This is a genomic window from Microvirga sp. VF16 (assembly GCF_016864375.1).
Classification (GTDB): Bacteria; Pseudomonadota; Alphaproteobacteria; order Rhizobiales; family Beijerinckiaceae; genus Microvirga.
This window is the reverse complement of sequence record NZ_CP069354.1, coordinates 1412852-1468076: the sequence shown is the minus strand read 5'-3', so window position 1 is coordinate 1468076 and position 55225 is coordinate 1412852. Positions and strand designations below refer to the sequence as shown.

Here is a 55225-nt window from a genome sequence, read left to right as displayed (position 1 = left end):
ACCAGATGCTGAGCCTGGCTGTCGGCGCCAAGACCAAGAAGATGCACCAGGGCCACCATGGGGCGAACCATCCGGTGAAGGACAAGACCACCGGCAAGGTCGAGATCACCTCCATGAACCATGGTTTCGCGGTGGATCCGGAGACCCTGCCGAAGAACGCCGTGGAAACCCACGTCTCCCTGTTCGACGGCTCCAATTGCGGCATCTCGCTCACCGACCGTCCGGCCTTCTCTGTGCAGTACCACCCGGAGGCCTCGCCCGGCCCGCAGGACAGCCATTATCTGTTCGACCGCTTCGTGCAGCTGATGGATCAGAAAAAGGCATAAGCGTAACGATGATGTGAAGGCTGGCGCCGCGACAAACGCATCTGTTGCGCCAGCCTCCCAAATCACGGTAACCGATCATTAACCATAAAAACAAAATGATTCCGGTTATTGCTTTGGGGGTTTTACGATGGATTTCGATGACGATTCCGGCGAGTTCAGCCGACTGCACAACCTGTTCACGTTCCATCTCGGCATCGCCGTCACGCTGTCCTGGCTGACCTCGCTTTACGCGGCCATCTACGCTCCCTGGGTGCGCAACATCCGCCCCCTGATCGACCCGACCAATATCGGCACGGTCGAGAGCACCTGGTCCTATCTCTTCATCTTTCCGGTGGTGCTCACGACGGCCTGGCTGATCTCGATCTTCGGCCAGAACCTCTTCGCCCAGTTCCGCATCTTCAAGAACCAGATCGTCGAGTTCGCCATCGCGGCGGCCGTCGCCTTCGGGATGTTCTACCTGTCCATCGACCGCGCCGTCGCGGCCATGCTCATCGGCATGTAAGGACCGGCAGGAAAGGGAAAGCCCCGCTCGATCTTTCGCCTGCGCTACGCGTTCACTCCCCGATTTGAAGGGAGAGAAACATGGCTCAAGCGAAAGGATATGGCGATCCGCAGGGCTACAACGCGCCGCTCGGCACGGAGACTTACGTCTTCCGCAACAACGGCATCGTCCCGAATTCGCCCCTGCCGCTGATCGTGCGACGCGGGGCGATTTCGCCCTCCGACCACGATCCGGTCAGGACCTTCAAGACGACCTTTGCCAAGAATGGCTGGACGAATGCCTGGCTCAACGGCATCCACGACTATCACCACTACCACTCCAACACTCACGAGGTACTCGGCATCGTCTCGGGTACGGCCCAGGTCCGCTTCGGCGGCGAGGACGGCGATCTCGTGGCCGTGAGTGCCCGCGATGTGGTGATCATTCCCGCCGGCGTCGCCCATGCCTGCATCAACGCAAGCGACGACTTTTCTGTGGTCGGCGCCTATCCGGGTGGCGCCGATTACGACACCATCCGAGACGATCCGGGCACCCTCGCCATATCGCAGCAGCGCATTGCGCAGATTCCCCTGCCAGATTCCGACCCGGTGGACGGCGCCGATGGCCCACTTATGAAGCTCTGGAGCTGAGGGGAGCGGACAGCCTCCTGCCCGGCGCCCCACGGCGGGAGGTTGCTAAATCGCGTGGCTGGCCCCATGACTCGAAGCTCGCTTTCAGCGACATCTTGAACTTCGTGGGGCATTTCTTCCGATGAACTGGCGCGATTACTGGAACCAGGACACGCCGATCTATACGAGCGAGCGGCACAAGCTCCTGCATTATCGCCTGATCGCCAGCGACATCATCGGGCTCATCCCCTCCCCGGAGGCGGTGATGCTCGATTACGGCTGCGGCGAGGCGCTGTTCGCCGACAAGATCGCGGCCAAATGTGGCCGTCTCTATTTGAGCGATGCCGCGCCACTGGTGCGTGAGCGCTTGAACGAACGTTTCAAGGGCAATGAGCGGATCGTTATTCTGTCCACCGACGACGTCACCGACATTGCCGACGCTTCCCTCGATCTCATCGTGGTGAACTCGCTCGTCCAGTATCTCTCCCTTGACGAGTTCCGCGCTCTTCTAAGGCTCATGCACGAGAAGCTGAAAGCCAACGGCAAGCTCGTTTTGGGCGACATCATCCCGCCGGACATCAGCCCGCTCACCGATGCGAAGGCCCTGCTCTCCTTCGCTTGGCAGGGTGGCTTTTTAAGATCAGCCGTCACCGGCCTCGCCCGCACCGCCTTCTCGGAATATCGCAAGATCCGCGAGGAAGTGGGCCTTGCTCAATACAGCGACGAGGAGATTGTCGATCTCCTCAACGATGCCGGTTTCGAGCCCGAGCGCGCCGAGCGGAACCTCGGACACAACCAGGCCCGCATGACCTTCGTGGGACGGCCTGCTCAGGCTCGTGAGATGGAAGACCTCACCGAGCGCTGATCGCTCGCCAGCGACAGGCCGAACACCCCAAGACCCGCAACGGCCAGAGCCGCGCCGACCCATCCGGTTGAGGCAAAGCCGTAGCCTGCCGCAATCGCCAAGCCGCCGAGCCAGGCGCCGAGCGCATTGGCAATGTTGAAGGCCGAATGATTGAGGGCGGCCGCCAGAGTCTGCGCATCGGCAGCAACATCCATCAGACGGGTCTGAAGTGCCGGTCCGATGGCGACGCTGCAGCCGACGAGAAAGACGCAGGCCGAGAGCATGTAAGGGTTCTCGGCCGTGAGCCAGAGCACCGTCATCACCACGGCGCTGCAGGCGAGCACTCCGCCAATGGTCGCCATCAGATTGCGGTCCGCGAACCACGCGCCGACGAGATTGCCGACGATCATGCCTGAGCCGAACAGGGCCATCATGACTGGTACGGCGCTGTCCGGCATTCCGGCGACTTCCGTCGCAGTCGACGCGATGTAGGAGAAAACGGAGAAAAGACCGCCGAAGCCAACCGCGCCGATGCCGAGGGTGAACCAGACCTGCTTGCGCCTGAAGGCGCCCAGTTCCCGCATCGGGCTCGCGCCCTCCTGCACCTTGTCCTTCGGCAGGAAGAGCCAGATCAGCACCACGGTCAGCGCGCCCATGAAGCCGACGGCCCCGAAGGCGAGCCGCCAAGTCAGGATTTGGCCGAACCACGTGGCCACGGGCGTACCCAGTAGGGTGGCGACGGTCAGGCCCATCATGACGCGGGCGACCGCCTGGGTGCGCTTGTTGGGCGGAACCAGGGAGGCCGCCACCAGCGCCGCCACGCCGAAATAGGCGCCGTGCGGCAAACCGGTGAGGAAGCGCAGGAGCACGAAAGATTCGAAGGTCGGCGCAATGGCGCTGACAGCATTGCCGACTGCGAAGACCGCCATCAGGAGCAGGAGGAGCGTCTGGCGCGCGAGCTTGGCCGCGAGGACAGCAATGATCGGAGCACCCACCACGACCCCAAGCGCATAGGCGCTGATCGCATATCCTGCCTCGGGCGTCGTAACGTTGAATTCCTGCGCGACGTTCGGCAGCAGGCCCATGATCGCGAACTCGCCAGTGCCGATGCCGAAGCTGCCGACCGCAAGCGCCAGCTCGATCAGGGCGACGGCGAGGCGGGAATGCGGAACGGCAGGGGCCTTGTCCTGTGCAAGACAGACGTCTTCGGCAATGACCATATCGGACATGGAGCCCCCAAGATTTTCATGCGATGCGGTGATGGATGAAGCGACGGAGTCCGTTAAGCCGCTCCGATGACGATTATATTGCACCGCAAAAAAGATTTGCGGGATGTATCGGAATGCAGGCCAGGGCTGCACTGGAAGACTGGAACGTGGCCGATCCGCCTCAGATCTGCTGATGGCCTATGCAAATGTCCACTTTTTGTGCGCCATGAAGCTCCACAGCATCACAACACCCGTCGTGATGATCTGCGCGGGAAGGTACGGTCCGTCGAGCCAGACCGTGAACGCATGCATGAGGAACCAGGTCACGAGGAAGCCGATGAAGGCCACAAGAGCAAAGCGCCATGTGGCCTCGCGATGGGGCCGATCGCTCTCATAAGTATGCTTGCGGTTGAGCATGTAGGACAGGAGGCCTCCCGCCACATAGCCCGCAAGCGTTGCCGGAACGGGATCGATGTCTGCGCCTTCGACGAGGGCGATGAGGAGCCCGTAATGGGCGACAGCAGCCGCGAGGCCAACTCCGAAGAAGGCGGTGAACTGGCGGGCAAGGCGCTGGAAGGAACGAGACGCGATCACGTCCTCTCGATAGCGGCTTCCCACCCGCCCGTCACCTCATTCCCTGAAGAAGCCCTGCGATCCTGCGAGATATGAAGCGTGGAGCAAATTTGGCCCCTATGGCCCCGACCCGGTTCCTAGCGCCTGGAATGACGATGGCCTGCCCGGCCTCGTAGCCCTCTACGCCGACGCGTGCGACCTCGGCGGAGGACATCACATCCGCCTTGAAAAGTCGCGAATCCTTCAAGCCGGCCGTCTCAGAAAACTCGCTCTCGGTCGGCCCCGGGCAGAGGGCGGTCACGGTCACGCCGTGTGGCTTGGCCTCGTCGTGCAGGGCCTCGGACAGGGACAGGACGAAGGCTTTCGTCGCGTAATAGACTGCCATATAGGGCCCAGCCTGGAAGGCTGCGAGCGAGGCCACATTGAGGATTCCACCCCGCTTCCGCTCGATCATGCCGGGCAGCATCAGGCGGCAGAGCGAGGCAAGCGCCGTGATGTTGAGGTCGATCATGGCGAGTTGCTTCTCGTGCGGAAGAGAGGCGAAATATCCCCGCAGGCCGAACCCGGCATTGTTGACCAGGGTATGGACCGTGATCCCCCGTTCCCGGAGCATTTCATACAGATCCCGAGGCGCTTCCCGATCCTCAAGGTCGATCGCCATGATCTCGACAGGAACGCCTTGAGTCCGGCCGATCTCCGCGCTCAAAGCCTCGAGCCGCTCGTGCCGTCGGGCTGTGAGGACGAGTGGGCAGCCCCGGCTGGCAAAGACGCGGGCCAGTTCCGCGCCGATCCCGCTGGAGGCTCCTGTGATCAATGTCCAGCGCGGCTCTCCGGTCGTGTCCATGTTTTCCCAACCCCATTCATTATTCAGCCCGACGGATCGTACCGCATGGGCATTGCCTGTCTAAATCATGGCTCAGGCCTTTGAATTTGCTCAAGGTCCGTGTAAGAGCCTCTCTCAACCTACAATCCGATCACATCCCGGCTGCGCTTGAAGCGCCGTAGCTTTACGGCCGCGCGGCTGGACACGCCTGGGTGGCCCAATGCCAAAGCGGACAGACATCTCCTCCATTCTCATCGTCGGCGCCGGCCCGATCATCATCGGCCAAGCCTGCGAGTTCGATTATTCGGGCACACAGGCCGTAAAGGCCCTGAAGGAGGAAGGCTACCGCATCGTCCTGGTAAATTCGAACCCCGCGACGATCATGACCGATCCCGATCTCGCGGATGCCACCTATGTCGAGCCGATCACGCCTGAGATCGTCGCCAAGATCATCGAGAAGGAGCGCCCGGACGCCATCCTGCCCACCATGGGCGGCCAGACGGCTCTGAACTGCGCCCTGTCGCTCAAGAAGATGGGCGTGCTGGAGAAGTTCAACGTCGAGATGATCGGCGCGACGGCGGAAGCCATCGACAAGGCCGAGGACCGGCAGCTCTTCCGCGAGGCTATGACCAAGATCGGCCTCGACACGCCGAAATCCCGCCTCGCCAACGCCTCAGCCCTCAAGAAGGGCGACCGGGACGCCTATCTCGCCGAGCTGGCGCGCATGGAAGCCATGGATATGCATCCCGGCGACAAGAAGCGCCACATCGCGGCCTACAAGCTGAAATGGGATGCGGCCGAGAACGACCGCCGCAAGCGCTACCAGGAGCACGCCATGGGCGAGGCTCTGATCGCGCTCTCCGAGGTGGGCTTGCCCGCGATCATCCGCCCCTCCTTCACCATGGGCGGCACCGGTGGCGGCATCGCCTATAACCGCGACGAGTTCCTCGACATCGTGGAGCGGGGCCTCGACGCCTCCCCCACCAACGAGGTGCTGATCGAGGAGAGCGTGCTCGGCTGGAAGGAGTACGAGATGGAAGTCGTCCGCGACAAGGCGGACAACTGCATCATCATCTGCTCCATCGAGAACTTCGACCCGATGGGCGTCCACACCGGCGACTCGATCACCGTGGCGCCTGCCCTGACGCTGACCGACAAGGAATACCAGATCATGCGCGACGCCTCGCTGGCGGTCCTGCGCGAGATCGGCGTCGAGACCGGCGGCTCGAACGTGCAGTTCGCGATCAACCCGGACAACGGGCGCATGATCGTGATCGAGATGAACCCGCGCGTCTCGCGCTCCTCCGCGCTCGCTTCCAAGGCCACGGGCTTCCCCATCGCCAAGGTCGCGGCGAAGCTCGCCGTCGGCTACACCCTGGACGAGATCGCCAACGACATCACCGGCGGCGCGACCCCGGCCTCCTTCGAGCCGACCATCGACTACGTGGTCACCAAGATCCCGCGCTTCGCCTTCGAGAAATTCCCCGGCGCCGAGCCGACGCTGACCACGGCGATGAAATCCGTGGGCGAGGCCATGGCTATCGGCCGCTCCTTCCCGGAATCGCTCCAGAAGGCCCTGCGCTCGCTGGAAACCGGCCTGACCGGCCTCGACGAGATCGAGATCGAGGGCCTCGGCAAGGGCGATGACCGCAACGCCATCAAGGCGGCCATCGGCACGCCGACCCCGGATCGGATCCTCAAGGTCGCGCAGGCCCTTCGCCTCGGCATCAGCCATGACGAGGTCTACGAGAGCTGCAAGATCGACCGCTGGTTCCTGGAGCAGCTCCAGGACATCGTCGACCTGGAAGCCAAGGTGAAGGCCCATAGCCTGCCGACGACGCCAGGCGCCTTCCGCCAGCTCAAGGCCATGGGGTTCTCGGACGCGCGCCTAGCCGTGCTGGCCCATAAGACCGAGGCTGAGGTGCGCGAGGCACGCCGTGCTCTGAACGTGCGTCCCGTCTTCAAGCGCATCGACACCTGTGCGGCGGAGTTCGCCTCCCCGACCGCCTACATGTATTCGACCTATGCCGCGCCCTTCGCCGGCCAGCCCGCGGACGAGGCCACGCCCTCGGATGCCAAGAAGGTCATCATTCTCGGCGGCGGCCCGAACCGGATCGGCCAGGGTATCGAGTTCGATTATTGCTGCTGTCATGCCTGCTTTGCGCTGAAAGATGCGGGCTATGAGACCATCATGATCAACTGCAACCCGGAGACGGTCTCGACCGACTACGACACCTCCGATCGGCTCTATTTCGAGCCGCTGACGCAGGAAGACGTGCTGGAGATCATCGAGACCGAGCGCTCAAAGGGCACGCTCCACGGCGTGATCGTGCAGTTCGGCGGCCAGACCCCGCTGAAGCTCGCCCGCGCGCTGGAAGAAGCGGACGTGCGCATCCTCGGCACCTCGCCGGACGCCATCGACCTCGCCGAGGACCGCGACCGGTTCAAGCGCCTCCTCGACAAATTGCACTTGAAGCAGCCGAAGAACGGCATCGCCTATTCGGTGGAGCAGGCCCGCCTGATCGCCGCCGATCTCGGCCTGCCCTTCGTGGTGCGTCCGTCCTATGTGCTCGGCGGCCGCGCTATGGCGATCATCCGCGACGAGACCCAGTTCGAGGATTACCTGCTCGGTACCCTGCCGAGCTTGATTCCCTCCGACGTCAAGGCGCGCTACCCCAACGACAAGACGGGCCAGATCAACACGGTTCTGGGCAAGAACCCCCTCCTCTTCGACCGCTACCTCTCGGATGCGATCGAGGTGGATGTGGACTGCCTTGCCGACGGCAAGGACGTGTTCATCGCCGGCATCATGGAGCACATTGAGGAAGCGGGCATCCATTCGGGCGATTCCGCCTGCTCGCTGCCGCCGCGCTCCCTCTCGCCGGAGATCATCGCCGAGCTGGAGCGCCAGACGAAGGCCCTGGCCCTGGCGCTCGACGTCGGCGGCCTGATGAACGTGCAATACGCCATCAAGGACGGCACGATCTACGTGCTGGAAGTGAACCCGCGCGCCTCGCGCACGGTCCCCTTCGTGGCCAAGGTCATCGGCGAGCCCATTGCCAAGATCGCGGCCCGAATCATGGCGGGCGAGAGCCTAGCCAAGTTCGGCCTCACCCCGAAGGAATTGCCGCATATCGGCGTCAAGGAAGCGGTCTTCCCCTTCGCCCGTTTCCCGGGCGTGGACGTGCTACTCGGGCCGGAGATGCGCTCGACCGGTGAGGTGATCGGCCTCGACCGCGGCTTCGGCGTGGCCTTTGCCAAGAGCCAGCTCGGCGCCGGCAGCCAGGTTCCCAAGACCGGAACTCTCTTCGTCTCGGTCCGCGACTCGGATAAGGCCCGCATTCTGCCCACCGTCCGGATGCTCGAGGAGATCGGCTTCCGGGTCATGGCGACCGCCGGCACCCAGAAGTTTCTTGAGGAAAACGGCGTCAAGGCGACGCGGATCAACAAGGTGCTGGAAGGCCGCCCCCACGTGGTGGATGCCATCAAGAACGGGGATATCCAGCTCGTCTTCAATACCACCGAAGGGGCTGGCGCCCTCTCGGATTCCCGCTCTTTACGACAAGCTGCCCTCTTGCATAAGATACCTTACTACACCACTCTTGCAGGAGCGATTGCCGCAGCCGAGGGCATCAAGGCATACCTCAGCGGCGATCTCGAAGTCCGGGCGCTTCAGGAATACTTTGCCTGAGGCATCCGGCCTCACATTGGAACTGCGAAGCTTCTGGTAAGTTTTCGTTGATATGCGAGGGCGCTGGAAACAGCGGCCTCGTACCTCTTTTTGGACGAGACAAACGATGGACAAGGTCCCTCTGACGATCAAGGGTTTTGCGGCGCTCGAGGACGAACTCAAGCACCGGCAGCAGGTTGAACGCCCCCGGATCATCCAGGCGATTGCGGAGGCCCGCGCGCTTGGCGACCTGTCGGAAAATGCCGAATACCATGCCGCTAAGGAAGCCCAATCCCTCAACGAGGGCCGGGTGCTCGAGCTCGAAAGCCTGATTTCCCGTGCCGAAGTCATCGATATTGCAAAGCTCTCGGGCGATCGGATCAAGTTCGGCGCCACGGTAAAGCTCGTTGACGAGGACACCGAGGAAGAGAAAACTTATCAGATCGTTGGCGAACCCGAAGCCGACGTGCGCTCGGGCCGTGTCTCGGTCGCCTCCCCCATCGCCCGCGCTCTCATGGGCAAGACCATCGGCGATACGGTGGAGGTCTCGACCCCCGGCGGCGGCAAGTCCTATGAGGTCGTCGGCGTCCGATTCAGCGCCTGATTGATAGAGAGGGCAGGAAAGATGAGCAATCCTATGATGTCCCTCTCCTCCCGGCGTACCATCCTGAAAACTCTCGCCTGTGCCGGCCTTGCCGGCGCAGGCTTTGCCGCGCCTGCTTATGCTCAGGGCTTCCCACCGGCCTTCTCGTCATTTTCGGTGGATGTGAGCGTCCTGAAGGCCAAGGGCCTCGGCCCCTTTGCCGACCTTGTTGGCGCGGCCGCGCTCGACGAACTGCAGCGCTCCTTTGCCGATCGGGTCGATCCGCGTGGCCCCCGTCTGGTCCTGCGCCTGACAAGTGTCTTTCTCACCTCCTCCCCCGACAACAGCAGCGGATACAAAGGCAGGAGCGGTGGCGGCAACAGCGGACACGATGCCGTGGAGGGCGAGGCCCTGGCCGTCGGCCGCAGAGGCGAAGTCCTGGCAAGCCACCCGATGCTCGCCGTGCGTGACGTCAATACGAGCCCCCTGACCCCGAATGAGCAGGGTCGCGCCGTCGTGATCGCACAGCATTACGTGCGCTGGCTGAGGCGGCAGATCTAAAGATCCTCAACTGTCCTTATCGGATCGCGCCGGAGAGACGCGCTCGCGCCTCACGTCACGATATTGTAATTTAATATCTTTGCATTAAGCTTGGCCGGAAAGCGTCCGAGGGCAGCCATGCCGTACAATATCGTCCGTCTGGGTGGAGAGACCCGGATCAATACGTCAACGGAACAACAGCAAAACCAAATGCAATGGGTGAGGCTCCCTGACGGGCGTTTCGTCATGTTCTGGTTCGGCAACGGCACTCAGCAGGGACAGGCGGATTCAAACGGCTATTTCCAACAGATCTTCGACGCCAACGGGCAGAAGATTGGGGCTGAGACCCGCGTCAACGCAACAATCGATGGCGATGTCGAATCGCTTCTGCCGATCAACTTCTTCGATGGGCGGTGGGGCGCCATCTGGGAGTCGACCCCTGAGAATGCCACAGGCTCAGACATCTATTACCGCCCGTTCGCGCCCGACGGTACGCCGGGACAACAGGTTTCTATCAATGAAACCCCCGGCGGCATGAGGGCAGGCTCCACAACATTCCGAAATGTGTTCCTGCGCAACGATATTTCCGTTGTTCTCTGGAGCGGCAGAAGTTCTCAGGAGGGCCAGCAGGACGATGCAGGCGTCTACTTCCGGCTCATGGGCCCGAATGGCGAATTCATCGGTGGAGAGAAGCGCGTCAACGCTGCCGTGGAGGGGCGGAGTGAATCGCTGATCGCAGCCATTGCGCTCAATGATGGCGGCTTCGTCGTTACCTATAAGGCCTTCTTGGGAGGAACCTACCAGCAGGCCTTCTATGCCAATGGCGAAAAGCGCGGCGTGGAGGTGATGCTCAAGTCCGAAAACGTGAACATCGCCCCTTTCACCCGCAACCTGGCCGACGGCAAATGGGCAACGTTCTGGCACGAGGAAAAGGGCGACGAGGACTTCAACTTCTACTACCGGATCTTCAATGCCGATGGCACCTCTGCCGGCGAGACTGCACTTGTGAGCTCATCCACCACGGGCCCTCAGACCCGTCTAGGTTCCGCAGGTACCGACGATGGCGGTGCCATCTTCTTCTGGCAAGGGAATGGGACGCAGGAAGGTCAGGAGGACGATTCCGGCATCTTCTATCAGCGCTTCAATACCAATGGTGTGAAAGTTGGCTCCGAGACGCGGCTGAACACAACCGTAGCAGACGATCAGTCCAACCTCCGCTACTTCCTCAGTTATCAGCTGGACTCGGAAAGCGGGCGATACGCCATCACGCATTACGTCACTGTCTGGACGAACTCACGGGTGGAAGAGGTAGAGGGCGAGGAAGTTTCGGTGCATCTCGGCCATTCCTTGCAGGTGCTTGATGCTTCAGGTCGCAAGATCGGCCCGGAAATGCGGCTGCAGACGGACGAGTTTCCCGCGCTGACCTTCGAGTATTTTCCGACTAGCGGACGCTCCGTTTTCCTCTGGACCGGAAAAAGCACCACCGCCGGGCAGGAGGACAACGGCGACATCTTCATGCAGATGTTCGATAGCGGCGGCAACAGAATGGGCTCTGAGATCCGCGTCAACGCGACAACGGCGGGCGTCCAGAGCGACGCTCTGGTCAGGGTTCTGCCGAACGGCAGCTTCGTGGTGGCCTGGAACGGCCCCGATGGCGACAATACCGACCTCTTCATGCAGGCCTTCGATGCCAACGGCCAACGCATCGGTGGCGAGATCCTGGTCAACACCTCGGTGACGGGTGTCCAGACAGGCACGTTCCTGGATTTCACAACGGACGGCACGCTGATCGTCGGATGGGAAGGGGTCGGCAACCAGCCGGACCAGGAAGATATCGATCCGATCGGAGGGATCTATTTCCAGCGCTTCAAGATCAACGCGGCACCGGAATCGATTTCCGTCAGTGGATCGATCCAGGAGACAGCTGCCGCAGGCTCGGCGGCGGGAACCCTGTCGACGGTCGATGCCGATATCGGAGACCGCCACACCTACGCCCTTATCGATGGCGGGGCCTCCAATGCCCTGTTCGAGATTGCTGGCAGCGCAATCAAGCTCAAGGCCGGCGCGAAGCTCGATTATGAAAAGGCCTCATCCCACAATCTGCGCGTCAAGGTCACGGACGCCTTTGGCGGCAGCCATGTCCAGGACGTCACGGTAAGCGTCGCCAACGTGCGCGAGAAGACGCCCCTGCGAAAGAGCGGCACCTCGGGCAGCGACATCCTGCGTGGTGAGCTCGGTAACGACACGCTATCGGGTGCGGGCGGCAATGACCGGCTGCACGGCGATCTCGGGCGCGACCGGATCTCCACCGGCAGCGGCAAGGATGTGGTGGTCTTCGACCAGCGCCCATCGAGCAGCAACCGCGATACGATCACCGATTTCGACCCTCGCAAAGACGCGCTCTATTTCGACAACGCATTCTTCACCAAGCTCGGGAAGAAGGGCTCGCTCGAGAAACCGACCAAGCTGTCCAAGACCTATCTCGAATTCGGTGCGCCGAACGACGGCAACGATTATCTCGTCTACAACCGGAAGACAGGCGTACTGTCCTACGATGCCGATGGCAACAAGGCAGGAAAGGCCATCGAGATCGCGGTCTTCACCAACAAGGCAAAACTCACGGCCGCCGATTTCTTCGTGATCTGAATGCGCTGCGGGAATCGGGAGCCGACTCTCCTGGCAACGCCGGGCAGGTCAGGCCTTCTCCGGCTCGACTTCCTCGATCGGCACGAGCGGCTCATCCTTGATGAGATCAAGGGTCAGCGCCGTGCGGACGTTGCGCACGTTCGGAAGGCTCGTGAGCTCGGAGACGAGGCTCTGGAAAGAGGCGAGGTTCGGGGCCACGCATTTCATGATGAAGTCAATGTCGCCCGAGAGTGTCCAGCACTCGCGGACCATGGACCAGTCCTTCACCCGCTGCTCGAATTCCTGCAGCTCCTTTTTGCCCTGGATGTCGAGCTGCACCATGGCGAAGCAGACGATCTCGAATCCGAGATTCTTCGGGTCGAGGATGGCGCGGTAGGCCTTGATGATGCCGGCGCTTTCAAGCGCCCGCACCCGGCGCAGGCACGGGGGTGCCGACAGGCCGACGCGACGCGCCAGCTCCACATTGGTGATGCTGCCGTCGGCCTGCAGTTCTTTCAGGATGGCCCAGTCGATGGAATCGAGGCGTCCGCGCACGGTAACTCCGCTTATGCATGATCGGGCAAGAAAAGCCGGCTGGCTGCCCCGACCGTGCTGCATCAGGTCAAAAAATCTCGTCTTGGCTGAGTAGACCGTGTAGAGGGTCTGCACAAGAAGGACAGGCGATTAAGTCGCAACGAACTTCATGAACTCCACAGGCTCGTTGATCGAATGTTGCGCAATGATACCGGCCTTATCACCTGGGTTCTGACCGATGGCAAGGCCGGGGACGAGCTGCAGGCGCTGAGCGTGACCGAGGCTCTCGGCCTCGATCCCGAAATTCGCCGGATCGATCCGAAACCACCCTTCAGCTGGTTCATGCCCTGGGGCGTTATCGATCCGCGCGAGCGCCCCGGCGCCCCCAACAGCCCTATTGCCCCGCCCTTCCCCGATCTGCTCGTGGCCTCGGGTCGCCGCGCCGTGGCCTATCTGCGCTTCATCAAGAAAGCCACCGGCGGGCGCACCTACACGGTCTTCCTCAAGGATCCCCGCACCGGACCGAAGACAGCCGATTTCATCTGGTCGCCGGAATACGATCGCCTGCGAGGCCCGAACGTTCTCAACACCCTCACCCCGCCCCACCGGATCTCGGTCGAGAAGCTCGAAGCGGCCCGCGCCCACCCTGATCCACGCCTTGCCCACCTCCCCCATCCCAGGGTTGCCGTGCTGGCAGGCGGCGACAGCCGACACCACCGGTTCACGGATGAGGACATCGCCCGCTTCATCCGCCACCTGACCGCCTTGGCCGAGATGGGAGCCGGATTGATGATCACGGCTTCGCGCCGCACCCCCCCGGCCCTTCGGGAGGCCCTGATCGGGCTGGCTGCCCGGCATAGTGGCTTCTTCTGGGACGGCACGGGCGAGAACCCCTTCATCGCCCTGCTGGCCCTCGCCGATTTCGTGGTGGCCACGGGGGATTCCTTCAACATGATCGGCGAGGCCGCCGTGACCGGCAGGCCGATCCTGGTGTTCGAGCCCTCGGGCGGACACCCGAAACTGGATGTTTACATGAGCGCCCTTAAGGCCCATGGAATTGTGCATCCATTCGAGGGCCGTCTTGAAGGACTGCCCTATGAACCACTAAATTCAACTCCCAAGGTCGCGGAGGCCATAGCCGAGGGCTTTAGCCGCCACCGCCGCGCTCTCGGCTTGCCGGACATCGCCTTTTCACTGGAGACCCCCTGATGGCCCATTCTCACGCCAAGCTCATCATCATCGGCTCGGGGCCGGCGGGCTATACGGCAGCGATCTACGCGGCGCGCGCCTTGCTCGAACCGGTGATGATCTCCGGTTTCCAACCCGGCGGGCAGCTCATGATCACCACCGATGTGGAGAACTATCCGGGCTTTGCCGACGTGATCCAGGGCCCCTGGCTCATGGAGCAGATGCGCCTGCAGGCCGAGCATGTGGGCACCAAGATGATCTCCGACCACATCGTCAAGGTGGACCTGAAGCAGCGCCCCTTCCGCCTGGAGGGCGATTCCGGAAACACCTATACCTGCGATGCTCTGGTCGTCGCGACCGGCGCCCAGGCCAAGTGGCTGGGCCTGCCTTCGGAGGGCCAGTTCCAGGGCTTCGGCGTCTCGGCCTGCGCGACCTGTGACGGCTTCTTCTACCGCGGCAAGGAGGTCGTGGTGGTGGGCGGCGGCAACACGGCGGTCGAGGAGGCGCTCTACCTCGCCAACCTCGCCTCAAAGGTCACCCTGATCCATCGCCGGGATTCCTTGCGCGCCGAGCGCATTCTCCAGGACCGCCTGTTCAAGCACCCCAAAATCGAGGTGATCTGGAACTCGGCCGTCGAGGAGATCTGTGGCTCAGAGAACCCCTCCTCCGTCACCCATGTGCGGCTCAAGAACCTCGTTTCGGGCCAGAGTTCGGACTTCAAGACCGACGGCGTCTTCATCGCCATCGGCCACAAGCCCGCGACGGAACTCTTCACCGGCCAGCTCGACATGAAGGCCGGCGGCTATCTGCTGATCAAGCCGGGCTCGACCGAAACGAACATCCCAGGGGTGTTCGCGGCCGGCGACGTCACTGACGACATTTATCGTCAGGCCGTCACCTCGGCAGGCATGGGCTGCATGGCCGCTCTCGACGCGGAGCGCTATCTCGCGGCCTTGGAGGCGACGCAGGAAGCTGCCGAATAGAATTTGTTAACAACTGGTTAGCTCTCAGGCCGATTTCCTGTTGCATCAAACCCCCGGCTCATAAGAGATAAGGAAGCCTTGCGTTCTGAGCATGCGAGGCATGAGGGGAATGCCGTGGACTGGGACAAGATCCGGATTTTCTACACCGTCGCCGAAGCGGGCAGCTTCACGCGGGCCGGTGACGATCTGGGCTTGAGCCAATCGGCCGTGAGCCGCCAGATCAGCGCTCTCGAGCGCGAGCTGAAGGCGCCTCTCTTCCATCGCCATGCCCGCGGGCTGATCCTGACTGAACAGGGCGACCTGTTGTTCCGGGCCGCCCGCGACATGCGTATGCGGCTGGAGACCACCAAGGCCCGCCTTGTGGAAACCAGCGAGCGGCCGTCGGGTGAGTTGAAGGTCACGACCACCGTCGGCCTCGGCTCGATCTGGCTGGCCCAGCGCATCGCCGAGTTCCTCGATCTCTATCCCGACGTGCGAGTCGAATTGATCCTCTCCAACGAGGAACTGGATCTCGCCATGCGCGAGGCCGACGTCGCGATCCGTCTGCGCCGTCCGGCCCAGCCGGATCTGATCCAGCGCCGCCTCTTCACGATCCATTTCCACGTCTATGCCTCGGCCGACTACATCAAGCGGTTCGGCGAACCGAAGACCCTGGAAGAACTGGATGAGCACCGCATCGTCTCGTTCGGTGGTGACCAGCCTTCCTATCTAATGGCCGTGCACTGGCTCTCGACGGCCGGACGCGAGGGGCGCGAGCCGCGTCAGTACCATTACGTCGTCAACAACATCACGGCCCTGAAGCTCGCCGTCGAGACCGGGGCCGGCATCGCCGTGCTGCCGGATTATGCAGTGGTGGGCAATCCGGACCTGGTTCAGATCCTGCGCGACGTGGAAATGCCGTCTCTCGACAGCTATCTCGTCTATGCCGAAGAGATGCGATCGGTCGCCCGCGTACAAGCCTTCCGCGACTTCCTGATCTCCAAGGCCCAGCGCTGGACATTCTGAGGGTCCGAATCCGCTCCCAACCTCAATGGGTTAGGAGAATTTGTCTCAGAGATGACAAAAGCCATGCGCTCAGCGCAGCCCTTTTATGAGGCATGCTGCATTGCAAATAAGCGCCATGCGGCCGATATCACCCTTGGCTGATTTAAACGCGGCACCGCTTTCTTCCTCCCGGCGTTGCCGTGTCGGCCGTTCCCTCTGGAAGGTTTTGACTTTTGTCGGACCTCTACTTTAGCCGGGCTTCGAGCCCGGCTTTTTTCTTTTCAGGGGGCTTAGCGCATCGTGCGGACCCAGAGGGCCGCTTCAGCGAAAAGTAGATCCGGTTTTCCGCACCGAACGAACCGATGCTCTAGCGAGGTAGGCCCTGCTCCACCTCTTCCTTGAGCGCACGGCGCAGGACCTTGCCCACATTGGTCTTCGGCAGAGTGTCCCGAAACTCGATCCGGCGCGGCACCTTGTAGCCGGTCATGTTCTCCCGGCAGAACTGGCGCAGTTCGTCGCTGGTCAAAGCCTGGTCTTTCCGGACCACATAGGCCACCACCGTCTCGCCCGAATGCTCATCTGGCAAACCGATGACAGCGACTTCCATCACGCCCGGATGTTTGACGATCACGTCTTCCACTTCGTTCGGGTAGACGTTGAAACCGGAGACGAGGACCATGTCCTTCATCCGGTCCACGATCTTCACCTGCCCATCGGGCAGGATCACCGCCACGTCGCCGGTACGGAACCAGCCATCCGGGGTCATCACCTTGGCGGTCTCGTCAGGCCGCTGCCAGTAGCCGGCCATGACCTGCGGTCCCTTCACACACAATTCTCCCCGCTCGCCGGGCGGAAGGATCGCGCCGTCGCTTGCGCGCACGGACACATCCGTCGATGGCAGCGGATAGCCGATGGTGCCGGTGAATTCCTCGATATCGAGCCGGTTGGCGCAGACCACCGGCGAGGTCTCGGAGAGGCCATAGCCTTCGACGATGGGTTGCCCGGTTACTTCCTTCCATTTCCTCGCGACGACTTCCTGGGTCGCCATGCCGCCGGAGACGGCAAAGACCATCTGCGAGAAATCGACCTTCTCGATGCCGGGCGCATTGGCCAGGGCATTGTAGAGCGTGTTGAGGCCGGACATGAGCGTGAACGGACTCTTCTGCAGCGTCTTGACGAAGCCGGGAATGTCGCGCGGATTGGCGATCAGCAGCTGGCACCCGCCGATCCGCGTCATCAGCATGGCACAGACGGTGAGAGCGAAGATGTGATAGAGCGGCAGGGCCGTGACCATCACGTGATCTTCGCGATCGCCGAAGAACGGCAGCATCCAGGCTTCGCACTGGAGCACGTTGGCGACCACGTTGCGATGGAGCAGAGTTGCGCCCTTGGCGACCCCCGTCGTGCCGCCCGTATACTGGAGGAAGGCGATATCGTCGGGCGAGACAGTCACCGCCTGAGCTTTCCGCTTGGCGCCCTCGGCGATGACAGTCTTGAAGGCGATGGCCTGCGGCAGGCTGAAGGGTTTGACCGCCTTCTTCACGTGGCGCGAGACCAGATTGACGATAGCACCCTTGAGGCCAAGGAGGTCGCCGGGCGTGGCGAGAACCACGCGATCGAGCTTCAGATCCGGCAGCGACTCCTGGACCGTCGCGGCGAAGTTTTCCAGCACGAACAGGAAGCGCGCGCCGGAATCCTTGAGCTGATAGGTCAGCTCCCGCGGGGTGTAGAGCGGATTGACGTTGACGACCGTACCGCCAGCGAGAAGCACCCCGAACAGGATGGGCGGGAAGGCCATCACGTTCGGCAGCATGATGGCCACCCGGTCACCCTTCTTCAGCCCCTGCGCCTGGAGCCAGGAGGCGACCGCATCGGCCTCGCGTCCCAGGGCGCCATAGGTCATCCGCTTGCCGAAACTCTCGACGGCGGCCCGGTTCGAATAGTCCACGACGGCCTTGTGGAAGATGTCGTTCAGCGTGCCGATGCTGGCCTCGTCGATCGTCTTGGGGACCTGCGCGGGATAGGAGCTGAGCCAGGGTCGGGCGGCATAGGGATCCGAAGCGTCTGCCGTGGCAGGCACCGGGGTCGAGGCGGTCATTGTTGTCCTCCGCTTTGCGGCGAGGTTTGCTTCATGGGAGATGGCGTCTCCATCAAGCCTAACTTGGCGCGGAAGAGCCCATTTGTCGATGGAAATAGTTTAGACCTGAACGATCATCTACGGATCGTTCAGGTCTGACGATCGTCAGTGAGCCTTGTGCAGGACCTGCTCCGCCGGCCGGCCACTCAGCTCCGCCATGTGGTCGAACCGGGTTGAGAAGGTCCCGACGCCCGCCGTCGCCGAACGGAGTTCGACGATGAGATCGCCGATCTCCGATTCCGGAATGGTGGCGCTGAGCACCTGCCAGCCAGCCCAGCCGGGCCGCTCGTCATAACCGAGGATCTGCCCCCGCCGTCCGGTGACAAGAGCCGTTGCCTTGGAGAGCGCCTCAGACGGCATCGTGATCTCGACCGACAGAACCGGCTCCAGCAGCACGGGCTTAGCCTTCGGCAGGGCCTCCGCCAGCGCGAGCTTCGCCGCGGCCTGGAAGGCGGCGTCCGAGGAATCCACCGTATGGTAGGATCCGTCGGTGAGCGTCACCGCGAGATCCACGACCGGGAAGCCGAGAGGCCCGCATTTGAGTGCATCCCGGACGCCGGTCTCGACGGAGGGGATATACTGGCGCGGAACCACGCCGCCGGTGATCTGATCCTGGAAGGCGAAGCCCTCCCCGCGCGGCAGCGGCTTGATCTCGATCATCACGTCGCCGAACTGGCCATGGCCGCCGGTCTGCTTGCGGTGCCGTCCGCGGGCCGAGGCCGGGTGTTTGATCGTCTCGCAATAGGCCACCTTGGGCTTTGTCGTCTCGACGCCGACCTGGAAGCGCGAAGCGAGCTTTTCCACGGCCACGCGCAGATGCATCTCGCCCTGCCCATGGAGCCGGATCTCACCCATCTCAGGTCGAGTTTCCACTGCGAGGGACGGGTCCTCCTCGGTGATCTTGGCAAGCGCGCTCGAAAGGCGCACGTCGTCCTTGCGGTCCTTAACCTTGAGAGCCAGCACATAGACCGGCTCCGGCGGCGCCGGCGAAACAATGGCCTCGGGCCTTGCCTTGCCGGATGCGAAGCTGTCGCCCGTGGCGATGCCCTCCAGCCGACCGAAGCCGACCGCATCGCCGGCCACAGCCTCTGTCTTGCGATTCATCGTGCTGCCCACGAGCGTGGCGAGGCTGCCGATCCGCGCCTCGGCCCCACGCGAGCCGACCACCGTATCGCCCTCATGGAAAGCGCCGCGCATGACGCGGGCAACGGAAAGCTTGCCACCCTGGCCCATATGCAGGGTCTTCATGGCCTGGGCGAGAGGCGCGCCCTCTTCGGGAATACCGAGACGCACGCGGGTTTGCGTCAGACCCGGCGCCTCGTGGCGCAGCGCTTTCAGAAGCCGCGTGACACCGTTGCCGCGCTCGGCTGAGCCGATCAGGGCCGGCACCACATGCCGTTCCTTCAACTCCCGCGAAAGATCGTCGAAGATCTGGTCGCGCGGCGGCTCGATCTCGGAGATCAACTCCTCCATGAGCGCATCGTCGTAATCGGCCAGACGCTCGAGCATGGCGAAGCGCGCTTCCTTCTCCCGCGGCAGTTCGCCTTCAGGCAGATCCACGATTTCGCTCGGCGCATGCTCGCGATAGATGAAGGCACGCTCAAGCGCGAGATCGATGAAGCCGATGGCGATGCCGTCCTTCCAGAGCGGGATCTGGCGCAGAAGCAGCGGCGTGCGCGAGGCCTGCTGCAGCAGTGCCAATGTCTCACGTATGCGCTGAGTAGCCGTGTCGATCTTGTTGATGAAGAGGAAGCGCGGAATGTCGGCCTCCTCCAATTCGCGCAGAATGATTTCGAGGGCCGGGATCTTGCGTTCGTCCGCCTCACAGACAACGATCGCCGCATCACAGACCGGCATGACGTTGCGCATCTCGTGCAGGAATTCCGTCGAGCCAGGGCAATCCACGAAGGTGATGCTCTCGCCCAGAAACTCGACCGTCGCCACATTGGGCTCAATGCTCATGGCATGGGCGCGGGCCTCCGCGCTCGCATCGCCGACGCTGTCCCCATTCGCCACGCGACCCGCCCGGGAGACGGCTCCTGTCCGCTCCAGGATTGCCTCAAGCAGGGTGGTCTTGCCGCTCTGGAACGGGCCTACGATCGCGATGCATCGCGGGCCCGCATCTAGTCTGCCGTTGGGTGCCATTGGACGTCATCCTTCCCTGCCCCCATCGTTGGCGCGCTCTTCACGGGCGCGTTATCGCGAATGCTCTGCCTCTGATGAGAAGTTGGCAAGAGATCTTTTGCGGCTGCCGTTGAAGCAAAAACGGCCAAGCTTGTGCTTGACCATTCTCAAAGAAGAAGCTGCCGCGCCTGCTACCGCGCTCGGCGCAATTCGAAATCGGCGACCCCAAGGGCGAAGTTGAAGCCGGTCTGGCCACCGACGGAGAGAGGCTGAAGGGAAATGCTCCGGTTCGAGCCGCCGACCAGGACATTCGCTCCGACGCCGGAACCGACCGTCGCCTCGGCTGTCCCACCGACATAGCTGCCAGCCAGGGCGCCAGGCGCCACGCTGCCTTCCGAGAAAACAACCCATGTCAGGATCCCCCCTCGGGTCGCGCCGATATCGAGCCCGAACCGGCGGATCACGCCCACATAGGGTTCGTTCGGGCCACGCCTCGGGTTGAACGTGCACAATGTCGTCTTCTGCGATGTGACGATGAGACCGATTCCGCCCGATACGCTGCAGGACAGGACTCCGATCCGCCCTCGGTTCTGAGCCTGCGCCTCCGCGGCACCCAACGACGCAAGAAGGGCAAGAGCGGCAACGGGGAGAGCGGCGCGACGCATGGTGATCTCCTAAGCTTATCCAAGCTTAGCGATTAACGGCGCAGGAGCAGTGCCGTTCCATGGTGAGGATATCAATCCTGAATTGGTAAGGCCGAATCCTGATGCTCGCCGCGCCGGACGATGCGCATCGCCGTGATCGTCACGGGGCCGGCGCGCAGCAGGTTCATGGCCGAGACGATCATCTCGGCCAGGCGTTCGGGCGCGATGCTGTCGCCCTCGATATCGAGGAGAAAGTCCTTCGCCTCCACATAGCCGCCATTGGTGAAGTCGACGCGGGCGTCGAATTTTACGCGGTGCGTGGAGGCGGGATTGGCCCTGTAGGGCTCTGCCGCGGGATCCGGATGGAATGTCCGCGGCAGGGTCATCAACGCAAGGACCCGCAGAAGCGCTGGATGCGGTGGCAGGCATCCTCCAGCAACGCGTTCGACGTGGCATAGGAGATGCGGAAATTGGGGCCAAGGCCGAAGGCCGAGCCATGAACCGCAGCGACACCCTCGGCTTCCAGCAGTTCCGCGACGAAGTCCTCATCCGTTTCCAGCACCTTGCCCGATGGCGCGGTCTTGCCGATGGCTTCGGCGCAGGACGGATAGACGTAGAACGCGCCTTCCGGCATCGGGCACTTCAGGTACTTCGTCTGATTGAGCATGGAGACGACGAGATCGCGGCGCTCCTCGAAGGCTCGTCTGAACACCTTCAAGTGATCCTGCGGACCGTCGAGTGCCTCGACCGCAGCCCATTGCGAAATCGCGCTCGTGCCCGAAGTCTGCTGGCCCTGCACGAAGTCCATCGCCTTGATGAGATGCTCGGGCCCGCCCGCATAGCCGATACGCCAGCCGGTCATCGCATAGGCCTTCGACACGCCATTCATGGTGAGCGTGCGCTCGTAAAGGTTCGGCTCAACTTGAGCCGGCGTGACGAACTCGAAATCGCCGTAGGTCAGGTGCTCGTACATGTCGTCGGTGAGCACCCACACGTGCGGATGGCGCATCAGCACGTCGGTGATCGCCTTCATCTCGGCGCGGGAATAGGCCGCGCCCGTCGGGTTCGAGGGCGAGTTGAGGATGATCCACTTCGTCTTCGGCGTGATCGCGCGCTCGAGCGGCTCCGGCTGGAGCTTGAAGTTATGCTCCATGGTGCAATCCACGAAGACGGGCTTGCCGCCGCACAGCGCCACCATCTCAGGATAGGACACCCAGTACGGTGCTGGGACGATCACCTCGTCGCCCGGGTTCAGGGTCGCGAGCAGCGCGTTGTAGATCACGTGCTTGCCGCCGGTGGACACGATGGTCTGCGAGGGCTTGTAGTCGAGGCCGTTCTCGCGCTTGAACTTGCGGGCGATGGCCTCGCGCAGCGGCACGATGCCGGAAACGGGCGTGTACTTCGTCTCGCCGCGGCGGATCGCTGCGATGGCGGCTTCCTTGATATTGTCGGGCGTGTCGAAATCCGGCTCGCCGACGGAAAGGCTGATGACGTCCCGCCCCTGGGCTTTCAGATCCCGCGCTTTCTGCGTGATGACGATGGTTGCAGACGGCTTGATGCGGGAAAGGGCGTCAGACAAAAAGCCCATGGGAATCCTCCGATCGGGGCGTTAAGAAGGGAACCGTGACGGCGGCGGACCCTAATGCGGTCAAGCCGCCCAAGCAAGCAAAACAGCAAGCAGAAATAGCCCTTCCCGAACGGGTTTTTGAGGAGCCGCCTTTTCCGATGACCACATCCGTCACCCGCCGCCTCGCGCTCGGCCTCGTCGCCGGCGCGGCCCTCTTCGCCACCGCAGCCTCCGCCCAGGACTTTCCGAACCGCGTCGTCAAGATGGTGGTGCCCTACCCGGCCGGCGGCCCAACCGACGTGATCGCCCGCATCGTGGCGGAGGAGATGGGCAAGTCTCTCGGCCAGAACGTGCTCGTCGAGAACCTGGCCGGCGCTTCGGGCGCGGTCGGCACCCGCGCGGTCGCCAAGGCCGAGCCCGACGGCTACACCATCGTGTTCGGCAACAACCAGACGCACGGGAACAACATGTTCCTGCTGAAAGAGCCGGGCTACGACGCGGTGAAGGATTTCGCGCCGCTCGCGGGCGCCGGCGCCTTCGAGCACGTCTTCGTGGTCAAGAACGATCTGCCCGCCAAGACCATTCCTGAACTGATCGAACTCGCCAAGAAGGACCCGGGCAAGCTGAATTACGGCTCGACCGGCGTCGGCTCCGGCTCGCATCTGGCGACCGAACTCTTCATGACCCGCACGGGCACCAAGATGACCCACGTGCCCTTCCGGGGCGCCGCTCCCCTGGTAACGGAGCTCATGGCGGGCCGCATCGATGTGTCGAACTCGACCCTGCCGAGTGTGCTCTCCCAGTTCCAGGCCGGCCAGATGCGCGCCATCGGGATTGCCAGCCCGCAGCGCAACCCGCAGGCTCCGGACGTGCCGACCCTGCGCGAGCAGGGCATCACCGATGCGGACGCGGAATCCTGGGCCGCCTTCTTCGCGCCGGTGAATACGCCGAAGCCCGTTCTCGACAAGCTGTCGGGCACGATCATCGCGATCCTCAACAGGCCCGACGTGAAGGAGCGCATCACCAAGCTCGGCTTCACCCTGAACGTGCGCGATCCGGAAGCGTTCAAGCCCTATCTCGCCAAGGAGATCCAGACCTGGGCCGAGATCATCAAGGCGGCCGGCATCAAGGCCGAGTGAGCTTGCTTGGAACCACATCGTCATGGCCGGGCTTGTCCCGGCCATCCACGTCTTTGAACCGCGGCGCCACAAGACGTGGATCCCCGGCACAAGGCCGGGGATGACGCAAGGAGGAGGAGCAAACGCCATGCAATTCCACCAAGGCCGCCTGATCGACCATGTTCACCTGCGCGTCTCCGACCTCGAGGCGAGCCGGCGGTTCTATCGTGCTGTCCTGAAGGCCATCGGGCGCGAATTCACCTCGGAAAGTCCAAAGCATTTTTCCTGCGACGAGTTGTGGGTGGATCAGGCGGATGGGCCGGTCTCGCGGGTTCATCTCGCCTTCCAGGCGCGGGACAGGGAAGCCGTTCACGCTTTCCACGCGGCGGCGCTCGCCAACGGGGGACGCGATAATGGCGGGCCGGGAGAGCGGTCCTATCACCCAGGCTATTATGCCGCCTTTGCTTTCGATCCGGACAGCCACAACATTGAGGCGATCTATCACGGGCCTGCGGATCGCTCTGCAGAATCCGTCATCGTCAGCCCCAAAGCCTAAGCAACCCTGCCACAATCGTTAATAATTAGTTAACACCGATACTTAGCCAAGAAACCGGAAGCGGCACTTTCGGACAGGGCGGGAACTTTCTTGAATCGCACAAGTTTTTCTCCTGTAACCACCCTCCGGTTGCAGGGGTCAAGCCAATGAAAACTTTCCGACCAAGAAACGCTTATCACGTTTCGTCCCGCGTCCATCGTCTCGATCCGCGTCAGGAAAGCCGCTGCTCGCTTGCCCTGGTCATGCTGCTGGGCCTCGCGACGCTCTTCGTCATGACCACGACCCAGACTCTCTCGGCTCACGACACCAAGACTATCCACGTTTATTCGCCGCGATAACGCGTGAGTGAACGGCGGCACGGTTGACCGCCTGTCGCAGAAGTTTAGCTCTCCGGCATCGGAACGACGGAGAGATTCCAAGATGCTGAGCCCCCGACTTGCCCTGGCCTGCGCCCTTGCTCTCGGCGCCATCCCTTCCGCCCTGGCCCAGGACACCCAGCGCTTTCGCACCGACAAGGTCGAGGTGATCGTCGAGACGGTCTCCCGCAATCTCGAAAATCCGTGGGGCCTCGCGTTCCTTCCCAATAATCGCATGTTGGTCACGGAGCGGCCCGGCCGCCTGCGCATCGTCGATGCCAACGGCACTCTCTCGGAACCGCTCCAGGGCATTCCGCGCATTGTGGCCCGCGGCCAGGGCGGCCTTCTCGATGTCGCCGTCGACCCGAATTTCGCTCAGAACCGCCTCGTCTACTTAAGCTATGCCGAGGATCGCGGCGAAGGCCGCGCCGGCACCAGCGTGGCCCGCGGCCGCCTCAATGCGAACGGAACCGCATTGGAAGCTGTGCAGGTCATCTTCCGCCAGGAGCCGACCCATACGGGCAACAACCACTGGGGCTCGCGCCTGGTCTTCGACCGCGGCGGCAATCTCTTCGTGACGCTCGGCGACCGGTTCGACCTGCGCAACCAGGCGCAGAATCCGGCGAACCACATCGGCAAGGTCGTCCATATCAAGCCCGAAGGCGGGGCGGCACCCAACAATCCGTTCCTGAACCGGGAGGATGCCAAGCCCGAGATCTGGTCCATCGGCCATCGCAACCTGCAATCGGCCGCTCTGCATCCGACGACCGGCGAACTCTGGACTGTGGAACACGGCGCCCGCGGCGGCGATGAGGTCAACATTCCGCAGAAGGGCAAGAATTACGGCTGGCCGGTGATTTCCTACGGCGTCGATTATTCCGGTGCGAAGATCGGCGAAGGCACAAGGAAGGAAGGCCTGGAGCAGCCGGTCTATTACTGGGATCCCTCGATCGCGCCTTCCGGAATGGCCTTCTATACCGGCGACAAGTTCCCGGCGTGGCGTGGCAGCATCCTGGTCGGAGCGCTCGCGGGCAAGCTCGTCTCGCGGCTGGAGACCAACGGCAATCGCGTCACCGGCGAGGAACGCATGCTGCAGCAGCTCGGCGAACGCATCCGCGACGTGCGCCAGGGCCCGGACGGCTTCGTCTATCTGCTGACGGATTCCCGCAACGGCCGCATCCTGCGCATGAAGCCCGCGACCTGATCGCGGCTCAACCCCGCGGCCCGAACAGGATGAGCGCCGCGCCTGCCAAGCAGATGCCGGCGCCGGCGATGTCCCACCGGTCGGGCCGCGCCCCTTCCGCGATCCAGAGCCAGAGGATCGAGGCGACGATGTAGACGCCGCCATAGGCCGCATAGGCCCGCCCAGCCGCGTCGGCCGGAACGAGCGTCAGCAGATAGGCGAACAGTGCGAGCGATCCCATGCCGGGCACCAGCCACCACGGTGACTTGCCGAGCCTCAGCCAGGCCCAGAAGGAAAAGCATCCGGCGATCTCGGCAAGCGCCGCGCCTGCATAGACGAGGAACGCCATGGCCTCGGATCAACGCCCCTGGAAGATGAAGGCGGCGCCGGCCGCAATGAGGCCGAAGCCGATCAGGTGGTTCCAGCCCAGCGGCTCCTTCAGGTAGAGCACCGAAAAGATCGCGAAGACCACGAGGGTGATGACCTCCTGCATGGTCTTCAGCTCGGCCGCCGAATAGACCGCCGAGCCGATCCGGTTGGCCGGCACGGCGAACCAGTATTCGATGAAGGCGATGGCCCAGCTGGCGATGACCGCTATCCAGAGGGGGGATGTCTTGAACTTCAGATGCCCGTACCAGGCAAAGGTCATGAAGACGTTCGATGCGATCAGCATCAGGACGGGCGCCGTTTGAGGGTTCATGAGAAGGACCGGAGGGGAGAAAAGAGGAGGTGCGAACCCTGCCCTATTCCTTCAGGCCAAAGTGTCAAGCTGCCTGATGGACGCGATGCCCTAGCAGGAAAAGGAGCATCGGATGGATTCCAAAAGTGCAATTCCACTTTTGGGTCCGATGCTACCGGATGCCGAGGCGCTCCAGCACCTGGGAGCCGCCGGCGATCTGCGGATTGGAAGGGTCGAAACCCTCGCGCCGCTCGCGCTGTGTGACGAGTCCGCGGGCTCTCTCGAAGGCGACGTCCAGGCGACGCTCGCCTCGCAGGGCCTTGTTGAAGAAGGCATCGCCGAAATAGGTCCAGGTCGCACCGTCCCGGCAGCCGAAGGAGGGCTTGTCCGCCGCTGCGGCCGTGATGACGAGGGTCCGGGCATCGGCCAGCTCTCGGGCAAAAACGCCGGAATAACAGGCGGAGACGATCACGACCCGGTGCTGCGCCCGGGTTTGATCAAGCAGCGCCCGCACATCGGATGGGGTCATCAGGCTCGCATTGCGTCCGGCGACGAGACCGATCCCTTCCGGTGCGCCATGAGAGGTGAGGACCAACGCCACGATATCCTCGGCCGGATCGAGGGTCTGGCCCACGGCCCGCGTGGCTGCAACGAGAGTTTGCGCGGTCGCACCGGCGCGCCGCTTGGTATTGAACAGGACGATGGAGCGCCCCTTGGAACCAAACTGCCCCTCGAGGATGCGCGCCGCTCCCTTGGCCTCGCTCTCGAACACGCTCTGCGGACCCCACAGCCCGAAGGACAGGATGTAGACATCGACCTGCCCGGGACGTTGCGGGGCCAGTTTGACAGGCTCGGCCCGGCGAGCTGTCTGCCCGTGAGCCTCATAAGAAGGACCGAGGGCGAGAGAGAGCCCAATCAGGCAAAAAGCGATCAACCGGTGCATGGTATACCCCAACCTCGAGCTACCTTACGCGCAGCGCCCAGCGAAAGCCAAGGAGCCACCAAGGCATCGGACCCAAAAGTGGATTTGCACTTTTGGGATCCATCCGATGCTCATTCTTTGATGAGCGCATCGTTGAGCGCGACCCTCTGGGTCCGCACGATGCGCAGGCTGAACCGAATCCTCTCTTCCGGGTTTCCCTGTCAGGCACGTCACTGGTCATCCCAAGAGGGTATTACATGGATATCGCGCTCGATAAGGTTTGCGAACTCATTCTCCGGGTCAGGGCCATCGACGTGAAGGAAGGCCCCACCGATCCGGCTTCGGGCTCGAACCCTATCGACGACGGCAGCATCGACTCCCTCACCTCCTCGCCGGATGACGCCACCGAGGACGAGCTTCGCGACGTGATCGCGGGCCTCAACGACGACGAGCGCGCCGACCTGATCGCCCTCGTCTATATCGGCCGCGGCGACATGGAGCCCGAGGAATGGGGCGCCGCCGTGCGCCTCGCCCGCGAGCGCGAGGCCTCAAGCTCGCTCTCCACCGCCGACTGGCTCATCGGCATTCCGAACCTGGCCGAGCTGCTGGACGAAGGCCTCAACGCCATGGGCCGTAGTTGCGCCTGAGGCGCTGACAAACCCATCATCCCATCAACAGATTGCCGCCTTCGAGCCGTCGACCGAGGTACTCCGGAACAACGGTTGATGGCTGTCGCCATCACGCAAATGGCATCGACGGCACAGTGACGGCGCCCTATTTGTGACATGGATCAAGCTGATAATTCACCCTACTCCCAAAGGAGGATGTGATGACTCCGCACCTGCCCCCGGAGAGTCCGGACGACGACGTGCAAAGTGAGCTGCTCCAGGCCGTTCACAAAGCCCTGAACGACCTTACACCCATCAACGACCCGGTAGAGGAACAGCCCCTCACCGAGACGCAGCAGGACGTGCAACCATCCGCATCGCCGGATGAAACCGAGGTCGAGATCGACCGCATCGAAGCCTATCTGCGGGGTCCGACGGCGTTCACCGCCTGACCCCAACCTCTTACCTTGTCCCGCCTTCGTCCATGCGGATCGCAACACGGAAGGCCGCCCCCCAATCCTCAGCGAGCAAATTGAGTCCCTGAAGCCGTTTCGGGAAATCCGTTCGCGCGACCGATCCATCGCAAGTGGGGCCTCGGCCCCACTCCTCACTGTTAGAAATTCCTCAAGGCCTTTCAGTCTCACAGCTTGCCGAGCTTGAGGAACTGCGTCTCGCCGGAGGAATCGTCGACGCCGTCGTTGTCGGTCACGATATAGGCGTCGCCCGCGGCATCGATGATGAAGCCCTCGACCTTGTCGAGCACGTAGCCGTTCCCGGACTTCAGATCGGCAAGGAGATCGCGCACCAGCGTCTTCTGCACGAGCGGCAACTCGCCACCGAGCTTGACGGGCTTCATGTCGGCAAGCGAAACGGCATAGAGCTTCTTCAGCTTCGCCTTCTCGGCGATCTGGTTGTCACGCTCGATGATAATGACGCGATCACCCGCCGCCGTGATCTCGGACAGGCCGATCCAGCCAGCATCCGTGCTGTCGAGCGGATAGCGCACGGCGCTCCAGCTCTTGTCCGACGGCTTGTAGGCAAGGAGCTTCACGGCGTTCTTGCCGTCGTCCGCCCATTCGCGCTGGACCGCGAGCCACACGATCTCGTCGGCGCCCGATCCGGTGACGGTCACGCCTTCGAAGCCGTAGTTCTTCGCGCCCTTTTCGAGCTCCGCCGGAACCGAGATCTCCTCCTGGATCGCACCCTTCGCGTCGACCCGGATGAGCAGGTTCTTGACGCCCTTCTCGAGATTGCCCTCGGAGGCGAGCCAGAAGCCGTCAGACGCTGTCGCGATGCCTTCGAGATCGAGCTTCTCCGCCGCCGCGCCGTTGCGGGTCACGAGCGCTTCACCCGTGATCAGTGCCGGCTTCTTCGTCGCGTCAATGGTGAGGATGCGCGGTGCGCCGCCATAGACGCTGTCCGTCACCGCGTAAAGCTTGCCGGTCTGCGCCTTGTCGGCGGCAAGACCGGAAAGCGCACCCCAGCCGATCGGCAGGCCGTTGGTGTTCTTTCCCGAGCGGATCGTCGGATAGGCCGGAGCGGCGCGCTCTGCACGCTGGTAGATCATCACGTGCGGAGCAGCACCGCCATCGCCGTGCAGATCGGTCTCGCTGGTGGCGACGAAGAGATTGCGCGACGGAATGGCAATCAACCCTTCCGGACCGATGCCGGTCGGCAGAACCTGCACGAGTTCAGGCGTCGCACCGGTGTCGCGATAAACGGCGACGACCGAAGCGCGCTCGGAACCGACGAAGATCAGGTTGTCGTTGCCGAACCGGCCCGTCTCGACGCCTTCGATCTCGACGCCCTTCTTGTTGCGCTTGTCGGGATAATGGCCGAGCGACACGATCTCATGCTCCAGGCTCGCGCCGGATTCGTAGGCCACGCTGCCATCCTTGCTGAAGATGGTGAAGCTGCGCGAGCCGCCCTTCCAGTCGCCCTCATTCGCGGTCACGAAGCGATTGGCGTCGATCCAGTGCACCGCATCCGGCTCGCGCACGACCTTCTCCATCGAACCGGTCAGTTCGATCTTGCCGTCCTTCTTGGTGTCGATGTTCTTCAGATCCACGCTGCCTCCGGAAAAATGCGTCTCGACCTTGCCGGTCTTTCCATCGACGATGGCGATGTGGTTGTTCTCCTGCAGGGTCACGACGATCTTGCCGTCCTCGGACACATCCACGTATTCCGGCTCCGGATCCTCACCTGCGACAGCCGCAAGGCCGGTGAGAGCAACAGTCTTGAGAGCCGCGCAATCGAGGCTGCCGCCATTGAGAGAAGCGACCACCAGCGCGCCGGCGGGCATTTGCGGGATCGCACCCTCGTTCACCTCTTCATTGCGCTCGTTCTCGATGGCGACGGCAAGAACGCCCGCATTGGCGGCAACCGAATCGGGCTGGCCCGGCAGAGCGCATTCCGCAGCAACCTTGCGCTCGGCGAGGTTCACGGTGACGAGCTTGCCGCTCGGATTCGTGAAGCTCTCGGATGTGTTGACGGCCACATAGGCCTTCCCGCCCACTACCTTCACCGATGTAGGCTCGCCACCGACGGCAAGCGAGCCGCCGGCCTTGGGATTTGCCGGGTCGGTGATGTCGATGAAGCCGAGCGCCTTGCGCGGGCTGTCGGTATAGATCAGCAGCGTGCCGTCCTCGCTCACCGTGATGATCTCCGCCACCGTGTCGGCCTTCTGGTCCCCGTCCTTCGGCAGGTTCAAGGTGATGGGGAAGCTGGCGATACGGTCGAAATATTCTGCGGCGGAGGCGCTGAGCGCCGTGCCGGAGAGGAGTGCGGCGGCAAGCGAGCCGGCGATAAGGGAGCGATGCATGGGATTCCCCGCAAGACGGTCAAGGTTAGCCGGATCGTCATGCGCCCGTCTCATGACGGGCCGATGACAGATGGCGGGCCGCATCGAGCGGGGCCGTTTTGCACCGAAATTACCGCTCGGGCGTTGTCGAGACCGAAGCCAAAAGATAGCTCTTACCGCTTGAGCCAAACCTCGCACTGAGACGATTTTCGACAGGAGCCTCCATGAGTATCGGCCTGATCGCCTTGCTGGACGATATCGCGAGCCTCGCCAAGGTCGCTGCGGCGTCCCTCGACGATGTGACCGCCCAGGCCGCCAAGGCCGGTGCCAAGGCGGCCGGCGTGGTGATCGACGATGCCGCCGTGACGCCACGCTATGTGACCGGCTTTTCCGCTTCTCGCGAGTTGCCGATCGTCGGCAAGATCGCCTGGGGCTCGCTCAAGAACAAGCTCATCTACCTGCTGCCGGCGGCACTGCTCCTCAGCCTGTTCGCGCCCTGGGCGATCACGCCGCTGCTCATGATCGGCGGCGCCTATCTCTGCTACGAGGGCTCGGAGAAGGTGTTCGAGGCGCTGTTTCCGCATGGCGCCCACGAGCACGAACGGGCGGTCGGCGCAGCGACCCAGACGGCACAGAGCGTCGAGGACGAGAAGGTGAGCGGCGCGATCAAGACCGACTTCATTCTCTCGGCCGAGATCATGGCCATTACCTTGGCCAGCGTGCCGGCCGTATCCACCTGGATGCAGGCCGCCGTGCTGGCCGTCGTCGGCATCGGCATCACCGCTCTGGTCTATGGCGGCGTCGCTCTGATCGTGAAGGCGGACGATGCCGGGGTCGCGCTCGCCCGCAGCGACAGGCCGATGTCGAGCCTGCTGCGGCGCCCGAGCACGAGTGCTCCGCTGCATACGGATCGTCTCCTGGCTCCCGTGACCAGAGTGTTCGGGCGCGGATTGGTGAAGGGCATGCCGGTCCTGCTCAAGCTCCTCGCCATCGTGGGCACGGCCGCGATGATCTGGGTCGGCGGCGGCATCATCATCCACGGGCTCGAAGGCTACGGCTTCGCCGATCTCGGCCACGTCATCCACGATGCCGCCGCAGCGGCGGGTCACGCGGTCCCGAGCCTCGGCGGGGTAGTCGAATGGCTGGTCTCGGCCACCGCCGCCGGACTCTTCGGGCTCCTTCTCGGTGCCCTCCTGATCCCCCTCATCCATTTCGTCGCAGTGCCGCTCGTGAAGGCCTTGCGACGGGGGAAACGCGAGGCGGAGAAGCATACAGTATAACCGTCTGCACTCTTCCATTCCCCGGCTATTCGTACCATATTCGTTCTATGGCCAAATCACCCAAGAAGCCCAAGCTTTCCACCGGGAAGGCGTCCAAACCTGATCTGAAGCCCCTGGCCCCTCATCTGGCAGAACTTCTCAACCCGGCGGTGAACCGGGAACGGGAGGCAGCTGAGGGTTTTGCTGAGCGGGCGCAGGAAACCTTCATCCATGGCGACATCACCGATGTCGACCCGGCGCTCGCCAAGAAGCTTGGCCTGAAAGGTCCCGACGATGGGCCGGACGTGGCCGACGAGCTGGGCGACATGTCCTCCGGCTCCGGCGTCTCGGCCACGGTCGATGCGCTCACCAAGCTTCTGACCGAGGGCGATCCACGCTTCAAGAACGGCGTGCTCTGGGTGCCGCACCGCCCGTCCCGCCCCGAGAAGTCGGAAGGCGGCATTCCGTTCAAGATCAAATCCGAGTTCACGCCCTCGGGCGATCAGCCCACCGCGATCCGCGAATTAGTAGATGGCGTGCGCCGTAGCGAGCGCGATCAGGTGCTGCTCGGCGTCACCGGTTCGGGAAAAACCTTCACCATGGCCAAGGTGATCGAGGAGACGCAGCGCCCTGCCCTCATCCTCGCGCCGAACAAGACGCTGGCCGCGCAGCTCTACGGCGAGTTCAAATCGTTCTTTCCGGACAATGCGGTTGAGTATTTCGTCTCGTACTACGACTACTACCAGCCCGAGGCCTATGTGCCGCGCTCGGACACCTTCATCGAGAAGGAAAGCTCGATCAACGAGCAGATCGACCGCATGCGCCACTCGGCGACGCGTGCGCTGCTCGAACGCGACGATGTGATCATCGTCGCCTCCGTGTCATGCATCTACGGTATCGGCTCGGTCGAGACCTATACGGCCATGACCTTCTCCGTGAAGGTCGGCGAGCGCATCGAGCAGCGCCAACTCATCGCGGATCTCGTGGCTCTGCAATACAAGCGCATCCAGAGCGATTTCGCCCGCGGCACGTTCCGCGTGCGCGGCGACGTGATCGAGCTGTTTCCGGCCCACTTGGAGGATCGTGCCTGGCGCATCGGCCTCTTCGGCGACGAGATCGAATCGATCGTCGAGTTCGATCCGCTCACCGGCAAGAAGACCAACGACCTGCAATTCGTGAAGGTCTATGCGAACTCGCACTACGTGACGCCGCGCCCCACATTGCAGCAGGCCGTGAGGGGCATCCAGGACGAGCTGCAGCACCGCCTGCAGGAACTCGCCCGCATGGGTCGCCTTCTCGAAGCGCAGCGCCTGGAGCAGCGCACGCAGTTCGATCTCGAGATGATCGAGGCGACCGGCGTGTGCAACGGCATCGAGAACTATTCGCGCTATCTCACCGGCCGCAAGCCCGGCGAGCCGCCGCCGACCCTGTTCGAGTACCTGCCCGACAACGCGCTTGTCTTCACCGACGAGAGCCATGTGACCGTGCCGCAGATCGGCGGCATGTATCGCGGCGACTTCCGCCGCAAGGCGACGCTTGCCGAATACGGCTTCCGCCTGCCCTCCTGCCTCGACAACCGTCCCTTACGCTTCGAGGAATGGGACGCCATGCGTCCGCTATCGATCCACGTGTCGGCGACGCCGCAGAAATGGGAGATGGAGCAGACCGGCGGCGTGTTCGTGGAACAGGTCATCCGTCCGACAGGTCTCGTCGATCCCATCGTGGAGATCCGCCCCGCACGGTCACAGGTGGACGATCTCGTGCACGAGGTGAAGGAGCTTGCTGCGAACGGCTACCGCACGCTCGTGACCACGCTCACCAAGCGCATGGCGGAAGACCTGACCGAATACATGCACGAGAACGGCATCCGCGTGCGCTACATGCACTCGGACATCGATACGCTGGAGCGCATCGAGATCATCCGCGACCTGCGTCTCGGCGCCTTCGACGTGCTCATCGGCATCAACCTGCTGCGCGAGGGTCTCGACATTCCCGAATGCGCGCTCGTCGCCATTCTCGATGCGGACAAGGAAGGTTTTCTACGCTCCGAGACCTCGCTGGTGCAGACCATCGGCCGTGCAGCGCGTAACGTCGAAGGCAAGGCGATCCTCTACGCCGATAAGATCACCGGCTCGATGGAACGTGCCATCGCGGAGACCAACCGCCGCCGCGAGAAGCAGCTTGCCTACAACGCCGAGCACGGCATCACGCCGCAATCGGTGAAGAAGAACATCGCCGACATTCTGGAAAGCGTCTACGAGCGCGATCACGTCTCGGTCGATACCGGCCTCGCCGACAGGACCGTCGGCCACAACCTCAAGGCCGTCATCGCCGATATGGAAAAGCGCATGCGCGAAGCGGCCGCGAATCTGGAATTCGAGGAGGCCGCACGCCTGCGCGACGAGCTCAAGCGCCTGCAGGCCACCGAGCTTGCAATCAGCGACGATCCGATGGCGCGGCAGGCCGATGTGGAGCGCGACGCCGGGCGCTATGGCGGCTCGCGCAAATACGGACGCAACGCCAACCTGCCGCCGAAGGGCCTGCCGCCTTCAGGCGACGGCGCAAGCGAAGGCGATAAGGATTCCGCGTCTTACGGCCCGACGGGCAAGGGCCGCTCGGACGAGGGCACGCGCATCCGCAAGCCGGGCCTCGACGAGATGGGACCCGGCACGGACCGCGAGGTCCCGCTGAACTACCGCGAACGCCCGGCCGCACGCTCGACGCAAGGATTCGCCGGGCAGAAGCCAAAGTACAAGGGCCGCAAGGGGCGATAAGCCACTCTCGGCTCCATTGTTGAACAGATGACATGCCCGGCCGCGTGCTGGGCATTTTGTTTGGGCGCCATCTCGGACGGAGCATGAGCGGAAGTCGGGGATCGTGTGCAGGATCTGGCGCTCAAGCCTCGCCACTGTCATTCCGGGGCGAGCGTCAGCGAGAGCCCGGAATCCATATCCGCTGACATTGCGGAAAAGAGGCTTAACGCTACTCACCCTTTCTTGAGACGTCGTGTTTATGGATTCCGGGCTCCGCTGCGCGGCCCCGGAATGACAGTGTTTTACTCGTCTCAATGGATCTCCTTCCCTCGCTTCGCTCGTCGGGGATGACACGTGTTCCTGCCCTTACCGCCAGTTCACCGCGAACGCCTCGATCGGATGCGTGAAACCCTTCACGTTTCGGCTCCCGAGATCCACGAAGGAGAAGCGGGGAGCGACAAGACTGGTGACGATCTCCGACACCACGATGGTGTCGGGCTCGGCGCTCTGGCACAGGCGGGCGGCCATCTGCACGGTCGCACCGAACAGGTCGTTGTGGTCGGCCACCGGTTCGCCGGCATCGAGGCCGATGCGCACACGCAGCTTTTCGCGGCTTGCAAGATTGAAGGCCTCGAAGGCCCGCTGGATCGCGCGGGCGGCATCGACGGCGTCGGTGACATCGTCGAAGGAGGCCATGATGCCGTCGCCGGTATGCTTGACCTCGCGCCCATCCTTGTCGTGCAGGGCGCGGCGGACCATAGCATCGTGCGCGCGCACCATCTCGACAGCGCGCACATCGCCGAGGCGCTCGGTCATGGCGGTGGAATCGACGATATCGGTGAACATGATGGCGCGCAGGGCCGGATCGATCGCTCCTCTGGCGGCCGCCCCTGTCGGAGCGGGATCGGAGATGCGGCCGAGAAAGGCTTCGACGGCGGAGAGATCGACCTCGATCACCTCGCAGGCGATGGCCCCATGGGCCTCGTCGTGCACCCGCATGGCGGTCTCGATGTCGGGCGCGTCGACGAGACAGAACGTCGTTCCCCGGGCCTCGTCGAACCAGTAGGTCAGGAACCGCACCCCGTAGCGTCCCTGCACCTCCAGGTCCTTGCGATGCGCCTCGGCGATATCGGCGGCGGTCAGGCCTCTCAGCTCGTGGCGGTCCAGGAAGATTGGCATCGTGGCCTCCTGCGCCCCCGGCGTAATTTACACGGTTTAGCCGGACGCGGCGATGCTTCTTCCGTGCCCGTGCTTTTTCCCCTCCCCTTGTGGGGAGGGGCTGGGGTGATGCAACCGGGTGAGCGCTGGTCGAACGAGGCGGTTCTCCCTCTCCCGTTTGGGAGAGGGGAAAGCGGAGAGTGGCAGCGCCAATCATTCAACCAATCGGTTGACTATCCAAATCGGCACGTCTATATTCAACCACATGGTTGAATTACAGACATCCCGGCTCGACACCGTCTTTCACGCCCTCGGCGATTCCACCCGGCGGCGGATGCTCCGCGATCTCGCGGAGGGCGAACGCACGGTGAGCCAGCTGGCCGAACCCTTCGCGATCTCGCTCGCGGCCGCCTCGAAGCACATCAAGGTGCTGGAACATGCCGGGCTCCTCCGGCGCGACGTCCGCGGCCGCACCCATGTCTGCCGCCTCGACCCTGGACCGTTGGCTACCGCCCACCAGTGGCTCGGCATCTACGAACGCTTCTGGACCGAGCGTCTGGACGTGCTGGAGCGGCTCCTCCGCGAGGAGGACGCCAAAAAGTCCCCGCCCAAGAAGTCCCCAACCACCAAAGGAGACGACGAATGACCGATCTCGCGACCCGGAATGCCTATGGCGTGCTGACCGATCCTGCCACGCTGACGATCCAGCGCCTTCTGCCCGGCCCCATCGAGCGCATCTGGGCTTATCTCACGGAGAGCGACCTGCGCCGCCAATGGCTCGCGGCGGGCGAGATGGAGCTGAAGCTTGGAGCGCCGGTCGAATTCGTCTGGCGCAACGACGAACTCACCAACCCGCCCGGACAGCGCCCGCCCGGCTTCGGCGAGGAGCATAAGATGGAGTCCCGGATCACCGAGCTCGATCCGCCCCACAAGCTCGCCATCACCTGGGGCTCGACCGGCGGCGTCTCCTTCGAGCTGGAACGGAAGGGCTCCGAAGTGCTGCTCACCCTCATCCACCGCCGCGTGCCCGACCGCTCGATCCTGCTCAATGTCAGCGCTGGCTGGCACGCCCACCTCGACATCCTGGCTGCCCGCGTGGCCGGCGAGGTGCCGGAGCCGTTCTGGGATCACTGGGGTCGGTTGAAGAGCGAGTACGATCAGCGGATTCCGAGCTGACGGTTTTTACGAAAAGGCTCTACCCGGTTCGGCCGGGTAGGGCTCCGACTGACATCGGATACTCACGTGCATGTGGTGTTCACCCCATCGTGTCGCCTCATGAAGGGCACGGTGGATTTTACGCCTTTGCAGCTCGGTCCGGCTACCGATGAGCGATAACCATTCGGACTGTGATGGCGTTCACAGACGCAAGGCGAGCGATGCCGCACCGTACGCCCAGGATTAATCCACAGGCGAAGGCGCGCGATGCCGAACCCTACACTTATGGTCGACCTGCAGCATTGGCTTGCCGACCCAGTCGCCGATGCGTTCCCATTCGAGGCGGTCATTGCCGAATTCCGCCGGGTCGGCAAACACTTCGTCGCTGGCGAGTTACTCACGGCCCTTGCCAAGATACGTGCGGCACTGCCTGAGGGCGCAGACGCGCTGCGCCGCTTCCTGAACACCGCGCTCGATAAGTACGACGGGCGCTTCGACAACCCAAGCTATTTGGCGGTTCACGACCTACCGCTGCCGACTGTGACGGAGCAGGCCTCGCTCGAGTTCGATGCCTCCCATGCCGAGTGGCAGCGTGACCGGCTCATTATGCTGCTGGTCGCCGACCTACTGCGCTTCGAGATCGCGGCCCATGACGGAGCGACCGAGTTGCTTCCGCTCCTGCGCCCAGAGAGACGGATCACAATGAAGCGCTGCATTCTGGGCCTGCGAGCTTTGCGCACGGCGATGATGCGCCTGGGCATCGATGCCACCAGCGAGGCCGATGACCCGATCGAGACAGCACGCGCACTGTGCGCCCGTGTCGAGGCCGAGCAGACCGCAGAGGAGCACCGCATGCTCGCCGTGACGCTTCTGACTGTCTACACGATGCACGACGAGAACCTGTTCGTTCGCGTGCTTCAGTGCTACGAGACGACTTTCTCGCTCATCGCCGTCCAGCTGCGTGCGGCGATCGTGAGGGTCAAGGCAGGCGATGCTGGCGGCACAATGAGCGCGGTGCGCGGGGCCGAGTGGGCGATGCGGGAGGCCTCGCCGCTGTTCTCTCTCGTGGCAACGATGCAGCCGGAGGCCTTCATGACCTTCCGCGAGTACACCGATGGCGCGAGCGCGATCCAGTCACGCAGCTACAAGACCCTTGAGAGTCTGTGCCGGCGGCCCGATCCGGAGCGTTTGGCCGGGCCAGGCTACGACGCCGTGCCCGAGGTGCGCGAGCGTGTGCTCGCTGGCGAGCCGACACTGGAGGAGGCGATCGCTGATGCGTCCCTGTCCTCCGACAAACTCACCGATCTTCTCGAGGCGATGAGCGCGTTCGAGGCCGCAATCATAGAGTGGCGCAAGACGCACCATAATCTTGCGATGCGCATGCTTGGTATGCGGCGTGGTACGGGCTACACGGCCGGCGTGCCATACTTGGCGCAAGGTATGAAGATCCCACTGTTCTCGGCCCCTTCAGAGCAGGAGACTGCATCGGAGGCGCATGATCAGCGGCTCGTCCATCAAGACTCAAAGTAGCAAGCTCCCTGGCCTTTAGGGATGCCTGCTTTGACCATGTTAGAAGCCCTCAGGCTGACGTCACTTTGTGCCGGAGTATCGCGCGGTCTAGGTCAGGTCGACATAGAGGACGCGCTTCGACTTCACCGTTCCCACAGAGTGTCCTTCGCGAAATTCGTGGCGCGCGCCCGCAATCAGGCGCATGATCGACAGCGCCATGCCGCGTGCCTGGAAAAAACGCGAGGAGCTCGCCAAGGCGGATATCGACATCGCCGAGGGCGAGAAGCGCGTGGGCGAGCAGGTTGCCCTGATCGAGCGCCTGGCCAACCATGGGCACGACGTCACAGAGGCCATGAAACTGCTTCAGAACTACGAACGGACCCTGGAGGAGTTTCACAGACACCGGCAGATCATCCTGACCGAGATCGCCCGCCAGGAAGGGCCGGAGCCGCAAAACCCGCTGACTTCATAAAGGGTTCCGGACATGACGCGGGCGATTATTTCGCGCGCAGGGCCTCACTGATCACGCTTGGGGACAGTTCGAGGATCCTCCGGATAGATCGGCTGCTCAAGCAGCTTGCGGGATTCATCTAGCACGCGCTCGGTCTCCTCGATCCGCCGCCGGGTCAGCTTGAGCGCCAGCTGCGTCGAGCGGTGGCGAACATGCGTCCTATGTCGGTCCGACTCCAACTTGCTCATGGGCTGCAGCTTAGACCAGCCCGCCCGGATGGGCATTCAGATAGGTTACGGCCTTGGGGCTCTTTTCTCCGGGCCTGCTTGCTCCTCGTTGACCAGCCCACCGATGAAGCGAACTCATACCCGATATGCTGAGAGTCTGCGGCGCGGTCGGGCGTTGAGTTTCATGTCGGCATTCATGGTTCTGGACATCGTGGTCGTGGCGGCGCTCGCCTCGCCGCTGGGAGGCTGATTGCCTCCGGCGCCAGCCGATGACGCTGCTTATGTCGCTCGCGTTCGCCTTCGCCAGCGCGGTGCCGCTCGCGACCATCATTTTCGAGATGGTGCAAGGCCCTTGAGCTGAGCTCGCCGGCCTTGATGATCATCGGCCTCGTCAAGACCGAGAAACACAGCTTCAGCCGCGCTTGACGTAGCCCGTCGTGACCTCGTCCTTATGAGCCGCGAAGGCTGCCAGGACTTCAGTCTTCTCCTGCTTCGGGATCTTGAAGAAATCCAGGGTCCGTCCGAGCTCCGCGGCAACCGCATCGAATTCCGCAGGCGAGATCCGCAGGTCCCGGTGCGCCTCCTCCAGGCCAAGTGGCGTCGAGCCGGGCTTGGTGGCTGTGAACTCGAAGGGTCCGCCCGAAACTTGGCAGACCCACAGCGTCCGCATGAACTTGAGGCCGGGCAGCCTTTCCAGGTTCTTCGTGTGCCATTCCCGCAGCCGCGGGTTCTTGGACTTCTGGCCGACGACGGGGTTCTTCACGAGGGCGTCGCTGAAGTGATCCACCACCGCCGCAATGGCGAAGACGCCGCCGAGCCGCTCGTAGAGGCTTTTCTCGGGCTTCTTCTCGGGTTCGGTTTGACTGGCTTGGGCATAGGCGCTGTCCGCCCCTGTCAACGCCACTGGTGCGGCGGTCACCGCGATCCCCAAGATTGCGCTTCGTCTTGTTAGGTGTGTCGAAAAAAGCTGTTTCATGTGCCGGCTCCTCGGTCATGGGAACCTCTGACCTGCTGACAGTAGCTGGGACGCCTGAGGCGGCATCCTTATTCCGGCCTGTCGTGGATTTTTCTGATCCTGTCCGGCACACCAGACCTGGTTCGACAACGCCCCTATTCGCGACGGTTTCTGAATACAAAAGGGCGGCCCAAGGCCGCCCTCATTGCCTCACGTCATCAGAATGTTCAGAGCCGTCCCATCAGCAGCAGGATGATGAGGATGAGCAGGATCACGCCCAGAAGGCCGCTCGGGCCGTAGCCCCAGCCGCGGCTATAGGGCCAGGCCGGCACGGCGCCGATGAGCAGCAGGATGATGAGAATGAGCAGGATGGTGCTGAGTGCCATGGAAATACTCCCTTCACAAATGCCGCCGCGAGGCGGCGTTCTGCTAGAGCATCGGGCCCAAAAGTGGAATCCACTTTTGGGATTGATCCGATGCTCAATCTAAATCGACCCATCGTTGGGTGCGGAAAACCGGATCCACTTTTCCGCACGATGTGCCAGGAAAACTTGGCCGTAAGGGAAAAAGTTCCCGGCTCTTTTGCCTGTGGATGAGTGACGAAGGGGTAGGCCCAGTGGCGGAACGATCACCTTGGCTTGACGTTACCTCCTCGGCGATTGGGTGCCGCTGTCAGTGCGACCCCCTGCGGGAGGTCGCTCCCTTCGATGGACCAGGACACCCCAATGCAGAAAAAGAATCCAAACCTTATGCCCCACGACGATCCAGAACCCGTTCCCGGCCTCCACAAATCCTCGTCCCCTGTCCTGAGCCGCTCGGTCCAGGCCCAGATCGGCCAGCGGCTGCGCCAGTTCTATGACGCGCTGGCGCTGGGCGAGCAGCCGGTTCCGGACCGCTTCATCGAGATCATCAATCGGCTCGACGGCGTGAAGGGAGAAAAGCAGCAATCATGAGTATCGATACCGACTTGCGCGACTCCATGCTCAAGGCGACGCCGAACCTGCGCGCCTTCGCCATTTCGCTCACGAACAACGTGGACCGCGCCGACGACCTCGTGCAGGAGACGCTGATGCGGGCGATCGCCAATATCGACCGCTTCCAGCCCGGCACGAACATGCAGGCCTGGCTCTTCACCATCCTGCGCAACCTGTTCCATTCCGAATACCGCAAGCGCCGCCGCGAGGTGGAGGATGCGGACGGCAAATACGCGGCCGCCCTCTCGGTGCAGCCGGACCAGATGCCCCATCTCGATTTCGAGGATCTGCAGCGCGCGCTCGCCCTCCTGCCCCACGACCAGCGCGAGGCGCTGTTGCTGGTGGGCGCCTCGGGCTTCTCCTACGAGCAGGCGGCGGAGATCTGCGGCTGCGCGGTCGGCACCATCAAGAGCCGCGTCAACCGCGCCCGCAACCGGCTGGCCGAGCTGATGCACTTCACCGACATGGAGGAGGATCTCGGCCCGGACCGCGTCACTCTCTCGGTGATGCACGCGGTCGCCTGACGGCAAGCTGCCGTCTCAATCTTAGAAAAAACAATCGGCGCGTCCAGATCGGGTGCGCCGATAATTCCATGCAAGCATCGAATCCATCCCAAAAGTGGGGGCCACTTTTGGGTTCGATGCTCTTAGCGACGCCGGAACTGCTGGTTGCCGCGCTGCGGCGGACGCGGACCGGAAGAGGCACCCGAATCCTTGTGACGGAAGATCAGCCGGCCCTTCTCCAGATCATAGGGCGACATCTCGACGGTCACGCGGTCGCCGGCGAGCGTCTTGATGCGGTTCTTCTTCATCTTGCCGGCCGTGTAAGCGATGACCTCGTGCCCGTTGTCGAGCTGCACGCGGTAGCGCGCGTCCGGCAGAATTTCGGTCACAAGTCCTTCAAAGGTGATCAGTTCTTCCTTTGCCATGCAAAGCCTTCCTCATAACAAAAAAGCCGCCCCTGAACCGGAACGGCCATATGCAAGAGGACGTGCGAGCACGTCCTCCGGCATCAAACCTTACGCGTTCTGCAGGTTCACTGCAGACTGGCGGCCGGTGCGCTGGTCGGTCTGAAGCTCGTAAGAGATCTTCTGGCCTTCGCGCAAGCCGCGCATGCCGGCGCGCTCGAGAGCGGTCGCATGAACGAACACATCCTTGCCGCCGTTGTCGGGCTGGATGAAACCATAGCCCTTGGTTTCATTGTACCACTTCACGGTTCCCTGTTCCATGGGAAATCCTTTTCACTGTCGATTGCACGTGGATGAGGGCCCAAGGGCCAGCCACCCGTTAGTCGATAGATGGTAGAGAGAAGGAACGTGCGCCCGGCAGTGCCAAAGCGGGAAGCCCAGTCGTCCGGCCAAATGTCGATGGACCGTACCTAAGGCACAGATGGGGCAATTACAAGGCAAAGCCCTTTCGGAAAACAACGGGAAATGCGTTGAAAATTCATGGATTTCGGACAGCCCGGATGACCTAAAGGGCCGCCTCCCCGACCGGGGTGAATTGAATTTCGTCACGCCCAGCCTTGACAAGGCCCCGCTCGCCTACGCCCAGGAACACTCGCCCGAGCCTTCACGTTGGTTGCGCGACGCCACTCTCGGGTGGCCCCCAATCCACGACAATGAGGAGCGCTCCCATGGCCAATGAACGCCGCTACGGCAATCAGGATTTCGACTGGCGCGACCGCGAGGACGACGGCTACATCGCCCGCCGCGGCTTCGGCAATCGCAGCGCGGGATACGACCGGAACGCCGGTTACGACCGCGGATACCGCTCGGGCGAGGATGAAGGCTGGCGCCTGGAGCGGGATGTCCGCGAGCGCGATTACGGGGATTCGGCCGGCTACGGCACCGGTGGATCGGCCCTCGACTGGTACGATGTGGTCGGCGACGAGGATGGCTACGAGAGGCCCTTCTTCGGAACCCGGCGCGACCAGGACCGCTACGGCTGGGATCGCTATGGGCGCGACCGCCACGGATCGGACAGCTTCGGCCGCGGCTCGCGCGACTACAACGAGGAGCGCGGCTTCCTCGAGCGGGCCGGCGACGAGGTCCGGTCCTGGTTCGGAGACGAGGACGCGGAACGCCGCCGCGAGCGGGATATGCGTGAAGCCGGCCGGCATCGCGGCCGCGGACCGAAGGGCTATCAGCGCTCCGATGCCCGCATCCTGGAGGACGTGAACGACCGCCTCACGGAAGATCCGCACATCGACGCCTCCGAGATCGAGGTCACGGTGGCGGGCCGCGAGATCACCCTCACCGGCACCGTGAGCAGCCGCTTCGAGAAGCGCCATGCGGAAGACCTCGCCGATTCCGTCTCCGGCGTCACTCATGTGCAGAACAATCTGCGCATTCAGCAACCGGCGGATGCCGGCATTGCCGGCACCATGATGTCCGGTGCAGGCGCGGCGGGCGCTGGCAGTGTCGGCATGCCAGAGACCACCGGCACTGGCACGGTCGCATCGACACGCCGGACCAGGGGGCCCTCGGGCAGCGGGATCTGACTGCCCATACTCGGTTTACCAGGATGCGCTTCTTCCCTTGGGGGCGAGGCGCATCTGTCGTACCAAGGCCTTTGCCTTTCCCTTGACGTAAGCCATCCCCATATGGGGAACGGGAAAGACGAGGACACTCATGGCAGGTATTTCCGTCACGCTCGAAGGCGACAACATCCAGCTGGCATTCCAGAAAGGCGAGCAATCGACCGCCGTGGTCATGGACCCCCATGCCGCCCGTTCTCTGGTACGGGCCGTGAGCCAGCTGCTCACTGCCATCGGCGAGAGCGCCGAGGAAGGTGACGACATGCCGGAGGAAATGGTCGACGTGACCTCCCAGACCATCGATATCGGCATGGACGAGCACGGCATGGCCGTGGTGGCCCTCCAGGCCGGCATGATGCCGCCTTTTCTGCTGCGTCTAAAGGATGATGAAGCCCGTCACATCGCCCAGAGTCTGCTCGAAATCCTCAACAGCCCGCGGGATGTCAGGGTCTCCCACGGTGATCACTGAGTTTAACCAAGCTCTTTCGCCGCAAGCATAAGGGGATTGATCAGAACATCTCCACCTGACAATGTAATAATATAATTGTACCCACCTGACGCCTGAGCGCGTCTATGGGCAGTTAGGACATTGTCATGGCGGATTGGTCATCGGGCTACGTTGTCGACGTCGAGTACACTTACGGCTTCTATCAGGAGCTGACGCCGAGCCTGCTCGGCTTCCTGGCCCTGCTGCAGGGTGTTCAATCGCCCGATCTCGCCTCCCCCTCCCTCACTTATTGCGAACTCGGCTGCGGCCAGGGCTTTTCCACCAATCTGCTCGCCTCCGCCAATCCGCACATCCAGTTTCACGCCACCGACTTCAATCCTGCTCACATCGCCGGTGCTCGGACGCTCTCGCAATCGGCGCGGCTCGGAAACGTTCATTTCTACGACGACAGCTTCGCCGAGTTCCTGACCCGCAATGATCTGCCCGATTTCGACTTCATCACCCTTCACGGGATCTATAGCTGGATCTCGCCCGAGAACCGGCGGACGATTGTCGAGTTCATCCGCAGGAAGCTGAAGCCCGGCGGCATAGCCTACATCTCCTACAATTGCATGCCAGGCTGGGCCTCCACAATGCCGCTCCGGCGCCTCCTCGTGGAACATACGGTTGCCAAAGGCTCACAGCTTTCGCCCCGATCGCGTGCCTCGACCTTCCTGGATTTCGCCGAAACATTCAACAAGCTGGACATGCGCTTCCTGGCCAACAACCCCAAATTGGCGAAGCGACTGGAAAGGCTCAGGAGCCAAAATCCGAACTACATCGTCCACGAATATTTCAACACGGAATCCAATCCGTTCTATTTCATGGACCTCGCCAAGGAGCTCAGTGAAGCAAAACTCACCTGGGTCGGCCCGGCGAACGCGCTTGAGAACCTCGATGAACTTCATCTCACGAAGGAACAGCGCGAGTTTCTCGCTGGCGTTGATAACGTCGCCCTGCGTCAGATGACGCGCGATCACATGGTAGACCAGCAGTTCCGGCGAGACATTTTCATCAAGGGGCCGGTTCGGCTTGCAGCTCATCAAATTCGTGACAAGTGGCTCGACACGCGCTTTGCTCTGTCCGCCACGGGCGCGAAGATCCCTCGCGAGGTGCAAGGCATGCACCATACAGTGAAACTGCAAAGTGCCATCTACGATCCGCTGATCGGCGCACTGGACCAAGGCTCCAAGACTTTGCGCGAGATCGTGAACGAGCCGGCCTTTAGTGGGATCGGCTTCGACCGCGTGGTTCAGGCCATCACCTTCCTGGCGGCTCTGGGCAAATGTCATCCCTGCCTGCCGGATCGAGGTTTTTCAGAAAGGAAACTCCAGACAGACCACTTCAACAGGGCCGTCGCGGCCGAGGCGCGTATCGAGCGCAAATACGGCTATTTCGCCTCGCCGGTCACAGGCGGAGGCATCGCGTCGGACCGCATGGCTCAATTGATATGGCTCGCCCTGTACGAGAAGGAAGCGGACATTGTCCGCTTCGTCGACAAGGCCCTGGCGGAAGCCGGGCAACGCTTGCTCAAGGACGGCAAGCCGTTGAAGGGAGAAGACCATACCCTAGAACTGCAAAAACGCGTCGCCGAATTCGAGCAGGACCTGCTCGGCGTCTGGGCCAATCTCGGCCTTGGAGCACCAGTCGCCGGCAAGGCTGCCGAGCTGAGGCGGATCCGAGCCTGAAACGCCTCATTCCGGCATTAAGCTCGGCCGGCAAGGAACTTCATTACGGCCATTCTGTTGTCGAACGCGGGGCATTCTCGGCCGCGCTTGGACAAGGCCATGGCAGTTCACGATCCAGAGCTCGTTTCCGGTGCCCACCCGGGTGTCCCCGTCATGGACGCGAAGGCGGAACCGACCCTCAAATATCCGGAATCCGAAGCGTTCTATGCCGAGGCGCTCCGGGAGCTGAACCATCTCGGGCTGCCCTTTCTGCTGGCAGGCACCTATGCGCTGTCCGCCTATACGGGCATCACGCGGCCGACCAAGGATCTCGACATCTTCTGCAAGGCCGGTGACTACACCCGGGTCCTGTCGCATTTCAAAAGCATCGGCTACTCCGTCGAGATCGAGGACGATCGCTGGCTCGGCAAGGTTTTCAAGGGCCAGTACTTCTTCGACGTGATCTTCGCCTCATCGAACGGCACCATGCCGATCGGCGACCAATGGTTCGAGCGGGCACGCCAGATCGAGGTCTTCGGCTCTCCCGTGCGCATCGTCGGACCGACCGAGCTCGTCTGGTCGAAATGCTTCATTCAGCTGCGCCATCGTTATGACGGCGCGGACGTGGCACACACGATCCTGAAGGCGCATGACCAAATCGACTGGCATGCGTTGCTGGCCTACATGGAAGTGCACTGGGAGGTGATGCTCATGCACCTGCTCAACTTCCGCTGGATCTATCCGTCCGAGCGCGACAAGATTCCACGCTGGGTGATGGACGAACTTCTCGACAGGCTCTCAAAACAGCTCGATCTTCCGCCGCCGCAGATGAAGGTCTGCCGCGGGCGGATGTTCTCCCGCATCGATTATGAAATCGATGTCAAGCAATGGGGCTTCGCCGATGTCGGCGGCGAAGGTGAATGGCGGAATGAGTGACGAACCACAGCAGCTGATGAAGGTCGCCGCCATGGGTGATCTTCATGTTCGCGAGGACAACTGGGTTTCCTATCGCGATCTGTTCGGAGAAATCTCCAAAGAGGCCGATGTTCTGGTTCTGGCTGGAGATCTGACGGATCTCGGGAGACCCAAGGAAGCCGAACTCCTGGCGCAGGACATCAAATCCTGCCCGATCCCTATTGTCGGTGTTCTCGGCAACCACGATTACGAATGTGGTGCACATGAAGAGGTGACACATATCCTGCGCGATGCCGGCATGCGAGTCCTCGACGGACAATCGGTCGAGATCGACGGTGTCGGCTTCGTCGGCGTGAAAGGCTTCGCCGGCGGCTTCGGGCGCCGCATGCTCGGCTCCTTCGGTGAACCGGCGATCAAACAGTTCGTCGGCGAGACCATGAATGAGACACTGCGGCTCGAGAACGCCATGCGGCAGGTTCGCGCCAAGCGCTCCATGGTCATTCTCCATTACGCGCCGATCACAGAAACAATCGAGAGCGAGCCGCTGGAAATCTATCCCTTCCTGGGCTCGTCGCGACTGGCTGAAACCATCGATCGGTTCAAGGTGAACGCCATCGTGCACGGCCATGCGCATCGCGGCCGTTTCGAGGGCCGCACGCCCGGCGGACAGCCGGTCTACAATGTCGCCAAGCATATCGAGAAGCCAACGGGCAAACCCTACGCCATCATCGAGATATGAGCCGGAATGCGCGCTGCCGGCCCACGATATGCATCACTTCAATATCGCGTGCCGGGATCGGTGGGGTTGCCCGGCAGGTAATCTGGCTCCGAGCCGGGCCCTTTCGGGTCGGAGATCCCTGGATCGTTGACGGGATAGGGCGTGCGAGGTCCCGTCGGGCCGATATCCGGCTCTTCATCCGGAATTGTTCCCGGCGGCACCTCGCTTGGGATATTGCCGCCCGGCGTCGGCTCGTTCGTCGGCGTTCCTGGATTGACCATCGTTTTGTCCTCGCTTGGAAATCCGTGACTGGGTCAACAGACCCATGCCATCAGGGTTCCGATGGGCGCCGTAATCGGAACCCCTCCCCACCCCATCCGTTCACGAACAGCCCCCCACCACGGAATGGAGAATGTCATGCCTGACATCAAGCAGGCCAAGATCCTCATCATGGTGACCGACGGCTTCGAGCAATCCGAGCTGATGGTGCCGCAGGAAAAATTGTTGGATGCCGGCGCAACAGTCGAAGTCGCCGCTCCGAAATCGCGCATGAAGTCCAGCAAGATCTATGGCTGGGACAAGACGGACTGGGGCAAGACCGTGTCCGTCGACAAGGACATCGAGGACGTGAATCCAACCGACTACGACGCGCTCGTTCTGCCCGGTGGACAGATCAATCCCGATAAGCTGCGCACTGAACCGAAAGCCATCGAAATCATCCGCGCTTTCTATTCCTCAGGCAAAACCGTTGCCGCCATTTGCCATGCGCCCTGGCTTCTCATCGAGGCCGGTGTGATCAAGGGCAGGAAGTGCACGTCCTACCACGCGATTAAAACTGACATGATCAATGCCGGCGGCCAATGGCGTGACGAGGCGGTAGTGACGGATCAGGGTCTTATTACCAGCCGCAATCCCGGCGACCTTGATGCCTTCGTGAGCAAGATCATCGAGGAAGCCCAGGAAGGTTTCCATGCGGGTCGCCGCATGGCGGCAGAATAATCGTGTATCACTCTTCGGACATGAAAAAGCGGCCGGTGCAAACCGGCCGCTTTCGCCTTTGTGAAACTGAGATTTAAGCCTGCTGGATCGCCGAGACCTTCCAGGGGCCGCCCTGATCGCGGCGGAAGGTCCAGAGTTCCGTCGCCTCGTCGAGTTTGTTCGGATCACCTTCCACGACACGGCCCGTGGCCCTGTCTGTCATGACATCGGTGATGCCAAAGCGCATGGCGACGGTCGCGTAGTCCGTGGTGCCCTCGCGCCAGGCTTCCGACAGGTCGCCCTGGTTGAGACGCACGTTGGAGAGCTTGTTCACGACGCCGCGGGAGGCGTTGTCGTTGAGCTCTTCCTGGATGTAGCCAGCCATCTCGGGCGTCGCGAGCGTCCAGAGCTTGGCGACATCCTCACGCGAATAGGCGTCCTGCATCTCGACGAGACCGCGCTCGAAAGCCGCATAATCGCTCTCGCCGATGCCGACCTCATCGCGCACGCCTGGACGACGAGGAGCCTGCTGTGACCGGCCTCCAAGAGCGCCACCCAGGGCCCCACCGAGACCGCCACCCAAGCCGGAGCCCAGACCGCCGCCAAGGCCGCTGTTCATGGGATGTCCGCCGGTCGGCGGCACGCTGCCGCCCATGGAGCGGGCATAGCCCTGACCCGTACCGGCATAGGCCGGCTGCTGACGCCTGCTGCGGAACCACTTCATCGCGAACGAGACCAGCAGGACCACGAGGCCGATCTGAAGCAGCAGGCCGAGCATCGAGGCCAGGCCGCCGAGGCCGCCGAAGAAGCCCTGACCAAACAACATGCCGAGCAGGCCTGCACCGAAAAGGCCGGCCATCAGGCCCGTGCCGAAGCCGAAGCGGCGCGGCTGCGCCACATTCGGGGCCGGTGTGCCCGGACGGGTCATGTTGGGACCCTGGTTCGGAATTTGCGAACGCTGGATCGGGGCTGCGGCTTCCGGCGCCGTCCGGGTTGCCGGCGGAGCGGTATAGGTGCGCGCGCCGCGCGATCCGAAGCCGCCGCTTCCCCGCCCGGCGCGAGCCTCGGCCGCGCTACCGGCAAGGACCAAGGCAGCCGCCAGGGCAACCATCACCCGACTGCGGCGAGAAGCAAATTTTATCATCGTCTTCGTTTTCCATCCCTTTGGAGCACGACGCTCCTGCGCCTCATGTGGTGATGCCTTGAGGCTTACGGAAGGGGCTGGACCCGTTCGATTTTGGGTCGGCGCTGCAATCCTGGATCAATCATTTCGTTGGCAGAGATCCGTTCATCCAGGTTCTTGGCCCGATTGCCGGAAAGACCCGAATTAACCTTTGTTAATTGCCTCTACGGAAACCGTATGGTTAATGATATAACCGCTTATCACTTTACCTTGTGAGAACACGCAAGGCTCTTATTGTTCTATATTTGTTCCGTGACAAGAACACCCTTGCAGGCCCTTGGTTCCTCAGGGAAAGGCGGATTAACTCTGCCGAACCATCCCCGTTATCCACAGATTTCCCTCAAATGTCGCTTCAAAGCCCAATTCTTGCTTTGTTCACTTAGCTCCGTCCAGTGGATGGCAATGGTCTAGCCGGCTCAGTAACGGCATGGCAAATGCCCCACACCGGGTGTCAAAAATCCCAACTCGAATGTTTCCCCAACGTCACGGCCATCCACATCTTTTGCTCACATGAGGCCTGAAAAAGAAATGCCCGGCACGGGGCCGGGCACCATGTGGAAACGTAGTTAAAAGCCTTATGCCGCCTTACTCTTGGGCTGCACTTCGGCCGAATAATCCTCCATCAGCACCTTGGTCATGTTGCCGGGCTGGTAGGTATAGGGGCCGATTTCCGACACAGGCGTCACCTCCGCGGCCGTTCCGGTGATGAAGCACTCGTTGAAGGATGAAAGCTCCTCCGGCATGATCCGGCGCTCCGCCACCTCGAAGCCGCGGCGCTTCGCGAGGTCGATCACCGTGCGGCGGGTGATGCCGTCGAGGAAGCAATCGGCAATCGGCGTGTGGACGACGCCGTCGCGGATGAAGAACACGTTGGCGCCGGTGCACTCGGCCACGCGACCCTGCCAGTCGAGCATCAGCGCGTCGGCATAGCCCTTCCGCTCCGCCTTGTGCTTGGAGATGGTGCAGATCATGTAAAGACCCGCCGCCTTCGCGGCCGACGGGGCTGTCGCCGGATCGGGACGGCGGTACTCCGCCATGTCGATGCGGATGCCCTTCATCTTCTGAGCCGGATCGAAATAGCTCGGCCATTCCCATGAGGCGATGGCGAGGTGGATCCTGTTGGTCTGAGCCGCAACGCCCATCATCTCCGAGCCGCGCCAGGCGACCGGACGCAGATAGGCGTCCTTCTGCCCGTTCTTCTCCAGCACGAGACGCTTGGCCGCGTCGATCTCGGCTACCGTATAGGGGATCTCGAAATCGAGGATCTGGGCCGATTTCTTGAGGCGCTCGGAGTGCTCGGTCGACTTGAAGATCTCGCCGCCATAGGCGCGCTCGCCTTCGAACACGGAGGAGCCGTAATGGAGCCCGTGGGACAAGACATGGAGCTGGGCATCCTTCCAGGGTACGATCTGCCCGTCGTACCAGATCCATCCATCACGTTGATCGAAGGGGGTCGCGGACATCGTTTTTCTCCTTGAATGCCGACCTCTGTGGCCACCGGGGTCGTGTAATTTCCGGTTCGCTTCCAGCCGATTTCAATTTCATTCATTTCGCGGAAGCGGCTTGACGAGTAACAATCGTCCTGAGATATGTCAACAAGGCTGACATAAAAATTGGGAATAGGATGGTGCCAGACGCAATTCCGGCTTTGAAGTCTCAACAATCCGGCAAGGATACAGGCAAGGATATCTTGGCCGAGCAGCCGGCCTATGACCTGATCGAATTGTTCTTCTTCGCCTATCGCGACTTCGTCAGCGATCCCGACAGAATCCTGGACGAATACGGCTTCGGGCGGGCCCATCACCGAGTGCTGCACTTCGTCAGCCGCCAGCCGGGCCTGACGATCGCGGAGCTCCTCGATATCCTGAGGATCACCAAGCAGAGCCTCAACCGGGTTCTCAAGGAACTCATCGAGAAGGATTTCGTCGAGAGCCGGATGGGGACCTCCGACCGGCGCCAGCGGCTTCTCTTTGCCACTGCCAAAGGCCACGATTTGGCCTTGAAGCTCGCCAAGCTGCAGACCCGCCGCATCATGCGGGCCTTGTCCGAGATGGAGCCGGAGGCGAAGGAGACGGTCAGCCGCTACCTTCTGCGCCTCATCGATCCGGACGACAGCGCCCACGTGAAGCAGCTCGTATTCGGCCTTAAGAAAACCTGATAAGCAAGGCCCGACAAAGCAGCTTGAAGCCTGATGGATGCACGCATCGACATTCCCGACCATGCCCCGCACGTCCTCGTGGTGGACGACGACCGCCGCCTGCGCGACCTTCTGACCCGCTTTCTGACCGAGAACGGATACCGGGTCACGGCAGCTGCCAGCGCTGCCGAAGCGCGGGCGAAAGCAGGAAACTTCGTCTTCGATGCCCTTGTGCTCGATGTGATGATGCCGGGAGAGACCGGGTTCGATTATGCCCGCAGCCTGCGCGAGCATTCGCAGGTGCCGATCCTGATGCTCACGGCCCGCTCCGACGCCTCCGACCGGGTGACGGGCCTGGAAATCGGCGCGGACGATTATCTCCCCAAGCCCTTCGAGCCGCGCGAGCTGCTGCTGCGCCTCGGCAACATCCTCAAGCGCACGCTGCCCCTACTAGGCGCGGCGAACGTCGACGTGCCGGAGGTCATCCATTTCGGCCCCTTCTCGTATCGCTTCGACCGCGGCGAATTGCGGCGCGGGAATGAGGTAGTGCGCATCACCGAGCGCGAGCGCGAGATTCTGACAATCCTCGGCAGCCATGCGGGCGACAATGTTCCGCGCGAGGCGCTCGCCGGTAATGGTATTGCCGCCAACGAGCGCACGGTGGACGTTCAGATCAACCGGCTGCGCCGCAAGATCGAGATCGACCCTGCCAACCCGATCTTCCTGCAGACCGTGCGCGGCATCGGCTATCGCCTCGTGATTGATCGATGAAGATCGGAGCGACCTTACGCTATTCTCCCCTTGACCAGGCCGCGCGCTGGTTCGGCCGCTTTCTGCCGAAAGGGCTTTACGCCCGCGCGCTCATCATCATCATCGCGCCCGTCATCCTGCTGCAATCCGTCGTCGCCTATGTGTTTATGGAACGGCACTATCAGCTCGTCACGCGCCGTCTGTCCTCGGCAGTGACGGCCGATATCGCGGCGCTTATCGACATCTATGAAAACTATCCGCAGGATAAGGATGCGAGCACGCTCTCACGCATTGCATCGGAACGCCTGCAGCTCGACGTGGACATTCTGCGCGATACCGATTTGCCGCCACCCGGCCCCAAACCCTTCTTCGACATTCTCGACGAGACCCTGACCGACGAGCTTCGGCGCCAGATCGACCGTCCGTACTGGATCGATACGGTCGGGCGTTCGAGCTATGTGGAAGTGCGCATCAAGCTCGATCAGAACGACGTCATGCGTGTTCTGGCGCGGCGCAGCCAAGCCTATGCGTCGAACTCGCATATCTTCCTCGTGTGGATGGCTGGCTCGTCCTTCGTGCTGCTCGGCATCGCCATCCTGTTCCTGCGCAACCAGATCAAGCCGATCCTGCGGCTCGCGGAAGCGGCCGAGGCATTGGGTAAGGGCCGCGAGATCGAGTTCCGCCCGCGCGGCGCGCGGGAGGTGCGCCAGGCCGGCCACGCCTTCATGGAGATGAAGCGGCGCATCGAGCGCAACATCGAACAGCGTACGACAATGCTGAACGGCGTGAGCCACGACCTGCGCACCATTCTTACACGCTTCAAACTCTCGCTCGTCTTCCTCGGCCAGACGCCGGAGGTTGAGGATCTCAAGCGTGACGTGGACGAGATGAGCCGCATGCTTGAAGGCTATCTCGCCTTCGCGCGCGGCGATGCGGGCGAGCAGGCAGTCGCCACGGATCTGAGGCAGCTCCTCGAAGAGGTCCAATCCGATGCGGAGCGCCAGGGCCACGTGACGGAACTCGACATTATCGGCGATCCGATGATCACGGTGCGCCCAGACGCCTTCCGCCGCCTCCTGTTCAATCTCGTGTCCAATGCAGCGCGGCACGGCGACCGGATCGAGATCACCGCCAATCACGAAACGCGCTGGCTCGTGCTGCATGTGGACGACGACGGGCCGGGTATCCCGGCCGACATGCGCGAGGAAGTCTTCAAACCCTTCGTGCGCCTGGACGAAGCGCGCAATCAGGATGAAGGTGGATCGGGCCTCGGCCTTGCCATCGCCCGCGATGTCGCCCGCTCCCACGGCGGCGACATCGTGCTGAGCGAGAGTCCCCTTGGCGGATTGCGTGCAACGGTGCGGCTGCCCGCCTGAAATCTCTGCTCAAGGCGCCTTCTTGCAGCGCATCTCCGGCGCGCCATGCCCCCATGTCACCAGGGCTTCGCCCTGATGCTCCCAGAAGCTCTCATTGCGCCCCTGATAGCGGGCCCCGCTTCCGGAGGGCTGCACATACATCAGCGAGACGCTGTCTCCGCGCTCGGCAATCAGCGTCGCCGGATCGGTCTGGAAAAACGTGGTGGTCACCTCGTTGCGTGGATCGCCGCCGCAGACAAAGGTCACGGGGCCGATGCCGGGAACGAGGCGATACCGAGCCTGCAATTCGGCGATGCGGCGCTTGTATTCCCCTTCCACGCATCCGCGCCTGTCGTCGCTCTTCCAACACTCGTCGCGCCCCTTGATCCAGCCACGCTGCTCGGCCTGCAGCACGGGCGTCTGCTCATTCACCGCCTTGCGAGAGGCTTTCGCATAAACGTCGGCCAGCTTGCGGTCGAGTGACGATAATGCGCTGTCAGTGCAGATCATCTCCTCGATGCTGCCGGCCTGCCCCTTGTCGCAGGAAAAAGAAGGGCTCTGAGCCTGCGCGGCTCTGCCCAAAACCCCAGCTATTGAGACCAAACCCACCGCGCCGAAAACGATCCAGAGGATTGTATAGGGCCTCTTCATGAGCATGCCTCACATTGAGTGAAATCAGGAATGCTTCTCTGCCGTCAGGGACAAACTTGTGCCGCGAACCGATCCATCTGTGCCCCGCGACGACAGCGCCAGGACCTCTTCACTTCGCGAATGCCCCAGATGCCTGCAGCGGTTCGGTCGAGAGCGATGTCCCATCGCTCTCCTCTTACGGCATCGTCCAGAAGGCCGTCGCGCAACACCGTGATCTTCGTCGAAGACGGTACCTCGCCACCTTCGTTCGCCTGCACGATATGCTGCGTCGTGCCCTCGAACTCTCCTGCAATCGCCAGCGCAATGTCGAGCGGCGAAGCACCACCGGCCGCAAGGGACAATGCACTGCCATAAGCATCCGGCGCGACGACTTTCATATCCGCAACCGGCACCTCCAAAAGGGATGTGTGCCGATCGCCCGTTACAGGCTGAGCGATGGCCATCGCTGAAATGATGGAGGAACAGGCGGCAAGCGTGAGGCCATGAAAACCCCGCATGATCCCCTCGTGTTGATCTAGTACAGCCTTCCGCCCACCGGCACATCGCGATCTGGGCGGATCAGCATCACATTGCCATCAGCATCCGGCACGCCGAGTGTCAGGACCTCCGACATGAACGGCCCGATCTGGCGCGGCGGGAAATTCACCACCGCTATCACCTGCGATCCGACGAGATCCTCCGGCGAATGGTTCACTGTGATCTGCGCCGAGGACCGCTTGG

59 protein-coding genes (2 of these 59 cut by a window edge) are annotated in these 55225 nt (G+C 62.6%); 34 read left to right on the top strand and 25 right to left on the bottom strand.

Annotated features, from left to right (window positions below):
- The 4 genes from carA to JO965_RS07010 form a co-directional block, all read left to right on the top strand.
- On the top strand, nt 1–326 hold the final stretch of the coding sequence (gene carA / locus JO965_RS07025; RefSeq protein WP_203442974.1) for a glutamine-hydrolyzing carbamoyl-phosphate synthase small subunit. The gene continues 880 nt to the left of window position 1, outside the view; the window shows 326 of its 1206 coding nt (coding positions 881–1206); the start codon falls outside the window, past its left edge; its stop codon occupies nt 324–326.
- 127 nt (nt 327–453) lie between these two features.
- Nucleotides 454–828: a hypothetical protein gene (locus tag JO965_RS07020; protein WP_203442973.1), complete on the top strand. Its 375-nt coding sequence runs from the start codon at nt 454–456 to the stop codon at nt 826–828.
- Between the two features lie 80 nt (nt 829–908).
- Nucleotides 909–1457: a cupin domain-containing protein gene (locus JO965_RS07015; protein ID WP_203442972.1), complete on the top strand. Its 549-nt coding sequence runs from the start codon at nt 909–911 to the stop codon at nt 1455–1457.
- Between the two features lie 121 nt (nt 1458–1578).
- Nucleotides 1579–2301 (top strand): class I SAM-dependent methyltransferase, encoded by a 723-nt coding sequence (locus JO965_RS07010; protein WP_203442971.1) that lies wholly within the window; start codon nt 1579–1581, stop codon nt 2299–2301.
- Here the strand turns inward: JO965_RS07010 and JO965_RS07005 are convergent.
- The 3 genes from JO965_RS07005 to JO965_RS06995 all read right to left on the bottom strand — a co-directional run bounded on the left by JO965_RS07005 (nt 2265) and on the right by JO965_RS06995 (nt 4905).
- Nucleotides 2265–3500, bottom strand: a complete 1236-nt coding sequence (locus tag JO965_RS07005; protein WP_371826868.1) for an MFS transporter — start codon at nt 3498–3500, stop codon at nt 2265–2267. The two genes, JO965_RS07010 and JO965_RS07005, sit on opposite strands and share 37 nt — an antisense overlap.
- 186 nt (nt 3501–3686) lie before the next feature.
- Nucleotides 3687–4106 (bottom strand): GtrA family protein, encoded by a 420-nt coding sequence (locus JO965_RS07000; RefSeq protein WP_371826841.1) that lies wholly within the window; start codon nt 4104–4106, stop codon nt 3687–3689.
- Between the two features lie 7 nt (nt 4107–4113).
- Nucleotides 4114–4905, bottom strand: a complete 792-nt coding sequence (locus JO965_RS06995; RefSeq protein ID WP_203442969.1) for an SDR family oxidoreductase — start codon at nt 4903–4905, stop codon at nt 4114–4116.
- Between the two features lie 199 nt (nt 4906–5104).
- Here JO965_RS06995 and carB point away from each other — a divergent pair, with 199 nt between their 5' ends.
- The 4 genes from carB (at nt 5105) to JO965_RS06975 (ending at nt 12323) form a co-directional block, all read left to right on the top strand.
- Nucleotides 5105–8575, top strand: coding sequence for a carbamoyl-phosphate synthase large subunit (gene carB, locus JO965_RS06990; protein ID WP_203442968.1), 3471 nt, complete (start codon nt 5105–5107; stop codon nt 8573–8575).
- Nucleotides 8576–8681: 106 nt separating this feature from the next.
- Nucleotides 8682–9158, top strand: coding sequence for a transcription elongation factor GreA (gene greA / locus JO965_RS06985; protein WP_203442967.1), 477 nt, complete (start codon nt 8682–8684; stop codon nt 9156–9158).
- A gap of 33 nt (nt 9159–9191) precedes the next feature.
- On the top strand, nt 9192–9698 hold the full coding sequence (locus tag JO965_RS06980; RefSeq protein WP_203442966.1) for a hypothetical protein: 507 nt from the start codon (nt 9192–9194) through the stop codon (nt 9696–9698).
- A gap of 117 nt (nt 9699–9815) precedes the next feature.
- On the top strand, nt 9816–12323 hold the full coding sequence (locus tag JO965_RS06975; protein ID WP_203442965.1) for a cadherin domain-containing protein: 2508 nt from the start codon (nt 9816–9818) through the stop codon (nt 12321–12323).
- A gap of 48 nt (nt 12324–12371) precedes the next feature.
- On the opposite strand, the gene JO965_RS06970 is transcribed toward JO965_RS06975, so the two are convergent.
- Entirely contained in the window at nt 12372–12857 is a 486-nt protein-coding gene (locus tag JO965_RS06970) for an Lrp/AsnC family transcriptional regulator (protein WP_203442964.1), read from the bottom strand.
- 174 nt (nt 12858–13031) lie between these two features.
- Between JO965_RS06970 and JO965_RS06965 the strand changes: the two genes are divergently transcribed.
- The 3 genes from JO965_RS06965 to JO965_RS06955 all read left to right on the top strand — a co-directional run bounded on the left by JO965_RS06965 (nt 13032) and on the right by JO965_RS06955 (nt 16012).
- Nucleotides 13032–14045, top strand: a complete 1014-nt coding sequence (locus JO965_RS06965; protein WP_203442963.1) for a mitochondrial fission ELM1 family protein — start codon at nt 13032–13034, stop codon at nt 14043–14045.
- Nucleotides 14045–15007 (top strand): thioredoxin-disulfide reductase, encoded by a 963-nt coding sequence (trxB, locus tag JO965_RS06960; RefSeq protein ID WP_203442962.1) that lies wholly within the window; start codon nt 14045–14047, stop codon nt 15005–15007. The genes JO965_RS06965 and trxB overlap by 1 nt, the downstream gene beginning before the upstream one ends.
- 114 nt (nt 15008–15121) lie before the next feature.
- Nucleotides 15122–16012 (top strand): LysR family transcriptional regulator, encoded by an 891-nt coding sequence (locus JO965_RS06955; protein ID WP_203442961.1) that lies wholly within the window; start codon nt 15122–15124, stop codon nt 16010–16012.
- Nucleotides 16013–16358: 346 nt separating this feature from the next.
- Here JO965_RS06955 and JO965_RS06950 read toward each other — a convergent pair whose 3' ends face one another.
- The 5 genes from JO965_RS06950 to JO965_RS06930 form a co-directional block, all read right to left on the bottom strand.
- Nucleotides 16359–18089: an AMP-binding protein gene (locus JO965_RS06950; RefSeq protein WP_203442960.1), complete on the bottom strand. Its 1731-nt coding sequence runs from the start codon at nt 18087–18089 to the stop codon at nt 16359–16361.
- A gap of 144 nt (nt 18090–18233) precedes the next feature.
- Entirely contained in the window at nt 18234–20273 is a 2040-nt protein-coding gene (locus tag JO965_RS06945; RefSeq protein WP_203442959.1) for an elongation factor G, read from the bottom strand.
- 170 nt (nt 20274–20443) lie between these two features.
- Nucleotides 20444–20917, bottom strand: coding sequence for a DUF992 domain-containing protein (locus tag JO965_RS06940; protein WP_203442958.1), 474 nt, complete (start codon nt 20915–20917; stop codon nt 20444–20446).
- A 71-nt stretch (nt 20918–20988) separates the two neighbouring features.
- Nucleotides 20989–21282 (bottom strand): hypothetical protein, encoded by a 294-nt coding sequence (locus JO965_RS06935; protein ID WP_203442957.1) that lies wholly within the window; start codon nt 21280–21282, stop codon nt 20989–20991.
- A complete protein-coding gene (locus JO965_RS06930; RefSeq protein WP_203442956.1) occupies nt 21282–22484 on the bottom strand; it encodes a pyridoxal phosphate-dependent aminotransferase in 1203 nt (400 codons plus the stop codon). The genes JO965_RS06935 and JO965_RS06930 overlap by 1 nt, the downstream gene beginning before the upstream one ends.
- 137 nt (nt 22485–22621) lie before the next feature.
- Between JO965_RS06930 and JO965_RS06925 the strand changes: the two genes are divergently transcribed.
- The 4 genes from JO965_RS06925 (at nt 22622) to JO965_RS06910 (ending at nt 25697) form a co-directional block, all read left to right on the top strand.
- Nucleotides 22622–23602 (top strand): tripartite tricarboxylate transporter substrate binding protein, encoded by a 981-nt coding sequence (locus tag JO965_RS06925; RefSeq protein WP_203442955.1) that lies wholly within the window; start codon nt 22622–22624, stop codon nt 23600–23602.
- A 127-nt stretch (nt 23603–23729) separates the two neighbouring features.
- On the top strand, nt 23730–24137 hold the full coding sequence (locus JO965_RS06920; protein ID WP_203442954.1) for a VOC family protein: 408 nt from the start codon (nt 23730–23732) through the stop codon (nt 24135–24137).
- Nucleotides 24138–24283: 146 nt separating this feature from the next.
- Complete coding sequence (locus JO965_RS06915; RefSeq protein ID WP_203442953.1) at nt 24284–24475, top strand: hypothetical protein; 192 nt, start codon at nt 24284–24286, stop codon at nt 24473–24475.
- Between the two features lie 82 nt (nt 24476–24557).
- Nucleotides 24558–25697 (top strand): PQQ-dependent sugar dehydrogenase, encoded by a 1140-nt coding sequence (locus tag JO965_RS06910; RefSeq protein WP_203442952.1) that lies wholly within the window; start codon nt 24558–24560, stop codon nt 25695–25697.
- 7 nt (nt 25698–25704) lie between these two features.
- Here JO965_RS06910 and JO965_RS06905 read toward each other — a convergent pair whose 3' ends face one another.
- The 3 genes from JO965_RS06905 to JO965_RS06895 all read right to left on the bottom strand — a co-directional run bounded on the left by JO965_RS06905 (nt 25705) and on the right by JO965_RS06895 (nt 27298).
- A complete protein-coding gene (locus JO965_RS06905; protein WP_203442951.1) occupies nt 25705–26025 on the bottom strand; it encodes a YnfA family protein in 321 nt (106 codons plus the stop codon).
- A gap of 9 nt (nt 26026–26034) precedes the next feature.
- Nucleotides 26035–26376: a DMT family protein gene (locus tag JO965_RS06900; protein ID WP_203442950.1), complete on the bottom strand. Its 342-nt coding sequence runs from the start codon at nt 26374–26376 to the stop codon at nt 26035–26037.
- A 151-nt stretch (nt 26377–26527) separates the two neighbouring features.
- The gene (locus tag JO965_RS06895) at nt 26528–27298 is read right to left on the bottom strand and encodes a C13 family peptidase (RefSeq protein ID WP_203442949.1); all 771 of its coding nucleotides are present in this window, start codon (nt 27296–27298) and stop codon (nt 26528–26530) included.
- A 236-nt stretch (nt 27299–27534) separates the two neighbouring features.
- On the opposite strand from JO965_RS06895, the gene JO965_RS06890 reads away from it, so the two are divergent.
- Nucleotides 27535–27924 (top strand): DUF3775 domain-containing protein, encoded by a 390-nt coding sequence (locus JO965_RS06890; protein ID WP_203442948.1) that lies wholly within the window; start codon nt 27535–27537, stop codon nt 27922–27924.
- Nucleotides 27925–28106: 182 nt separating this feature from the next.
- Nucleotides 28107–28337 (top strand): hypothetical protein, encoded by a 231-nt coding sequence (locus JO965_RS06885; protein WP_203442947.1) that lies wholly within the window; start codon nt 28107–28109, stop codon nt 28335–28337.
- Between the two features lie 188 nt (nt 28338–28525).
- Here the strand turns inward: JO965_RS06885 and JO965_RS06880 are convergent, their stop codons facing one another.
- A complete protein-coding gene (locus JO965_RS06880; protein WP_203442946.1) occupies nt 28526–30706 on the bottom strand; it encodes an esterase-like activity of phytase family protein in 2181 nt (726 codons plus the stop codon).
- 203 nt (nt 30707–30909) lie between these two features.
- Here JO965_RS06880 and JO965_RS06875 point away from each other — a divergent pair, with 203 nt between their 5' ends.
- Both JO965_RS06875 and uvrB read left to right on the top strand, forming a co-directional pair.
- Nucleotides 30910–31965, top strand: coding sequence for a DUF808 domain-containing protein (locus JO965_RS06875; protein WP_203442945.1), 1056 nt, complete (start codon nt 30910–30912; stop codon nt 31963–31965).
- Nucleotides 31966–32012: 47 nt separating this feature from the next.
- Nucleotides 32013–34718 carry an excinuclease ABC subunit UvrB gene (gene uvrB, locus JO965_RS06870; RefSeq protein ID WP_203442944.1) on the top strand — a complete coding sequence of 902 codons (2706 nt, stop codon included), beginning with the start codon at nt 32013–32015 and terminating at the stop codon, nt 34716–34718.
- A gap of 345 nt (nt 34719–35063) precedes the next feature.
- On the opposite strand, the gene JO965_RS06865 is transcribed toward uvrB, so the two are convergent.
- Complete coding sequence (locus JO965_RS06865) at nt 35064–35876, bottom strand: nickel-binding protein (RefSeq protein ID WP_203442943.1); 813 nt, start codon at nt 35874–35876, stop codon at nt 35064–35066.
- A 244-nt stretch (nt 35877–36120) separates the two neighbouring features.
- Here JO965_RS06865 and JO965_RS06860 point away from each other — a divergent pair, with 244 nt between their 5' ends.
- The 4 genes from JO965_RS06860 to JO965_RS06845 all read left to right on the top strand — a co-directional run bounded on the left by JO965_RS06860 (nt 36121) and on the right by JO965_RS06845 (nt 38991).
- Nucleotides 36121–36501, top strand: coding sequence for a helix-turn-helix transcriptional regulator (locus JO965_RS06860; protein ID WP_203442942.1), 381 nt, complete (start codon nt 36121–36123; stop codon nt 36499–36501).
- Nucleotides 36498–37031 (top strand): SRPBCC family protein, encoded by a 534-nt coding sequence (locus JO965_RS06855; protein ID WP_203442941.1) that lies wholly within the window; start codon nt 36498–36500, stop codon nt 37029–37031. The genes JO965_RS06860 and JO965_RS06855 overlap by 4 nt, the downstream gene beginning before the upstream one ends.
- Before the next feature lie 246 nt (nt 37032–37277).
- Nucleotides 37278–38540, top strand: coding sequence for a hypothetical protein (locus tag JO965_RS06850; protein WP_203442940.1), 1263 nt, complete (start codon nt 37278–37280; stop codon nt 38538–38540).
- 196 nt (nt 38541–38736) lie between these two features.
- Nucleotides 38737–38991, top strand: a complete 255-nt coding sequence (locus JO965_RS06845) for a hypothetical protein (RefSeq protein ID WP_203442939.1) — start codon at nt 38737–38739, stop codon at nt 38989–38991.
- Between the two features lie 44 nt (nt 38992–39035).
- Here JO965_RS06845 and JO965_RS06840 read toward each other — a convergent pair whose 3' ends face one another.
- The 3 genes from JO965_RS06840 to JO965_RS06830 form a co-directional block, all read right to left on the bottom strand.
- On the bottom strand, nt 39036–39218 hold the full coding sequence (locus tag JO965_RS06840) for a hypothetical protein (protein ID WP_203442938.1): 183 nt from the start codon (nt 39216–39218) through the stop codon (nt 39036–39038).
- Between the two features lie 391 nt (nt 39219–39609).
- Nucleotides 39610–40173 (bottom strand): group 1 truncated hemoglobin, encoded by a 564-nt coding sequence (locus tag JO965_RS06835; RefSeq protein WP_203442937.1) that lies wholly within the window; start codon nt 40171–40173, stop codon nt 39610–39612.
- A 206-nt stretch (nt 40174–40379) separates the two neighbouring features.
- Nucleotides 40380–40538, bottom strand: a complete 159-nt coding sequence (locus JO965_RS06830) for a DUF3309 family protein (RefSeq protein ID WP_203442936.1) — start codon at nt 40536–40538, stop codon at nt 40380–40382.
- A 339-nt stretch (nt 40539–40877) separates the two neighbouring features.
- Between JO965_RS06830 and JO965_RS06825 the strand changes: the two genes are divergently transcribed.
- Both JO965_RS06825 and JO965_RS06820 read left to right on the top strand, forming a co-directional pair.
- A complete protein-coding gene (locus JO965_RS06825) occupies nt 40878–41105 on the top strand; it encodes a NepR family anti-sigma factor (protein WP_246776768.1) in 228 nt (75 codons plus the stop codon).
- The gene (locus tag JO965_RS06820) at nt 41102–41650 is read left to right on the top strand and encodes a sigma-70 family RNA polymerase sigma factor (protein WP_203442935.1); all 549 of its coding nucleotides are present in this window, start codon (nt 41102–41104) and stop codon (nt 41648–41650) included. The genes JO965_RS06825 and JO965_RS06820 overlap by 4 nt, the downstream gene beginning before the upstream one ends.
- Before the next feature lie 122 nt (nt 41651–41772).
- Here JO965_RS06820 and infA read toward each other — a convergent pair whose 3' ends face one another.
- Nucleotides 41773–42054, bottom strand: coding sequence for a translation initiation factor IF-1 (gene infA / locus JO965_RS06815; protein WP_009494617.1), 282 nt, complete (start codon nt 42052–42054; stop codon nt 41773–41775).
- A 90-nt stretch (nt 42055–42144) separates the two neighbouring features.
- Entirely contained in the window at nt 42145–42354 is a 210-nt protein-coding gene (locus JO965_RS06810) for a cold-shock protein (protein ID WP_009494616.1), read from the bottom strand.
- A gap of 407 nt (nt 42355–42761) precedes the next feature.
- Here JO965_RS06810 and JO965_RS06805 point away from each other — a divergent pair, with 407 nt between their 5' ends.
- From JO965_RS06805 to JO965_RS06785, 5 genes are all read left to right on the top strand, one after another.
- On the top strand, nt 42762–43628 hold the full coding sequence (locus JO965_RS06805; RefSeq protein WP_203442934.1) for a BON domain-containing protein: 867 nt from the start codon (nt 42762–42764) through the stop codon (nt 43626–43628).
- A 130-nt stretch (nt 43629–43758) separates the two neighbouring features.
- Nucleotides 43759–44133 carry a hypothetical protein gene (locus JO965_RS06800; protein ID WP_203442933.1) on the top strand — a complete coding sequence of 125 codons (375 nt, stop codon included), beginning with the start codon at nt 43759–43761 and terminating at the stop codon, nt 44131–44133.
- Between the two features lie 125 nt (nt 44134–44258).
- Entirely contained in the window at nt 44259–45839 is a 1581-nt protein-coding gene (locus JO965_RS06795) for a class I SAM-dependent methyltransferase (protein ID WP_203442932.1), read from the top strand.
- A 99-nt stretch (nt 45840–45938) separates the two neighbouring features.
- Nucleotides 45939–46754, top strand: a complete 816-nt coding sequence (locus JO965_RS06790) for a nucleotidyltransferase family protein (RefSeq protein WP_246776767.1) — start codon at nt 45939–45941, stop codon at nt 46752–46754.
- Nucleotides 46747–47472 carry a metallophosphoesterase gene (locus JO965_RS06785; RefSeq protein WP_203442931.1) on the top strand — a complete coding sequence of 242 codons (726 nt, stop codon included), beginning with the start codon at nt 46747–46749 and terminating at the stop codon, nt 47470–47472. The genes JO965_RS06790 and JO965_RS06785 overlap by 8 nt, the downstream gene beginning before the upstream one ends.
- Nucleotides 47473–47510: 38 nt before the next feature.
- Here JO965_RS06785 and JO965_RS06780 read toward each other — a convergent pair whose 3' ends face one another.
- On the bottom strand, nt 47511–47732 hold the full coding sequence (locus tag JO965_RS06780) for a hypothetical protein (RefSeq protein WP_203442930.1): 222 nt from the start codon (nt 47730–47732) through the stop codon (nt 47511–47513).
- A 136-nt stretch (nt 47733–47868) separates the two neighbouring features.
- Between JO965_RS06780 and JO965_RS06775 the strand changes: the two genes are divergently transcribed.
- On the top strand, nt 47869–48450 hold the full coding sequence (locus JO965_RS06775) for a type 1 glutamine amidotransferase domain-containing protein (RefSeq protein WP_203442929.1): 582 nt from the start codon (nt 47869–47871) through the stop codon (nt 48448–48450).
- Nucleotides 48451–48523: 73 nt separating this feature from the next.
- On the opposite strand, the gene JO965_RS06770 is transcribed toward JO965_RS06775, so the two are convergent.
- Both JO965_RS06770 and JO965_RS06765 read right to left on the bottom strand, forming a co-directional pair.
- On the bottom strand, nt 48524–49573 hold the full coding sequence (locus JO965_RS06770; RefSeq protein WP_203442928.1) for a Tim44 domain-containing protein: 1050 nt from the start codon (nt 49571–49573) through the stop codon (nt 48524–48526).
- Between the two features lie 614 nt (nt 49574–50187).
- Entirely contained in the window at nt 50188–51075 is an 888-nt protein-coding gene (locus tag JO965_RS06765) for a branched-chain amino acid aminotransferase (RefSeq protein WP_203442927.1), read from the bottom strand.
- 161 nt (nt 51076–51236) lie between these two features.
- On the opposite strand from JO965_RS06765, the gene JO965_RS06760 reads away from it, so the two are divergent.
- Genes JO965_RS06760 through JO965_RS06750 form a run of 3 tightly spaced genes read left to right on the top strand, consistent with a single transcriptional unit; the run spans nt 51237 to nt 53875 of the window.
- The gene (locus JO965_RS06760; RefSeq protein ID WP_203442926.1) at nt 51237–51770 is read left to right on the top strand and encodes a MarR family winged helix-turn-helix transcriptional regulator; all 534 of its coding nucleotides are present in this window, start codon (nt 51237–51239) and stop codon (nt 51768–51770) included.
- 33 nt (nt 51771–51803) lie between these two features.
- The gene (locus tag JO965_RS06755; protein WP_203442925.1) at nt 51804–52520 is read left to right on the top strand and encodes a response regulator; all 717 of its coding nucleotides are present in this window, start codon (nt 51804–51806) and stop codon (nt 52518–52520) included.
- Nucleotides 52517–53875 (top strand): ATP-binding protein, encoded by a 1359-nt coding sequence (locus tag JO965_RS06750; protein ID WP_203442924.1) that lies wholly within the window; start codon nt 52517–52519, stop codon nt 53873–53875. Before JO965_RS06755 ends, JO965_RS06750 begins: the two co-directional genes overlap by 4 nt.
- 9 nt (nt 53876–53884) lie before the next feature.
- On the opposite strand, the gene JO965_RS06745 is transcribed toward JO965_RS06750, so the two are convergent.
- The 3 genes in view from JO965_RS06745 to JO965_RS06735 are tightly spaced (at most 44 nt apart) and all read right to left on the bottom strand, a layout consistent with a single transcriptional unit that may run on beyond the window.
- A complete protein-coding gene (locus JO965_RS06745) occupies nt 53885–54505 on the bottom strand; it encodes an MliC family protein (RefSeq protein ID WP_203442923.1) in 621 nt (206 codons plus the stop codon).
- A gap of 44 nt (nt 54506–54549) precedes the next feature.
- The gene (locus tag JO965_RS06740) at nt 54550–55002 is read right to left on the bottom strand and encodes a hypothetical protein (RefSeq protein ID WP_203442922.1); all 453 of its coding nucleotides are present in this window, start codon (nt 55000–55002) and stop codon (nt 54550–54552) included.
- A 17-nt stretch (nt 55003–55019) separates the two neighbouring features.
- On the bottom strand, nt 55020–55225 hold the 3' portion of the coding sequence (locus JO965_RS06735) for a tRNA-binding protein (protein ID WP_203442921.1). 154 nt of this gene lie beyond the right edge of the window; only the last 206 of its 360 coding nucleotides appear in the window; its start codon lies beyond the right edge, outside the window — the gene reads right to left on this strand; the stop codon is at nt 55020–55022.

Coding starts and splice junctions, on each gene's coding strand:
- JO965_RS07020 (WP_203442973.1), top strand. CDS start 454: ATGGATTTCGATGACGATTCCGGCGAGTTCAGCCGACTGCACAACCTG.
- JO965_RS07015 (WP_203442972.1), top strand. CDS start 909: ATGGCTCAAGCGAAAGGATATGGCGATCCGCAGGGCTACAACGCGCCG.
- JO965_RS07010 (WP_203442971.1), top strand. CDS start 1,579: ATGAACTGGCGCGATTACTGGAACCAGGACACGCCGATCTATACGAGC.
- JO965_RS07005 (WP_371826868.1), bottom strand. CDS start 3,500: ATGGTCATTGCCGAAGACGTCTGTCTTGCACAGGACAAGGCCCCTGCC.
- JO965_RS06995 (WP_203442969.1), bottom strand. CDS start 4,905: ATGGACACGACCGGAGAGCCGCGCTGGACATTGATCACAGGAGCCTCC.
- carB (WP_203442968.1), top strand. CDS start 5,105: ATGCCAAAGCGGACAGACATCTCCTCCATTCTCATCGTCGGCGCCGGC.
- greA (WP_203442967.1), top strand. CDS start 8,682: ATGGACAAGGTCCCTCTGACGATCAAGGGTTTTGCGGCGCTCGAGGAC.
- JO965_RS06980 (WP_203442966.1), top strand. CDS start 9,192: ATGATGTCCCTCTCCTCCCGGCGTACCATCCTGAAAACTCTCGCCTGT.
- JO965_RS06975 (WP_203442965.1), top strand. CDS start 9,816: ATGCCGTACAATATCGTCCGTCTGGGTGGAGAGACCCGGATCAATACG.
- JO965_RS06965 (WP_203442963.1), top strand. CDS start 13,032: ATGTTGCGCAATGATACCGGCCTTATCACCTGGGTTCTGACCGATGGC.
- trxB (WP_203442962.1), top strand. CDS start 14,045: ATGGCCCATTCTCACGCCAAGCTCATCATCATCGGCTCGGGGCCGGCG.
- JO965_RS06950 (WP_203442960.1), bottom strand. CDS start 18,089: ATGACCGCCTCGACCCCGGTGCCTGCCACGGCAGACGCTTCGGATCCC.
- JO965_RS06945 (WP_203442959.1), bottom strand. CDS start 20,273: ATGGCACCCAACGGCAGACTAGATGCGGGCCCGCGATGCATCGCGATC.
- JO965_RS06940 (WP_203442958.1), bottom strand. CDS start 20,917: ATGCGTCGCGCCGCTCTCCCCGTTGCCGCTCTTGCCCTTCTTGCGTCG.
- JO965_RS06935 (WP_203442957.1), bottom strand. CDS start 21,282: ATGACCCTGCCGCGGACATTCCATCCGGATCCCGCGGCAGAGCCCTAC.
- JO965_RS06930 (WP_203442956.1), bottom strand. CDS start 22,484: ATGGGCTTTTTGTCTGACGCCCTTTCCCGCATCAAGCCGTCTGCAACC.
- JO965_RS06925 (WP_203442955.1), top strand. CDS start 22,622: ATGACCACATCCGTCACCCGCCGCCTCGCGCTCGGCCTCGTCGCCGGC.
- JO965_RS06920 (WP_203442954.1), top strand. CDS start 23,730: ATGCAATTCCACCAAGGCCGCCTGATCGACCATGTTCACCTGCGCGTC.
- JO965_RS06915 (WP_203442953.1), top strand. CDS start 24,284: ATGAAAACTTTCCGACCAAGAAACGCTTATCACGTTTCGTCCCGCGTC.
- JO965_RS06910 (WP_203442952.1), top strand. CDS start 24,558: ATGCTGAGCCCCCGACTTGCCCTGGCCTGCGCCCTTGCTCTCGGCGCC.
- JO965_RS06905 (WP_203442951.1), bottom strand. CDS start 26,025: ATGGCGTTCCTCGTCTATGCAGGCGCGGCGCTTGCCGAGATCGCCGGA.
- JO965_RS06900 (WP_203442950.1), bottom strand. CDS start 26,376: ATGAACCCTCAAACGGCGCCCGTCCTGATGCTGATCGCATCGAACGTC.
- JO965_RS06895 (WP_203442949.1), bottom strand. CDS start 27,298: ATGCACCGGTTGATCGCTTTTTGCCTGATTGGGCTCTCTCTCGCCCTC.
- JO965_RS06890 (WP_203442948.1), top strand. CDS start 27,535: ATGGATATCGCGCTCGATAAGGTTTGCGAACTCATTCTCCGGGTCAGG.
- JO965_RS06885 (WP_203442947.1), top strand. CDS start 28,107: ATGACTCCGCACCTGCCCCCGGAGAGTCCGGACGACGACGTGCAAAGT.
- JO965_RS06880 (WP_203442946.1), bottom strand. CDS start 30,706: ATGCATCGCTCCCTTATCGCCGGCTCGCTTGCCGCCGCACTCCTCTCC.
- JO965_RS06875 (WP_203442945.1), top strand. CDS start 30,910: ATGAGTATCGGCCTGATCGCCTTGCTGGACGATATCGCGAGCCTCGCC.
- uvrB (WP_203442944.1), top strand. CDS start 32,013: ATGGCCAAATCACCCAAGAAGCCCAAGCTTTCCACCGGGAAGGCGTCC.
- JO965_RS06865 (WP_203442943.1), bottom strand. CDS start 35,876: ATGCCAATCTTCCTGGACCGCCACGAGCTGAGAGGCCTGACCGCCGCC.
- JO965_RS06860 (WP_203442942.1), top strand. CDS start 36,121: ATGGTTGAATTACAGACATCCCGGCTCGACACCGTCTTTCACGCCCTC.
- JO965_RS06855 (WP_203442941.1), top strand. CDS start 36,498: ATGACCGATCTCGCGACCCGGAATGCCTATGGCGTGCTGACCGATCCT.
- JO965_RS06850 (WP_203442940.1), top strand. CDS start 37,278: ATGCCGAACCCTACACTTATGGTCGACCTGCAGCATTGGCTTGCCGAC.
- JO965_RS06845 (WP_203442939.1), top strand. CDS start 38,737: ATGCCGCGTGCCTGGAAAAAACGCGAGGAGCTCGCCAAGGCGGATATC.
- JO965_RS06840 (WP_203442938.1), bottom strand. CDS start 39,218: ATGAGCAAGTTGGAGTCGGACCGACATAGGACGCATGTTCGCCACCGC.
- JO965_RS06835 (WP_203442937.1), bottom strand. CDS start 40,173: ATGAAACAGCTTTTTTCGACACACCTAACAAGACGAAGCGCAATCTTG.
- JO965_RS06830 (WP_203442936.1), bottom strand. CDS start 40,538: ATGGCACTCAGCACCATCCTGCTCATTCTCATCATCCTGCTGCTCATC.
- JO965_RS06825 (WP_246776768.1), top strand. CDS start 40,878: ATGCAGAAAAAGAATCCAAACCTTATGCCCCACGACGATCCAGAACCC.
- JO965_RS06820 (WP_203442935.1), top strand. CDS start 41,102: ATGAGTATCGATACCGACTTGCGCGACTCCATGCTCAAGGCGACGCCG.
- infA (WP_009494617.1), bottom strand. CDS start 42,054: ATGGCAAAGGAAGAACTGATCACCTTTGAAGGACTTGTGACCGAAATT.
- JO965_RS06810 (WP_009494616.1), bottom strand. CDS start 42,354: ATGGAACAGGGAACCGTGAAGTGGTACAATGAAACCAAGGGCTATGGT.
- JO965_RS06805 (WP_203442934.1), top strand. CDS start 42,762: ATGGCCAATGAACGCCGCTACGGCAATCAGGATTTCGACTGGCGCGAC.
- JO965_RS06800 (WP_203442933.1), top strand. CDS start 43,759: ATGGCAGGTATTTCCGTCACGCTCGAAGGCGACAACATCCAGCTGGCA.
- JO965_RS06795 (WP_203442932.1), top strand. CDS start 44,259: ATGGCGGATTGGTCATCGGGCTACGTTGTCGACGTCGAGTACACTTAC.
- JO965_RS06790 (WP_246776767.1), top strand. CDS start 45,939: ATGGCAGTTCACGATCCAGAGCTCGTTTCCGGTGCCCACCCGGGTGTC.
- JO965_RS06785 (WP_203442931.1), top strand. CDS start 46,747: ATGAGTGACGAACCACAGCAGCTGATGAAGGTCGCCGCCATGGGTGAT.
- JO965_RS06780 (WP_203442930.1), bottom strand. CDS start 47,732: ATGGTCAATCCAGGAACGCCGACGAACGAGCCGACGCCGGGCGGCAAT.
- JO965_RS06775 (WP_203442929.1), top strand. CDS start 47,869: ATGCCTGACATCAAGCAGGCCAAGATCCTCATCATGGTGACCGACGGC.
- JO965_RS06770 (WP_203442928.1), bottom strand. CDS start 49,573: ATGATAAAATTTGCTTCTCGCCGCAGTCGGGTGATGGTTGCCCTGGCG.
- JO965_RS06765 (WP_203442927.1), bottom strand. CDS start 51,075: ATGTCCGCGACCCCCTTCGATCAACGTGATGGATGGATCTGGTACGAC.
- JO965_RS06760 (WP_203442926.1), top strand. CDS start 51,237: ATGGTGCCAGACGCAATTCCGGCTTTGAAGTCTCAACAATCCGGCAAG.
- JO965_RS06755 (WP_203442925.1), top strand. CDS start 51,804: ATGGATGCACGCATCGACATTCCCGACCATGCCCCGCACGTCCTCGTG.
- JO965_RS06750 (WP_203442924.1), top strand. CDS start 52,517: ATGAAGATCGGAGCGACCTTACGCTATTCTCCCCTTGACCAGGCCGCG.
- JO965_RS06745 (WP_203442923.1), bottom strand. CDS start 54,505: ATGAAGAGGCCCTATACAATCCTCTGGATCGTTTTCGGCGCGGTGGGT.
- JO965_RS06740 (WP_203442922.1), bottom strand. CDS start 55,002: ATGCGGGGTTTTCATGGCCTCACGCTTGCCGCCTGTTCCTCCATCATT.